General features: G+C 61.7%; 47 protein-coding genes and 4 pseudogenes (1 of these 51 only partly in view). 19 read left to right on the top strand and 32 right to left on the bottom strand.

The window, feature by feature from the left end:
* Positions 1-719: the 5' portion of a bile acid:sodium symporter family protein gene (locus tag BSG20_RS26665; RefSeq protein WP_072380321.1), read on the bottom strand. It extends 286 nt beyond the left edge of the window; 719 of the gene's 1,005 nt are visible here — the first part of the coding sequence; its start codon is at positions 717-719; its stop codon lies beyond the left edge, outside the window.
* Positions 720-812: 93 nt separating this feature from the next.
* On the opposite strand from BSG20_RS26665, the gene BSG20_RS26660 reads away from it, so the two are divergent.
* On the top strand, positions 813-1,670 hold the full coding sequence (locus BSG20_RS26660; RefSeq protein WP_072380240.1) for a LysR family transcriptional regulator: 858 nt from the start codon (positions 813-815) through the stop codon (positions 1,668-1,670).
* 95 nt (positions 1,671-1,765) lie between these two features.
* Here the strand turns inward: BSG20_RS26660 and BSG20_RS26655 are convergent, their stop codons facing one another.
* Complete coding sequence (locus BSG20_RS26655) at positions 1,766-2,263, bottom strand: GNAT family N-acetyltransferase (protein WP_072380242.1); 498 nt, start codon at positions 2,261-2,263, stop codon at positions 1,766-1,768.
* Positions 2,264-2,526: 263 nt separating this feature from the next.
* On the opposite strand from BSG20_RS26655, the gene BSG20_RS38485 reads away from it, so the two are divergent.
* Positions 2,527-2,655: a hypothetical protein gene (locus BSG20_RS38485; protein ID WP_258579757.1), complete on the top strand. Its 129-nt coding sequence runs from the start codon at positions 2,527-2,529 to the stop codon at positions 2,653-2,655.
* Between the two features lie 10 nt (positions 2,656-2,665).
* Here BSG20_RS38485 and BSG20_RS26650 read toward each other — a convergent pair whose 3' ends face one another.
* Positions 2,666-3,715 (bottom strand): threonine aldolase family protein, encoded by a 1,050-nt coding sequence (locus BSG20_RS26650; RefSeq protein ID WP_072380244.1) that lies wholly within the window; start codon positions 3,713-3,715, stop codon positions 2,666-2,668.
* Positions 3,716-4,253: 538 nt separating this feature from the next.
* On the opposite strand from BSG20_RS26650, the gene gltB reads away from it, so the two are divergent.
* The gene (gene gltB, locus BSG20_RS26645) at positions 4,254-8,978 is read left to right on the top strand and encodes a glutamate synthase large subunit (protein WP_177309895.1); all 4,725 of its coding nucleotides are present in this window, start codon (positions 4,254-4,256) and stop codon (positions 8,976-8,978) included.
* A gap of 222 nt (positions 8,979-9,200) precedes the next feature.
* Positions 9,201-10,655: a glutamate synthase subunit beta gene (locus BSG20_RS26640; RefSeq protein WP_072380323.1), complete on the top strand. Its 1,455-nt coding sequence runs from the start codon at positions 9,201-9,203 to the stop codon at positions 10,653-10,655.
* A gap of 67 nt (positions 10,656-10,722) precedes the next feature.
* Here the strand turns inward: BSG20_RS26640 and BSG20_RS26635 are convergent.
* The 3 genes and pseudogenes from BSG20_RS26635 to BSG20_RS26625 all read right to left on the bottom strand — a co-directional run bounded on the left by BSG20_RS26635 (position 10,723) and on the right by BSG20_RS26625 (position 14,006).
* Positions 10,723-11,359: pseudogene (locus BSG20_RS26635) on the bottom strand (nucleotidyltransferase domain-containing protein).
* Between the two features lie 132 nt (positions 11,360-11,491).
* The gene (locus BSG20_RS26630; RefSeq protein WP_072380248.1) at positions 11,492-12,721 is read right to left on the bottom strand and encodes an SGNH/GDSL hydrolase family protein; all 1,230 of its coding nucleotides are present in this window, start codon (positions 12,719-12,721) and stop codon (positions 11,492-11,494) included.
* Between the two features lie 61 nt (positions 12,722-12,782).
* A complete protein-coding gene (locus BSG20_RS26625; RefSeq protein ID WP_072380250.1) occupies positions 12,783-14,006 on the bottom strand; it encodes a lytic murein transglycosylase in 1,224 nt (407 codons plus the stop codon).
* 200 nt (positions 14,007-14,206) lie between these two features.
* Here BSG20_RS26625 and galU point away from each other — a divergent pair, with 200 nt between their 5' ends.
* The gene (gene galU, locus BSG20_RS26620; RefSeq protein WP_072380252.1) at positions 14,207-15,094 is read left to right on the top strand and encodes a UTP--glucose-1-phosphate uridylyltransferase GalU; all 888 of its coding nucleotides are present in this window, start codon (positions 14,207-14,209) and stop codon (positions 15,092-15,094) included.
* A 65-nt stretch (positions 15,095-15,159) separates the two neighbouring features.
* On the opposite strand, the gene BSG20_RS26615 is transcribed toward galU, so the two are convergent.
* Positions 15,160-16,683 (bottom strand): outer membrane beta-barrel protein, encoded by a 1,524-nt coding sequence (locus BSG20_RS26615; protein WP_072380254.1) that lies wholly within the window; start codon positions 16,681-16,683, stop codon positions 15,160-15,162.
* Between the two features lie 125 nt (positions 16,684-16,808).
* Between BSG20_RS26615 and BSG20_RS26610 the strand changes: the two genes are divergently transcribed.
* Complete coding sequence (locus BSG20_RS26610; protein WP_072380256.1) at positions 16,809-17,804, top strand: KpsF/GutQ family sugar-phosphate isomerase; 996 nt, start codon at positions 16,809-16,811, stop codon at positions 17,802-17,804.
* On the opposite strand, the gene BSG20_RS26605 is transcribed toward BSG20_RS26610, so the two are convergent.
* Together BSG20_RS26605 and BSG20_RS26600 are read right to left on the bottom strand one after the other, a co-directional pair.
* Positions 17,805-18,260, bottom strand: coding sequence for an NfeD family protein (locus BSG20_RS26605; protein ID WP_072380258.1), 456 nt, complete (start codon positions 18,258-18,260; stop codon positions 17,805-17,807).
* Between the two features lie 3 nt (positions 18,261-18,263).
* Complete coding sequence (locus BSG20_RS26600) at positions 18,264-19,262, bottom strand: SPFH domain-containing protein (protein WP_072380260.1); 999 nt, start codon at positions 19,260-19,262, stop codon at positions 18,264-18,266.
* 202 nt (positions 19,263-19,464) lie between these two features.
* On the opposite strand from BSG20_RS26600, the gene queC reads away from it, so the two are divergent.
* The 3 genes from queC to queE are packed head-to-tail and all read left to right on the top strand — an operon-like array spanning position 19,465 to position 21,265.
* Positions 19,465-20,175 (top strand): 7-cyano-7-deazaguanine synthase QueC, encoded by a 711-nt coding sequence (gene queC, locus BSG20_RS26595; RefSeq protein ID WP_072380262.1) that lies wholly within the window; start codon positions 19,465-19,467, stop codon positions 20,173-20,175.
* Entirely contained in the window at positions 20,175-20,531 is a 357-nt protein-coding gene (queD, locus tag BSG20_RS26590) for a 6-carboxytetrahydropterin synthase QueD (RefSeq protein ID WP_072380264.1), read from the top strand. The genes queC and queD overlap by 1 nt, the downstream gene beginning before the upstream one ends.
* Entirely contained in the window at positions 20,528-21,265 is a 738-nt protein-coding gene (gene queE, locus BSG20_RS26585; RefSeq protein ID WP_072380266.1) for a 7-carboxy-7-deazaguanine synthase QueE, read from the top strand. The genes queD and queE overlap by 4 nt, the downstream gene beginning before the upstream one ends.
* 3 nt (positions 21,266-21,268) lie before the next feature.
* Here the strand turns inward: queE and hemH are convergent, their stop codons facing one another.
* The 7 genes from hemH to BSG20_RS26550 form a co-directional block, all read right to left on the bottom strand.
* Positions 21,269-22,303: a ferrochelatase gene (gene hemH, locus BSG20_RS26580; protein ID WP_072380268.1), complete on the bottom strand. Its 1,035-nt coding sequence runs from the start codon at positions 22,301-22,303 to the stop codon at positions 21,269-21,271.
* 123 nt (positions 22,304-22,426) lie between these two features.
* Positions 22,427-24,322: a bifunctional metallophosphatase/5'-nucleotidase gene (locus BSG20_RS26575; RefSeq protein WP_072380270.1), complete on the bottom strand. Its 1,896-nt coding sequence runs from the start codon at positions 24,320-24,322 to the stop codon at positions 22,427-22,429.
* A gap of 189 nt (positions 24,323-24,511) precedes the next feature.
* Positions 24,512-24,880: an outer membrane lipoprotein Omp10 gene (omp10, locus tag BSG20_RS26570; protein ID WP_024318277.1), complete on the bottom strand. Its 369-nt coding sequence runs from the start codon at positions 24,878-24,880 to the stop codon at positions 24,512-24,514.
* A gap of 170 nt (positions 24,881-25,050) precedes the next feature.
* A complete protein-coding gene (locus tag BSG20_RS26565) occupies positions 25,051-26,502 on the bottom strand; it encodes a homospermidine synthase (protein ID WP_072380272.1) in 1,452 nt (483 codons plus the stop codon).
* A 135-nt stretch (positions 26,503-26,637) separates the two neighbouring features.
* Positions 26,638-27,513 (bottom strand): heme-dependent oxidative N-demethylase family protein, encoded by an 876-nt coding sequence (locus BSG20_RS26560; RefSeq protein WP_072380274.1) that lies wholly within the window; start codon positions 27,511-27,513, stop codon positions 26,638-26,640.
* Between the two features lie 9 nt (positions 27,514-27,522).
* Positions 27,523-27,891 carry a nuclear transport factor 2 family protein gene (locus tag BSG20_RS26555; protein ID WP_072380276.1) on the bottom strand — a complete coding sequence of 123 codons (369 nt, stop codon included), beginning with the start codon at positions 27,889-27,891 and terminating at the stop codon, positions 27,523-27,525.
* Between the two features lie 21 nt (positions 27,892-27,912).
* Complete coding sequence (locus BSG20_RS26550; protein WP_024318273.1) at positions 27,913-28,197, bottom strand: YciI family protein; 285 nt, start codon at positions 28,195-28,197, stop codon at positions 27,913-27,915.
* A gap of 132 nt (positions 28,198-28,329) precedes the next feature.
* Between BSG20_RS26550 and BSG20_RS26545 the strand changes: the two genes are divergently transcribed.
* Positions 28,330-29,238 (top strand): sensor domain-containing diguanylate cyclase, encoded by a 909-nt coding sequence (locus BSG20_RS26545; protein WP_072380278.1) that lies wholly within the window; start codon positions 28,330-28,332, stop codon positions 29,236-29,238.
* Here the strand turns inward: BSG20_RS26545 and BSG20_RS26540 are convergent.
* The 3 genes from BSG20_RS26540 to BSG20_RS26530 all read right to left on the bottom strand — a co-directional run bounded on the left by BSG20_RS26540 (position 29,235) and on the right by BSG20_RS26530 (position 33,055).
* The gene (locus BSG20_RS26540) at positions 29,235-29,861 is read right to left on the bottom strand and encodes an aminotransferase class IV family protein (protein ID WP_072380280.1); all 627 of its coding nucleotides are present in this window, start codon (positions 29,859-29,861) and stop codon (positions 29,235-29,237) included. The genes BSG20_RS26545 and BSG20_RS26540 overlap by 4 nt on opposite strands.
* Positions 29,861-31,018 carry an aminodeoxychorismate synthase component I gene (locus BSG20_RS26535; protein ID WP_072380282.1) on the bottom strand — a complete coding sequence of 386 codons (1,158 nt, stop codon included), beginning with the start codon at positions 31,016-31,018 and terminating at the stop codon, positions 29,861-29,863. Before BSG20_RS26535 ends, BSG20_RS26540 begins: the two co-directional genes overlap by 1 nt.
* Before the next feature lie 183 nt (positions 31,019-31,201).
* Positions 31,202-33,055 carry a M3 family oligoendopeptidase gene (locus tag BSG20_RS26530; protein ID WP_072380325.1) on the bottom strand — a complete coding sequence of 618 codons (1,854 nt, stop codon included), beginning with the start codon at positions 33,053-33,055 and terminating at the stop codon, positions 31,202-31,204.
* Positions 33,056-33,263: 208 nt separating this feature from the next.
* On the opposite strand from BSG20_RS26530, the pseudogene BSG20_RS26525 reads away from it, so the two are divergent.
* From BSG20_RS26525 to BSG20_RS26510, 5 genes and pseudogenes are all read left to right on the top strand, one after another.
* Positions 33,264-34,521: pseudogene (locus tag BSG20_RS26525) on the top strand (sigma-54-dependent transcriptional regulator); the annotation flags it as partial.
* Between the two features lie 71 nt (positions 34,522-34,592).
* Positions 34,593-34,817: pseudogene (locus tag BSG20_RS38945) on the top strand (helix-turn-helix domain-containing protein); the annotation flags it as partial.
* A gap of 179 nt (positions 34,818-34,996) precedes the next feature.
* Entirely contained in the window at positions 34,997-36,889 is a 1,893-nt protein-coding gene (locus BSG20_RS26520; protein ID WP_072380286.1) for a peptidoglycan L,D-endopeptidase MepK, read from the top strand.
* A 172-nt stretch (positions 36,890-37,061) separates the two neighbouring features.
* Entirely contained in the window at positions 37,062-37,970 is a 909-nt protein-coding gene (locus BSG20_RS26515; protein ID WP_072380288.1) for a LysR substrate-binding domain-containing protein, read from the top strand.
* A 59-nt stretch (positions 37,971-38,029) separates the two neighbouring features.
* A complete protein-coding gene (locus BSG20_RS26510; RefSeq protein ID WP_072380290.1) occupies positions 38,030-39,151 on the top strand; it encodes an HPP family protein in 1,122 nt (373 codons plus the stop codon).
* Positions 39,152-39,159: 8 nt separating this feature from the next.
* Here BSG20_RS26510 and BSG20_RS26505 read toward each other — a convergent pair whose 3' ends face one another.
* From BSG20_RS26505 to BSG20_RS26470, 8 genes are all read right to left on the bottom strand, one after another.
* Entirely contained in the window at positions 39,160-39,477 is a 318-nt protein-coding gene (locus BSG20_RS26505; protein WP_072380292.1) for a hypothetical protein, read from the bottom strand.
* A complete protein-coding gene (gene cysG / locus BSG20_RS26500) occupies positions 39,477-40,979 on the bottom strand; it encodes a siroheme synthase CysG (RefSeq protein WP_072380294.1) in 1,503 nt (500 codons plus the stop codon). The genes BSG20_RS26505 and cysG overlap by 1 nt, the downstream gene beginning before the upstream one ends.
* On the bottom strand, positions 40,951-43,608 hold the full coding sequence (locus BSG20_RS26495; protein WP_072380296.1) for a nitrate reductase: 2,658 nt from the start codon (positions 43,606-43,608) through the stop codon (positions 40,951-40,953). Before BSG20_RS26495 ends, cysG begins: the two co-directional genes overlap by 29 nt.
* Entirely contained in the window at positions 43,608-43,943 is a 336-nt protein-coding gene (gene nirD, locus BSG20_RS26490) for a nitrite reductase small subunit NirD (protein ID WP_024318261.1), read from the bottom strand. Before nirD ends, BSG20_RS26495 begins: the two co-directional genes overlap by 1 nt.
* A gap of 4 nt (positions 43,944-43,947) precedes the next feature.
* Positions 43,948-46,398 carry a nitrite reductase large subunit NirB gene (gene nirB / locus BSG20_RS26485; protein ID WP_072380298.1) on the bottom strand — a complete coding sequence of 817 codons (2,451 nt, stop codon included), beginning with the start codon at positions 46,396-46,398 and terminating at the stop codon, positions 43,948-43,950.
* A gap of 17 nt (positions 46,399-46,415) precedes the next feature.
* Complete coding sequence (locus BSG20_RS26480; RefSeq protein WP_072380300.1) at positions 46,416-47,678, bottom strand: MFS transporter; 1,263 nt, start codon at positions 47,676-47,678, stop codon at positions 46,416-46,418.
* A gap of 315 nt (positions 47,679-47,993) precedes the next feature.
* A complete protein-coding gene (locus BSG20_RS26475) occupies positions 47,994-49,208 on the bottom strand; it encodes a CmpA/NrtA family ABC transporter substrate-binding protein (RefSeq protein ID WP_072380302.1) in 1,215 nt (404 codons plus the stop codon).
* On the bottom strand, positions 49,205-49,822 hold the full coding sequence (locus BSG20_RS26470) for an ANTAR domain-containing response regulator (protein ID WP_072380303.1): 618 nt from the start codon (positions 49,820-49,822) through the stop codon (positions 49,205-49,207). Before BSG20_RS26470 ends, BSG20_RS26475 begins: the two co-directional genes overlap by 4 nt.
* A 390-nt stretch (positions 49,823-50,212) precedes the next feature.
* Here BSG20_RS26470 and BSG20_RS26465 point away from each other — a divergent pair, with 390 nt between their 5' ends.
* Positions 50,213-50,971, top strand: a complete 759-nt coding sequence (locus BSG20_RS26465; RefSeq protein WP_072380305.1) for an alpha/beta hydrolase — start codon at positions 50,213-50,215, stop codon at positions 50,969-50,971.
* 78 nt (positions 50,972-51,049) lie between these two features.
* Here BSG20_RS26465 and BSG20_RS26460 read toward each other — a convergent pair whose 3' ends face one another.
* From BSG20_RS26460 to BSG20_RS26450, 3 genes are all read right to left on the bottom strand, one after another.
* Entirely contained in the window at positions 51,050-51,313 is a 264-nt protein-coding gene (locus BSG20_RS26460) for a DUF2312 domain-containing protein (RefSeq protein ID WP_007527482.1), read from the bottom strand.
* 89 nt (positions 51,314-51,402) lie between these two features.
* Positions 51,403-51,708 (bottom strand): DUF1244 domain-containing protein, encoded by a 306-nt coding sequence (locus BSG20_RS26455; RefSeq protein ID WP_072380307.1) that lies wholly within the window; start codon positions 51,706-51,708, stop codon positions 51,403-51,405.
* 11 nt (positions 51,709-51,719) lie between these two features.
* Positions 51,720-52,511 carry an N-formylglutamate amidohydrolase gene (locus BSG20_RS26450; RefSeq protein ID WP_024317298.1) on the bottom strand — a complete coding sequence of 264 codons (792 nt, stop codon included), beginning with the start codon at positions 52,509-52,511 and terminating at the stop codon, positions 51,720-51,722.
* A gap of 198 nt (positions 52,512-52,709) precedes the next feature.
* On the opposite strand from BSG20_RS26450, the gene BSG20_RS26445 reads away from it, so the two are divergent.
* The 3 genes from BSG20_RS26445 to BSG20_RS26435 all read left to right on the top strand — a co-directional run bounded on the left by BSG20_RS26445 (position 52,710) and on the right by BSG20_RS26435 (position 55,406).
* Positions 52,710-53,195, top strand: coding sequence for a DUF1036 domain-containing protein (locus BSG20_RS26445; RefSeq protein ID WP_024317297.1), 486 nt, complete (start codon positions 52,710-52,712; stop codon positions 53,193-53,195).
* On the top strand, positions 53,195-54,634 hold the full coding sequence (pyk, locus tag BSG20_RS26440) for a pyruvate kinase (protein ID WP_072380309.1): 1,440 nt from the start codon (positions 53,195-53,197) through the stop codon (positions 54,632-54,634). Before BSG20_RS26445 ends, pyk begins: the two co-directional genes overlap by 1 nt.
* 136 nt (positions 54,635-54,770) lie before the next feature.
* Entirely contained in the window at positions 54,771-55,406 is a 636-nt protein-coding gene (locus BSG20_RS26435; protein WP_072380311.1) for a LysE family translocator, read from the top strand.
* A gap of 7 nt (positions 55,407-55,413) precedes the next feature.
* Here BSG20_RS26435 and BSG20_RS37765 read toward each other — a convergent pair whose 3' ends face one another.
* The gene (locus tag BSG20_RS37765; protein WP_280142214.1) at positions 55,414-55,539 is read right to left on the bottom strand and encodes a DUF4865 family protein; all 126 of its coding nucleotides are present in this window, start codon (positions 55,537-55,539) and stop codon (positions 55,414-55,416) included.
* Positions 55,540-55,891: 352 nt separating this feature from the next.
* Positions 55,892-56,847 (bottom strand): annotated as a pseudogene (locus BSG20_RS26425) (IS110 family RNA-guided transposase); the annotation flags it as partial.

The raw sequence follows: 56,847 nt of genomic DNA, 5'->3' as shown, positions 1-56,847 counted from the left end.
AGCAGCGCTGTGTCGGCGACGATGACTGCGGCGATGTCGCCGATCGAGAAGGTGTGCCAGAGACCCTCGACGACCGCCGTGCTGAAGGCGAGATAGACCACCATCAGGATCGAGCCGCGGTCGACAGGCATCAGAAGCTTCTTCTTCGCGCGGATCCAGCCGCCGATCCACGGCTCAAGCAACTGGCCGACGACGAAGGGCAGCAGCAGCTGGAGAAGGATCTGCTGCAGCGCGCTCCAGGAAAAGCCGCCATGACCGCCGACGGAAAACAGCAGCCCGACCAGCAGCGGTGTCAGGAACATGCCGAAGATGTTCGACGCCGATGCCGAGCAGATGGCTGCCGGGACGTTGCCACCCGCCATCGAGGTGAAGGCGATCGACGACTGCACGGTCGATGGCAGAACGCTCAGATAGAGGATCCCGAGATAGAGCGGCTTCGGCAGTATCCATTCAGGCACGAAGCCGAGGCCGAGGCCGAGGATCGGAAAAAGTCCGAACGTCGTCAGCAGGATGACGAGATGAAGCCGCCAATGCAGCAGGCCGGCGATCACCACGTCGCGCGACAGGCGTGCGCCGTGCAGAAAGAAGAGAAGGGCCACCGCCAGGCTCGTCGCGATCCCGAAATAGCCGGCAAAAGCGCCTTTGGCCGGCAGCAGAGAGGCGAGGATGACGGTGCAGACGAGTAGCATCGTAAAGTTATCGGGCAGAAAACGGCGCATGGCGGACACTCAAGGAGATCAGTAGATCATTTGTCTTTCTTCCATTATGATACAGGATGCAAGGAATAACAGTTATCGTATTTCTGGATTGCCATGCTTGATCTTACGCAACTGCGCAGTTTTGTTGCCGTCGAACAGATGGGAAGCTTCACGCTTGCCGCCGAAAGGCTCGGGCTCGGCCAATCGACCGTCAGCCAGCATATCCAGCGGCTCGAAAGCGCCGTCGGACGGCGGTTGCTGGCGCGCGACACCCACAAGGTGCTGCTGACGACCGACGGCGAGGCGCTGCTCAGCCATGCGCGGGCGATGCTGGCGATCGAGGCACAGGTTCAATCGCAATTCAGGGGACAGAAGCTGCGCGGCAATCTCCGGCTCGGCGTGTCGGAAGACTTCGTGACCAGCCAGCTACCGGCAGTGCTCGAGGATTTCGTCCGCTCGCACCCGTCGGTCGATCTCGAATTGACGGTTGCGCTCTCCGGGACGCTCTACGAGATGCAGGACAATGGCGAGATCGACCTCGTGCTGGCGAAGCGCCGGCTCGGCGATGCCCGCGGGCGGCTGGTCTATCGCGAGCCACTCGTCTGGCTGGCGCGCGATCCCGAGCATGTGTTGAGCGCTACGCCCCTGTCATTGATCGCCTTCCCGCCGCCGAGCGTGACGCGCAGCATTGCACTCGAAGCGTTGGGGCGCAGCCAGGTCGCCTGGCGGATCGTCTGCACCTGCGGCAGCCTCAGCGGACTGACGGCGGCAGCGCGGGCGGGGATGGGTGTTCTGGTGCAGCCACGCAGCATGGCGCCATCAGGGTTGAAGGAGATCGGCAAAGGCAAGCTGCCGGTGCTTGAGGATGTCGAGTTTGTGCTGGTGCCGCGAAAAGGGGCGGACCAGGCACTGGTTTCAGCCCTATCGGATGATATTCTTGGTAAGGTGCGTAGCCTTCGTGCCAACGCATGACAGGGCTGTCCGCCGCCGGACGAACAGTCGCGAAGCCAGTTTCCTCACATGCGCTATCGACAAGGCGATCTTGTCTTCAAGCCTCAGCTTTCCTATCAAGTGGCACAGAAGGCGTCGTGATAGGTGACTTTGCCCGCAGGCGTGCGGCCGGCGAACGCCAAGTGCATGAAATATTCCGCAGGCGCCGCCTCAAAGATCAGATTGGCGTCATTCTGGAAGCCGAAGCGCCTGTAGTAGCCGGGATCGCCGAGAACGACGCAGCCTCTGGCTCCGACATTGGCAAGCCGCGATAAGCCGTCGGAAATGAGCTTGCCGCCAATGCCCTCCTTTTGACGGTCCGGCCTGACCGAGACCGGTCCAAGTCCAAACCAGCCCTTGTCTTGGGCATCGATCGCAACGGGCGAAAACGCGATATGCCCTAAGACGGCACCATCCTGGACCGCGACGAGCGAGACCGTCAATGCGCCCGCTTCGCGGAGAGCGTCAACGATCTCTGCTTCTGTTTGACTGCTATATTCCATCGATGCGAATGCCGCCTTTGTTATCTGACGGATCGCCGTGATGTCGCTTGGCTGTTCAGGACGGATTTCCATTCGGGTCTCCTTCGCTGTTTTCCGATTTCAGACCGGTGCCCCGGTGATAGCGCGGCTGCGGCGGGGTGGCCAGGGGATCGGATATCAACCACGCCCATCACGCTTCACGCGGGCGCAATTTTCGTTCGGCTTTTGCCGCAAAAGTTAACGGGCCGCCTACCGTCTTAAGACGCTCTCAACCCTGTAGCTTAGGCATCTGGTTAGGTTCGGCGTCTAGGCTGCCCGCCTTGATGGTCGATCTTCGGGGCAAGGAGAACGGACCGATGACGTATGGCATACTCTTCGTATCCGGGCTGGTTGCCTGTGTGATGCTGATTGTCGTGGCCGGACACGACGCGAAAACGACGGATAGCGGCAAGCCGCAATCCGCCGTCACGGGGCATCAGAATTGAGCCCGACAACTCAGTCCGCGAGGCAGCTCAGGAAGCCATCGACGTCTGCCTTTGTCGTCGCAAAGCTGGTAACCAGTCGGACCAGGGTCTCACCCGGGCCGACGAGCTCGGGCGTTGCCGGCGGCACTGACCACTCGTAGAATTTCGCACCCTTCTCCTCGGCGGTTTTGGCCGCGCTCTTCGGGATGACTGCAAAGACTTCGTTGGCCGAGGTCGGCCACGCGAGGCGAGCCGAGTTGCTTGCGTCAATGCCGGCGCGCAGGCGGTCGGACATGCCGTTTGCATGGCGGGCAAGGTCGAGCCAGAGATCGTTCTCGAAATAGGCATCGAACTGGGCGGCGATGAAGCGTGACTTGGAGAAAAGCTGGGCCGCACGCTTGCGGATGAACGGCATCTCCTTCGCCTGTTCCGGATTGAACAAGACGATTGCCTCCGCGCACCAGCAACCGTTCTTCGTGCCGCCGAAGGACAGCATGCCTACGCCGCGCTTCCAGGTCATCTCAGCCGGGCTGGCACCGAGGGAGACAAGGGCGTTGGCAAAGCGTGCACCGTCCATGTGGAGGGGTAGTTTATCTTTCCGGGCGATTGCGGCGATTTCGTCGATTTCCGACAGGGTGTAGACCGTACCGGCCTCCGTTGCCTGGGTGATCGTCACAGCCGTTGCCCGCCCGTGTTGTACGGCGGTCGGCGGGAAGGCTGCGATCTTCTCCTTGAGTTTTGCCGGATCGATCTTTCCTTCCGCACCGGGAACGCCGAGCAGGCGGGCGCCGCTGAAGAAGTCGGGTGCGCCGCATTCGTCGGCGATCACATGCGCTTCGGAATGGCAAAAGGTGATTCCGCCGGGGCGCTGGACGCTGGCAAGCGACAACGAGTTCGCCGCCGTGCCTGTGCCGACGAACAGCACCGCGACCTCGCGCTCGAAGACTTCGGCAAAGCGTCGCTCGACGCGCCGATCGAGATCGCTTGCGCCATAGGCCGCGGCAAAGCCGTCGGATTCCCGGAGCAGACGTTCGGCGATGGATCGATGGGCGCCTGCCCAGTTGTCGGATGCAAAATACATGAAAGGAGACCGCTTGGGACGTGGTGGGGATCAGGTTCGGGCGGCGACATTACGCTATCGCCTGCGCGGGTCAAAGGGGCGGCGTGGAATCCATCACAAAAATTGACTTAAGCAATCAATAAACAAAATAATGCTGAGTTGCGTAATTTTATGTCTCGCCATCTGGCCTGCACGGTAATATTCTGTCGCCAATCGACATTTTTTTGATTCAGTGCTCTTGCGCGGGCGGGATGTTTCTGGCATAGATCGAGTGAATTAGGACAGGGTTGCTGTCCTATTTTGGCCGCGATGGCCGAAGAGGCGCCAAAAAACCTTACACTTGTGGGGTTTCACGCTATAGTTCTTCAAATGCGGGCAGAAGCCCGCGTGCGGAGGCGGATGGCAGGCGCGGGAGCGCAACGGTTGCTTTCCCCGGAGAGCCTGCCGCCGGCGACCGGATCTTCGATAATGCAACAGAGCTGTCACGCGCCGACCCTAGGATCAGGGGCGACGCGGGACAAGAAGCCGCCCGCAAGCTCGCGGGCTCTGACAGGAGGGAATGATGACGAAGACGCCATCCACGGGTTTTGACCAGTTCGCAGCGGCAACGACGCGTGCGACGGCCAATACGCGTAAATTCGCCTCCGGTCTGCCGCGAAAACAGGGACTTTACGACCCGCGCAACGAGCATGATGCCTGCGGTGTCGGCTTCGTCGCCCATATGAAGGGTCAGAAGTCGCACCAGATCGTCAAGGACGGTCTTTTTATTCTCCAGAACCTGACGCACCGCGGTGCCGTCGGCGCCGATCCGCTGATGGGCGACGGTGCTGGCATCCTCGTGCAGATCCCGGACCGCTTCTTCCGCGAGGAAATGGCCAGGCAGGGTATCACGCTGCCGAAGGTCGGCGAATACGGCATGGGTCACATCTTTATGCCGCGCGACGAAAAGCAGATCGCCCACTTCAAGAAGGTGATCCAGGACGTCATCGTCGAGGAAGGTCAGGTCTTCCTCGGCTTCCGCGATGTGCCCGTCGACAACTCCTCGCTTTCCAAGGCGCCCGAGATTGCCGCGACCGAGCCGCATCATGTGCAGGTCTTCATTGGTGCGGGCAAGGATGCTGCGACCAACAACGAGTTCGAGCGTCGCCTGTTCACGCTGCGCAAGGTGATCTCCAACCGCATCTACGACGAGTTTGATGGCGAGGAGAGCAACTTCTATCCGGTGTCGCTGTCGTCGGCGACCGTTGTCTACAAGGGCATGTTTCTGGCCTACCAGGTCGGGGCTTACTATAAGGACCTGTCGGACCCGCGTTTCGAGTCCGCGGTTGCCCTCGTGCACCAGCGCTTCTCCACCAACACTTTCCCGTCGTGGAAGCTGGCGCACCCCTACCGCATGGTTGCCCACAACGGTGAAATCAACACGCTGCGCTCCAACGTCAACTGGATGGCGGCACGTCAGGCCTCGGTTTCTTCGCCCCTCTTCGGTGACGACATCTCCAAGCTCTGGCCGATCTCCTATGAAGGCCAGTCCGACACGGCCTGTTTCGACAACGCCCTCGAGTTCCTCGTGCGCGGCGGCTACTCCTTGGCGCATGCCGTGATGATGCTGATCCCGGAAGCCTGGGCCGGCAACCAGTCGATGGCGGCCGAGCGCAAGGCATTCTACGAATATCACGCTGCGCTGATGGAGCCGTGGGACGGACCGGCGGCTGTCGCCTTCACCGACGGCAAGCAGATCGGCGCGACGCTCGACCGCAACGGCTTGCGTCCGGCTCGCTATCTTGTCACGAATGACGACCGCGTCATCCTTGCATCTGAAGCCGGTACGCTGCCGGTCCCGGAGGAGGACATCGTCCAGAAGTGGCGCCTGCAGCCGGGCAAGATGCTGCTGATCGACATGGAAAAGGGCCGGATCGTTTCCGACGAGGAAGTGAAGTCCGAGCTTGCCACCAAGCATCCCTATCGCAGTTGGCTGGATCGCACGCAGCTGATCCTCGAAGACCTGAAGCCGGTCGAGCCGCGTGCGCTACGCCGCGACGTTTCACTGCTCAACCGCCAGCAGGCCTTCGGCTACACGACCGAGGACACCAAGATCCTGATGTCGCCGATGGCGACCACGGGTCAGGAGGCCGTGGGTTCGATGGGCACGGATACGCCGATTTCGGCGATGTCGGAAAAGTCGAAGCTGCTCTATACCTATTTCAAGCAGAACTTCGCGCAGGTCACGAACCCGCCGATCGACCCGATCCGCGAAGAGCTCGTCATGAGCCTCGTCTCGTTCATCGGACCGCGTCCGAACATTCTCGACCATACGGGCATGGCGAACGCCAAGCGCCTGGAAGTGCGCCAGCCGATCCTGACCAATGGCGATCTGGAAAAAATCCGCTCGATCGGTCATACGGAAGACCGCTTCGACACCAAGACGCTCGACTTCACCTATGATGTCGAACGCGGCGCCGAAGGCATGCCCGAAATGCTCGACCGTCTCTGCGAGCGCGCCGAAGCCGCGGTCAAGGGCGGCTACAACATCATCGTGCTCTCCGACCGCCAGATCGGCCCGGACCGCATCGCCATTCCCGCGCTGCTGGCGACGGCTGCCGTGCACCATCACCTGATCCGCAAAGGGCTGCGCACCTCGGTCGGTCTCGTCGTCGAAACCGGCGAGCCGCGCGAAGTGCACCACTTCTGCCTGCTCGCAGGCTATGGCGCCGAAGCGATCAACCCTTACCTTGCCTTCGACACGTTGCTCGACATGCATGCCAAGGGCGAGTTCCCGAAGGAAGTCGACGCCAGCGAAGTCGTCTACCGCTACATCAAGGCGGTTGGCAAAGGCATCCTCAAGGTCATGTCGAAGATGGGCATCTCGACCTATCAGTCCTATTGCGGCGGCCAGATCTTCGATGCGATCGGCCTGCAGCAGGAGCTGGTCGACAAGTACTTCTTCGGCACGGCAACGATGATCGAAGGCGTCGATCTCGCCGCGATCGCCGAAGAGACTGTTGCGCGTCACACCTCCGCCTTCGGCAAGGATCCGCTGCTGGCGACGACGCTCGACATCGGTGGCGAGTATGCCTACCGCATGCGCGGCGAAAGCCATGCCTGGACGCCGGATGCGGTCGCCACGCTTCAGCATGCCGTTCGCGGCAATGCCGAAGACCGCTACCGCGAGTTCGCCGAGATGGTGAACACCTCAGCGCTGCGCATGAACACGATCCGTGGCCTCTTCAACATCAAGAGCGCCGAAGAGATCGGTCGCAAGCCGGTCTCGGTCGACGAGGTCGAGCCAGCGGTCGATATCGTCAAGCGCTTCTCGACGGGTGCCATGTCCTTCGGCTCGATCAGCCGCGAGGCACACACGACGCTGGCGATCGCCATGAACCGGATCGGCGGCAAGTCCAACACCGGCGAGGGCGGTGAAGAATCCGACCGTTACATGCCGCTGCCCGATGGGTCGTCGAACCCGGAACGCTCGGCGATCAAGCAGATCGCGTCGGGACGCTTCGGTGTTACGACCGAGTATCTGGTCAATGCCGATATGCTGCAGATCAAGGTGGCGCAGGGTGCCAAGCCCGGCGAAGGCGGCCAGCTGCCTGGCCACAAGGTTGACGCGACGGTTGCCAAGACCCGCCACTCGACCCCGGGTGTCGGCCTGATCTCGCCGCCGCCGCATCACGACATCTATTCGATCGAAGATCTGGCGCAGCTGATCTATGACCTGAAGAACGTCAACCCGACGTCGGATGTGTCGGTCAAGCTCGTCTCGGAAGTTGGCGTCGGCACGGTTGCCGCCGGCGTTGCCAAGGCGCGCGCCGACCACATCACGGTCTCCGGTTTCGATGGCGGCACCGGCGCATCGCCGCTGACTTCGCTGAAGCATGCCGGCAGCCCGTGGGAAATCGGCCTTGCCGAAACCCAGCAGACCCTGGTGCTGAACGGATTGCGCTCGCGCATCGCCCTGCAGGTCGACGGCGGCCTGAAGACCGGCCGCGATGTCATCATCGGAGCGCTTCTCGGCGCCGACGAATTCGGCTTCGCGACGGCACCTTTGATCGCTGCCGGCTGCATCATGATGCGCAAGTGCCATTTGAACACCTGTCCTGTCGGCGTTGCCACGCAGGACCCGGTTCTGCGCAAGCGCTTCAAGGGCACGCCCGAGCACGTCGTCAACTACTTCTTCTTCGTTGCCAACGAAGTGCGCGAAATCCTCGCCTCGCTCGGCTTCACCAAGCTCGATGACATCATCGGCGCTTCGGAGCTGCTCGAGAAGGACGAGATGCTGGCGCACTGGAAGTCCAAGGGTCTCGACTTCAGCCGCATCTTCCACAAGGTCCAGGCGCCGAAGGATGCAACCTACTGGACGACCCGCCAGAAGCACCCGATCGACGACATTCTCGACCGCAAGCTGATCGAGGAGGCGCAGCCGGCGCTGACCTCGAAGACGCCGGTTGCCTTCGAAGCGGACATCAAGAACGTCGACCGTTCGGCCGGTGCGATGCTGTCCGGAGAAGTCGCCAAGCGCTACAACCACCGCGGCCTCAAGGACGACACGATCAACGTGACGCTCAAGGGCACTGCCGGGCAGTCGTTCGGCGCCTTCCTAGCGCGCGGCATCACCTTCAACCTGATCGGTGACGGCAACGACTATGTCGGCAAGGGCCTGTCGGGCGGCAAGATCATCGTCCGGCCGCCGGAGAATTCGAAGATCGTCGCGGAAGACTCCATCATCGTCGGCAACACCGTGCTCTACGGTGCGACCGAAGGCGAGTGCTACTTCCGCGGTGTCGCGGGCGAGCGCTTCGCGGTCCGCAACTCCGGTGCGATCGCCATCGTCGAAGGCGTGGGCGACCATGGCTGCGAATACATGACGGGCGGTGTCGTCGTCGTCCTCGGCTCAACGGGCCGCAACTTTGCGGCTGGCATGTCCGGCGGCGTGGCTTATGTGCTCGACGAAGCCGGCGATTTTGCCAAGAGATGCAACATGGCGATGGTCGAACTCGAGCCGGTTCCGGAAGAGGACGACATGCTGGAGAAGCTGCATCACCACGGCGGCGACCTCATGCACAAGGGACGCGTCGACGTTTCGGGTGACATGACGCGCCACGACGAAGAGCGTCTCTACCAGCTGATCTCCAACCATCTGCACTACACGGGTTCGACCCGCGCCAAGCAGATCCTGGATAACTGGGTCGACTACCGTCCGAAGTTCCGCAAGGTCATGCCGGTCGAGTACCGCCGTGCCCTGGAAGAAATGGAACGCGCCCGCATGGGAATTGCGGCCGAGTGATTACGCTTACTTCCGTTGCGCTGGTGAACGCCGGCGCGGCGGATGACCGAAGTATCTCAATGACCCACAGATCGGCAGCAGCCTCAGGCAGCGCCGGCGCGTGGATGGCACTCAAGGGATATGCTTGATGACGGTCGAAAGAAGCAACCTGCCTCCGCTGTCGAGGCTGACGATGGACAACTGGCCGCAGGCGAGGCGGTCATGAGTGTAAGGGACGAAAATATGGGTAAGGTCACAGGGTTTCTGGAAATCGACCGGCAGGTGGCGAAGTATCAGCCTGCCTCGGATCGCATCCGGCATTTCCGCGAATTCACGATCCCGATGTCGGACCAGGAAGTACAGAAACAGGCAGCGCGCTGCATGGACTGTGGCATCCCCTATTGCCATGGGCCGACCGGTTGTCCGGTGCACAACCAGATTCCTGACTGGAACGACCTCGTCTATAACAACAACTGGGAAGCGGCGATCCAGAACCTGCATTCGACCAACAACTTCCCGGAATTCACCGGCCGCGTTTGCCCCGCCCCCTGCGAGGAAGCGTGCACGCTGAACCTTGAAGACACGCCGGTTGCGATCAAGACGGTCGAGCAGGCGATCGCCGACAAGGCCTACGAGCTCGGTTTCATCCGTCCGCAGCCGGCCACGGTGCATACGGGCAAGAAGGTGGCGATCATCGGTTCCGGCCCTGCCGGCATGGCGGCTGCGCAACAGCTCGGCCGCGCCGGCCACGACGTTCACCTCTATGAGCGCGAGTCGAAGCCCGGCGGCCTGCTGCGCTACGGCATCCCTGATTTCAAGATGGAGAAGAACTTCATCGATCGTCGCGTCGAGCAGATGAAAGGCGAAGGCGTCACCTTCCATTGTGGCGTCAATGTCGGCGTCGACGTGAAGGTCGAGCAGCTGCTTTCGGATTATGATGCCGTGCTCTATTGCGGCGGTTCGGAAACGCCCCGCCAAGCAGGCATTCCGGGCATCGAGCTTGCCGGTGTGCACGATGCGATGCCGTACCTTGTGCAGCAGAACAAGCGCGTCGGCCGCGAAAACATCGACAGCGTCGGCTGGGCGTCTGACCCGATCCTTGCAGGCGCCAAACATGTCGTCGTCGTCGGCGGTGGCGATACCGCGTCTGACTGCGTCGGCACGGCGTTCCGTCAGGGTGCCGTGAAGGTTACCCAGCTCGACATTCGCCCGCAGCCGCCCGAGAAGGAAGACAAGCTCGCCGTCTGGCCGTTCTGGGCGACGAAGATGCGCACCTCGTCTTCACAGGCGGAAGGCGCCATTCGCGAGTTCCAGGTTGCAACGCTCGAGTTCGTCGGCGAAGATGGCGTCCTGACCGGCGTGAAGTGCTGCGAAGTCGACGAGCGTCGAAAGCCGATCGCAGGCACGGAATTCATCATCAAGGCCGACCTCGCCTTTATCGCGATCGGCTTCAGCGGTCCGTTCAAGGACAGTGTGCTGAAGGAGCTCGACGGTGAGCTGACGCTCAACACCGACCGTCGCGGCTCGACCAACGTCGTTGCCAATGACCGCGACTACAAGACCTCGGTCGACAAGTTCTGGACGGCAGGCGACGTTCGCCGCGGCCAGTCGCTGGTCGTCTGGGCGATCCGCGAAGGCCGCCAGGCCGCCCGCGCCATCGATGAAGCCCTGATGGGCTCGACGGTTCTGCCGCGGTAAGCAATGCCGTTTGATGAATGGAGTTAGGGCCGCTTTGTGCGGCCCTTTTCATTCCATGAACTCCGGATCACCACTGCGCGAGCGTCATCTGCGGCTCTTGCAGGCCCTTCAACCATTCATGGCCGGGGTGGCATGCCGCAAGCGAGGTTTTCAGCCACAGACGTTCCGAAACCGGCAGCCTCGGCAAGGCTCTCTCGAAGTCGATTTCGTCCTTGGGGCGTCTGTATTTCGCCTTGAACAGAAGGACGGCGGCCGGCTTCAAATAAGGAATACCCTCAGCCGTCGTATCGACCATCTCGGCGCGCGGGCGGGAAATCGCAGCTTGTCGTTTGTAGATCCAGGTGTCGAGCGTTCCCGGCTCGATCATCATGTCGACGCGCCAGCGCGCGCTCCTTCATGTCCAGACACCATATCTGCGAGATTGCTGCCGGAGGCTCCTCGTCTGCTGGCAGGTACTCGACAACGCCATCTCCAGCGGTATGGAATTCCATGCCTCTCAGAGCATGGCGAAAGATGGCGAGATCTTGCCGCAGGATGGTGAATTCGAGGTCCTCGTGCTCGCGGGTCTGATGCCCGTGCCAAAGATCGAGCGCCCATCCGCCAACAATGCACCACCGCCTTGAGATAGCGCTCAGCCGGGCTGCCAGTTCCTGGGGATGCCAAGCGGACCATGCGCCGTGATCAATCGGCATTTGTGATTGCATGACGTTTGTCTCCGTCTGCGCTGTCAGGTGGCTCGCTAGGGCAGAGGTTTCCGCATGGGTGGTCAGTTTCACAAACCGAGCAGCAGCCAAGTCCGCCGCTGAGATCAAGGACGGGCTTTCGCCTCACCTTGCCTATTTGATGGAAACCTGCGCCGACGGCTTCATCGGCGTCATGCGGTAGTCATCGACCCGGCCGGCTGGGGGAGGCGCCATCTCGCCGTCCTGAACCAGCATGTCGCGCGGTGACTTGGTCACGCTGACCGGCAGGACTCTGCCGCCGAGAAGCTCCGCGCCGCCATCGAGGTTCGGATCGGACAGGCTGATCGGTTCGGTCCGCCCCGGTGTTGCGAGAGCGTCGATCGTAGGCGCGTTGCCCGTGTCAAGCCGGACGAGGTCGGGGCTTGCCTGAATGCCGAGGATGCGGCGCACGGGCTTCTCGACGTAAAAGGCGAGCTTGCGCCGGCCGGCCTCGGTCAAGTTGATTCCGTCTGACGTGCGCAGGCGCACCTGCTGGCCGTTGATATCCGAGCCAGTGACAATGAATTCACCGCCTTCGCTGACGAAGCCGTCCCAGATGTCAACGAACTCGCCGCCGACGCTCTCCATCTGCTTGCGGAACAGCTGGTTGAGCTGCACTGCATCGGCCGTCATCGCAGGCGAATCGAAGGCCGGCAGGCCGACCCACAGGAGCGGGATCTTGCGGCTGGTGACCTGCTTGCCGAAGTCTACGACACGGCGCTGATATTCGACATACCAGCCGTCGGTCCTGAATTTTTCCTTGCCGACATCCGTCACCATCTGCTGGCGATCATTCGCGCCAAGCATGACGATGACCATGGCGGGCTTCGCCTCGTCCATGAACTTCGTCAGCTGTTGCGGCCAATCATAGTAGTCGTCTCGCACCAGGCCGGAGGCGACGTTGCTGTGCGTCTCGATGAGGATACCGGGAGAATCCTTGAACGCGGCATCCATGCCGACGCCAAGTCCGCCGGCGAGAAAATCGCCGACGACAAGGATCTTCTGAGCGTTGGCAAGTTTCTCGACCACCTTCTCTTCAACGACCACGGGAGCGGCTGGGCGTGGCGCTGCAGCCGCCTTCGGCGCAGCCTTCCTCTTCGGCGCAGGCTGTCGCTGCGGAGCGTTCTGAGACGGTGCCTGTCGCGGATATTCCTGGATGTAGCGACGACCAAGGAAGAAGTCGAGAATGGAGCGGCGATAGTAATAGCGCTCCTGCGCATCAGCCACGTGTACCGGCAGCGCGCTGAAGACAAGCACCAGTGTCGCGGCGCCGATCGCACCCCAGCGGCGCGTTGCCCGGTTTACTCGTTTACGCATAGTCAGCAGCCTCGCATCTGCCGGCATTCTCGCATGGAGCAGGAAGGCGCGTCCACACCCCAAGATACATGTCGTCGATTTATTCTTCTTATTTGCGAAGCGCGTTCAAGAGCGGCAGCGATGGCTCGCCGTCCTGCTGCATTCCAATACGGGCCTGGACGGCCGCAATGGCTGCCTTCGATCCGCTGCCGAAGTTGCCGTCGACCTCGCCGTCATAATAGCCGAGCGTCTTCAGGCGCGTCTGCAGTTCGAACTTCTCCTTGACGTCGAGCGTGCCACCCGGGCGCGGCCAGCGCTGCTTCATGCCGCCATAGCCGGCGATCTCGTCCGCCAGCAGCCCGACGGCGATCGCATAGCTGTCTGAGGCGTTGTAGTTCTTGATGGTGAAGAAATTGCTGGTCATCAGGAAGCCCGGGCCATCGGCGCCAGCCGGCATCTTGAGGACGGCTTTGCTGCCGCCTTCGCGGAAGCCCTTGCCGTTGGGCCGTGTCAGGCCGAGGGAGGCCCACTGCGCCAGCGAGTGAGTCTTACCGACCTGCTTTCGCGCGTTCGGCGGTACGACGACCTCGTACCCCCAGGTCTTGCCCGCGTCCCAGCCGTTCTTCATCAGCAGGTTGGCGGATGTCGCCAGGGCATCGGGCACGGAGTTCCAGATATCGCGATGACCGTTGCCGTCGGCGTCGACCGCGTAGAGCAGGTAGCTTGTCGGAATGAACTGGGTATGGCCCATGGCGCCGGCCCAGGAGCCGGTCATGCCATCCGGGGAGATATCGCCGTTCTGCAGGATCTTCAGTGCGGCGATCAGCTGCTTCTTGGCGAATTTCGCGCGGCGGTCGTCGGCGTAGGCAAGCGTCGCCAAAGCGCGCGGCACATAATGCAGGCGGTCATCCTTGTCGAGAACTGCGCCATAGTTGGACTCCATCGACCAGATGGCGAGGAGAATCGACTTGTCCACACCGAATTGGCGTTGGATCGCGTTCAGTGTCGAGGCATGCTTGACAGCCATCTGACGGCCGATCTGAACCGTGTACGGATTTACACGGGAATCTACGTAGTCCCAGATTTTCGTTGTAAATTCAGGCTGATAGGTTGCCTTCTCGAGCACGGTCGGGTCCGGATCGCTGACGCCTGAGAAGGCTTTGCGATATGTTGCCTTGCTGATGCCATTTTGAGCGGCAGTTTGATAGAAGTCCGCGATCCACTTCTGGAACCGCTGATCGGCTTTCGCGTTGAGGGGAGCCAGACCGGCGGACGCGGTCACGATGAGTGCGATAGCAAGACCACGAAGGGAGTTTCTGTGATTTTGAGTCATCGGCGGTCATCCGTCCTTTCGTTTCAGGCACAGCAGAGCGCGAAGTTCCGCTCAGGCCTGAGACTACCTGAACGAAGTCAACAAATTCTTTACCATGACGCACGAACGCAGTCACCATTTGCAAAACGGTAGCAAATCTCATCTAGTCCAATCAAAAATGCCTTTTATTTCAAGCGGTGTAATCATCGCAGGAGGATTGTGTGGCAGAGTATAAAAAAGTTCGCAAAGCTGTATTTCCGGTTGCGGGTCTCGGGACTCGCTTTCTCCCGGCCACGAAAGCCGTGCCAAAGGAAATGCTGACTGTCGTCGACAAACCGATCATTCAATATGTGGTCGACGAGGCTTTGGAAGCGGGCATCGAGCATTTCGTTTTCGTCACCGGTCGAAACAAACACATTATCGAAGACTACTTCGATATCCACTTCGAGCTCGAGCAGACGCTGCGCGAGCGCAGCAAGCAGGCCGAAATGACGCTGCTTGCCGGCCAACTTCCCAAGGCTGGTACGGTCAGCTTCACCCGCCAGCAGGAGCCGCTCGGTCTCGGCCATGCCGTCTGGTGTGCCCGCGAGATCGTTGGCAATGAGCCTTTCGCGCTGCTGCTGCCCGACATGATCATGAAAAGCGAAGGCAAGGGCTGCATGAAGGGCATGATCGATCTTTATGCCCATAGCGGCGGCAACATCGTCGCTGTCGAAGAGTGCGCGCCCGATCAGGCCCACAAATACGGCATCGTCGGCGTCGGCGAGGCGATCGGGGATGGCTTCCGCATCACCGGCATGGTCGAGAAGCCGGCCAAGGGTACAGCGCCGTCGAATTACTTCATCAACGGCCGCTACATCCTGCAGCCTGAGGTCTTCAAGATCCTCGAGACGCAGGAACGCGGTGCCGGCAACGAGATCCAGCTGACCGACGGCATGCTGAAGCTGCTGAAGGACCAGGCCTTTGCAGGCTATCACTTCCGCGGGACGACCTATGACTGCGGCGCCAAGGACGGCTTCATCCTGGCGAACGTAGCGTTCGCACTGGAGCGTGCGGACATCCGCCCAACCGTCGAGGGCGGGTTCAAGGAACTGCTGAAGGGCCTCTGAAGCAGGCCCGCTGCTGAAGCGAATTGCGTCCGCCTCAAGTCTCCCACTTGGAGGCGGATTTCGTTTCAGCGCTTCAGTTTGAGGCCGACACCGGCTCGCCACTGCTCGGAGTCGCTGCTCGTCTTGCGAGACGTCAGTTCGTAGCCGACCGTGCTGGTCAGATCGAGGTAGCGGTTGAGATTCCAGATCAGACCGGCGCTGGTGGTGTAGACCGTTTCGTCGCTGGTCGAGCTATCCGAGGGGTAATCGCGCAATGTAATACCGCCAAGCACCGTGCCCGTCAGGTTGTCACGCAGCTGATGCGTGAGGCCCGTCGTCAAGGCATGGGAAACGTAGCCCGATTCACCGGCGGTCGTCGACGGGTTGATGCTTGTCAACAGGCCGATGTTAACGTCGGTGCCTCTGAGCGGCGACCAAAGGAGTTGAGCGTCCACCACGGCCGTGTCGATATTCGAAAGGCGCGGATCGTCGAAGGTGGCCGTCTCGTAGCCGACGCCAACCTCGCCGCGAAGCTTTTCGCCCATATCTAGCTCGACGCCGACCTTGGCGCCATAGCTATCCCCCGACCGCCGGAAGCCAGCCGAATCAACTCTCTCGTCATAGACCGTCGTGCCGACATTGGCCTCGATGAAGGGGATGAGCGCGGGAGAAAGCTCGTAGCCGATACGGCCGCGGATCGTGCCGCTGGTCTCGTTGCGGTCGCCCAGTGAAATAGTGGTGCCGTCCGACAACGTGGCGTCGGAATAGATCGCGCGGCTCAGACCGATGCCGGTAGCGCCGCGCAGGATGCCGAAGTCGCGCTCGATCGAGGCGCCGGCGCTGAATTCCTGGACGTCCGATTGCTTGTCCGCGTTCTGCACGGCATTCGGATCATCGGTGTCTTCGCGATAGAAATGGTAGCCGCCGCTAATGTGCGCCGTCGTGTCCTGCGCAAGATCAAGGCGCAGATCGCCGATGATCCTGAAATCAGGCTGTTCTTCGCCTTCGCCGCTGACGTTCTTCTGCCAGGCGCCTTCGGTGGTCACCAACAGCTGGTGCAAGGCCCAGTCCGACGTCAGCGTCGTGTGCATGTCGGTTTCGAGGAACGCGCGCGTCTGCTTGACGCCGCCATCCTTCTGCGTCTCGGTGTTGATGCTCTGGGTGACGGTGGGGCGCAGCACGAAGGTTCCGATGCGGATGCCGGGCGTTTCCTCGGTTGCCGGGTTCGGCTCCGGCTTGCGGGGCGGCAGCCGCTCGTCGAGCGGCGCCTCGCGCGTGTTGAGGCGTATCATGTCCTCATCAAGGATCGCCCCGGTGGTTTCATCGCTCGGCTTCTGATCGGGCGCTGCAATGGCGGCGGCGGTGGCTCCTTGCGCGGCATTATCAGCCGCCGACGTGGTGCCGTTAGACGGGTTTGGGATATCGCCTTCATCCTCGGTCGCCGCAGCAGGCTGCGTAGTGGACGAGCGTAGCGAGCTGTTTGGGGCCGGCGTCGACTGCGCAAATGCGGCTTGGGGAGCAACGAGGACGCCTACCGTCAGAGCCATGGATAAGGCAAAGCCCACCGCACGGAGCGGCGTTAGACTGCTCGTATCCTTCCTATGGCTCATGTCGATCCTGGCATGCTTCGAAGCGTTACCCGAACGTAAAGGCTTGTGGTTAACCATTCGTTGCGACGGCATGCCTTGAGGATCAGCCGATGGACTCGGCCGGTGAAAACCGCTAACGCAGTGCCATGATCAAAAGAGCGGTAAATGTCATCGAAAACGGTGTTCTTGAGTCTGCAAAGCGGACGATCGGCACCGAGAGGCGGGCGCTTGAAGCCCTGGAGCGAGCTTTTGACGACGGCCTTACCGAGTCTTTCATGCGCGCCGTCGAGATGATCACCGGGATCACCGGTCGCGTCATCGTTACCGGTGTCGGCAAGAGCGGCCATATCGGCGTGAAAATCGCGGCGACACTGGCTTCAACAGGAACGCCTGCGTTCTTCGTCCACGCTGCCGAGGCCAACCATGGCGATCTCGGGATGATCGGCACGACGGATGTCGTTCTTGCCCTTTCCAAGGGCGGAGAAAGCGCCGAGCTTCGCAGCATCGTCGCCTATACGCGTCGTTTTTCGATTCCGCTGATTGCCGTCACCTGTTCCGAGAAATCGTCACTCGCGACTGCCGCCGACATCATCCTGCTGATGCCGAACGAGGAAGAGGCTTGCCCGCATGGCCTCGCTCCGACAACGTCGACGTTGATGCAGCTGGCGATGGGCGATGCACTGGCAATCGCCCTGCTGGACGCGCGCGGCTTCTCTGCCCGCGATTTTCATGTCTTCCACCCAGGCGGCAAGCTCGGTGCGAGTCTCAGCCACGTCGCCGACATCATGCATACTGGTGATCGCGTGCCATTGGTGGCGAAGGGGACGTCGGTGCCGGAAGCCATCTCGACACTCTCGCGCAAACACTTCGGCTGCGTCGGGATCGTGGAAGAGGATGGCCGTCTCTGTGGTATCGTTACCGAAGGCGACGTGGCGCGCAACCTTACGCGCAATCTCTCCGAGCTGCTGGTTGACGACATCATGACGCGCACGCCAAAGACGGTGAAGCCGACGGTGCTTGCAACGGCCGCGCTTGCGATGCTCAACCAGCACAGCATCGGCGCACTGATCGTCATCGACGACGACAACCGCCCGATCGGGCTCGTGCACTTCCATGATCTGCTGCGGATCGGAGTGGCCTGATCAGGCCGCTTCCACGGTTAGATCGCGGCCGCTGCTTGCCACCACTTTTACCTTGGTGCCGATTGGCAGGTCCGGGCCGCTGACGCGCCAGACAGTATCGTCGAGGCGAATGCGGCCGCGCCCTTCGCGAATGGGCTCCGCCAGCGTTGCGGTGCGCCCGACGAGGCTTTCGGCCCGCTGATTGAGGAAAGGCTGATCCGTTTCGCCGTGCCGCAGGGTCAGTTTGCGGCCGATGAACGTTGCCACGACGGCAAGCAGCGCAAACAGGATGGCCTGAACCTGCCAGAACCAGAAACTGCTGTCCCAGAACAGCAGCGACAAAATGCCGACGACCAAGGCAGCAAGGCCGATCCAGACGAGGAAGAAGCCCGGTGCGATCAACTCTGCCGCCAGCAGCACCAGGCCGGCGATCCACCAGCTCCAGGGTCCGAGTTCCGCGACAAGGCTGGCAATCATGGTTCAGCGCTCCGTGGTCGGGTTGAAGGGGCTGACGGCCGGTGTGGTGCGCTGCGTTGGGCGCGGCGCCGGCGGTATCGGATTGTCGCCAAAGACCTCCTTGGCAATCGCGCCAATGCCGCCGAGCGATCCGATGAGGGAGGACGCCTCGACGGGCATCAACACGACCTTGGAATTGCCGGCGGTGCCGATCGCGGCAAGCGCTTCGGTATATTTCTGCGCAACGAAGTAGTTGATGGCCTGGACATTGCCGGATGCGATCGCTTCGGACACCATCTTCGTCGCCTTGGCTTCTGCTTCGGCGAGGCGCTCGCGAGCTTCGGCGTTGCGGAAGGCCGCTTCGCGCTGGCCCTCGGCCTGGAGGATTGCGGATTGCTTGGCGCCTTCGGCGCGAAGGATCTGGGCATTTCGGGCGCCCTCGGCCTCAAGCACCTGCGCCCGCTTCTCGCGCTCGGCCTTCATCTGCCGCGCCATGGCGTCCACGAGGTCGCGCGGCGGTTGAATGTCCTTGATCTCGACGCGCGTCACCTTGATGCCCCAGGGCTGCACGGCATCGTCGACGACACGCAGAAGGCGGTCGTTGATCACATCGCGGTTCGACAGCAACTCGTCGAGATCCAGGGAGCCCATCACCGTGCGGATGTTCGTCATCGTCAGGTTCAGAATGGCATTCTCGAGCTGCGCGACCTGATAGGCGGCCTCGGCGGCATTAAGGACCTGGAAGAAGGCGACGGCGTCGGCCGAAATGGAAGCGTTATCCTTGGTGATCACCTCCTGGGTCGGCACGATCAGAACCTGCTCCATGACGTTCATGCGGGCGCCGACACGCTCGATGAAGGGGGTAATCAGGTTGAGGCCGGGTTCCAGCGTGCGGGTGTAGCGGCCGAAGCGCTCGATCGTGTAGCGGTAGCCCTGCGGCACCGTCTTGATCCCGGCAAACAGGACCAGGATGACGAAGACCACCAGCGCAATAACGACGATATCAAAGCCGCCCAGAACCATAAAACTCCCCCGCGATAGAATCGACTGACGCAACCTTAGACCAGCCGACCTGAAACGCCAGTATCTTCAACAGGCGAGACCGTTTGGTCATGGATTCGATATGGGATGTCGGTTGGCTATTCACAACGTGGTCGCTTTGGCCTAGAAGGCCCGCAGGAAATACCGGTCGCAGCCCACCCGGTCAAAACAAGGGATCCTCATCATGAAGACTATCGTCATCTGCTCCGGCGGATTGGACTCCATTTCGCTCGCCCATCGCGTGGCGGCGGAGCACCAGCTTATCGGCCTGCTTTCCTTCGATTACGGACAGCGACACCGCAAGGAACTTGACTTTGCCACAGCCTGCGCCAAGCGGCTCGGCGTGCCACACCAGATCATCGATATCCGCACCATCGGGCGGCACCTGACGGGATCGGCGCTGACCGACGATGTCGACGTGCCAGATGGCCACTATGCCGAAGAGACGATGAAGGCGACTGTGGTGCCGAACCGCAACGCAATCATGCTGGCAATCGCCTTCGGTCTTGCCGCGGCTCAAAAGGCAGATGCCGTGGCCGTTGCCGTGCATGGCGGGGATCATTTCATCTATCCCGATTGCCGCCCGGGCTTCATCGATGCCTTCCAGGAAATGCAGAACCAGGCGCTTGACGGCTACGCCAGCGTCTCGCTGCATGCACCCTACGTCAACATCTCGAAGGCCGATATCGTTACCGATGGCGCGAAATACGGAACGCCGTTTGCCGAGACGTGGTCCTGCTACAAGGGCGGTACACGCCATTGCGGGCGTTGCGGCACCTGCGTGGAGCGGCGTGAGGCATTTCATCTTGCTGGCGTTGCCGATCCCACGGAATACGAGGATCCGGATTTCTGGGTGGCGGCAACATCAGGCTATTCGGCCAGGGAGGTGAAGTGATGTTTCGCATCACCAAGGAGTTCCACTTCTCCGCATCGCATCAGCTGACCCATTTGCCTGCCGATCACCAGTGCGCGCGGCTGCATGGACACAACTACATCGTAGTGGTGGAGCTTGCGGCTGCCGAGCTCGACGAGAACGGCTTTGTGCGCGACTATCACGAGCTTTCGCCGCTGAAGCGCTACATCGACGAGCGCATCGACCATCGGCACCTGAACGAGGTGTTCGGCCATGACCGCGTGACGTCGGAATATCTCGCCAAGCACTTCTACGACTGGTGCAAAGAGTGGCTACCGGAAACCTCGGCCGTGCGCGTCAGTGAAACGCCGAAGACCTGGGCGGAATACCGGCCATGAGCGGGGCTCGCGAGACGCAGATCCGCGTCAGCGAGATCTTCGGGCCGACGATCCAGGGGGAAGGCATTCTGATCGGCCTGCCGACCGTCTTCGTTCGCACCGGCGGCTGCGATTATCGCTGTTCGTGGTGCGACAGCCTGCATGCGGTCGACAACGCGTATCGCGAACAGTGGGTGCCCATGACGGTCGATGGCATATGGGCAGAGGTGACGCGGCTCTCCGGGGGCAAGCCGCTGATGGTGTCGCTCTCCGGCGGCAATCCGGCGATCCAGCCGCTTGGCGGTCTGATCGCACACGGGCATGAGCGAGGCTACAGCTTCGCGCTGGAGACGCAGGGCAGCGTCGCCAAGGAATGGTTTGCCGATCTCGATGTCTTGGTGCTGAGCCCCAAGCCGCCCTCGAGCGGCATGGCAACGGACTTCGATGCCTTCGAGAATTGTCTCGGGATGGCCGCCGATGGACCTGAGATCGCCCTGAAGATCGTCGTTTTCGACGATCGCGACTACGCCTATGCCCGCGAGGCGGCCACCCGCTATCCCGATTTGCCCGTCTATCTGCAGCCGGGGAACCACACGCCACCGCCACCTGATGACGACGATGCGCGCGTCGACATCGATGGCATCATGGACAGGATGCTGTGGCTCGTCGACAAGGTCACCGAGGACCGGTGGTTCGAGGCACGGGTGCTGCCCCAGCTGCACGTTCTGCTCTGGGGCAACAAGCGCGGAGTCTGACGATCAAACCCAGCCGAGCAGTTCGCGACGGACGACTTTCTCCAGCACCCGCATCCCGTCCTCGCTGTCGTTGAGGCAAGGAATGTGGGTGAACTTCTTGCCGCCGCGCGCATGGAAGGAGTGGGCGGCCTGTTCGGCGATTTCTTCCAACGTCTCGAGACAGTCGGAGACGAAGCCGGGGTTCAGCACGGCGATCTTCTTGACGCCGTCCTGTGCAAGTTTCTCCACCGTCTTGTCGGTGTAGGGCTGCAGCCACTCTTCAGGCCCGAAGCGGGACTGAAAGGTCACCATGAACTTGTCTTCCGGCAGCCCCAGCCGTTCGCGCAACAGCCGGCCCGTCTTCTGGCATTGCCAATAATAGGGATCGCCCTGCTCTGAATAGGAGAGCGGGATGCCGTGGAAGGAGGCAAGCACCATGTCCGGTTGCCAATCCAGCGCCGCCAGATGGTTCATGACCGAACTGGCCAGAGCCTCGATATAGGTCTCGTCGTCGTGGTAGTCGGGGACGGTGCGAAGCGCCGGCTGCCAGCGCATCTTGAGCAGCTGCTGGAAGGCCTTGTCGTTGACCGTCGCTGTCGTTGCGGCGGCATATTGCGGGTAGAGCGGGAAGAGAACAATGCGGTCGCAGCCTTCGTCTTTCAGCGCCTGGATGCGGGACGGGATAGAAGGCGTGCCATAGCGCATCGCCCAGTCGACCCTCACGTTGGGCAGATCCTTCAGGCGCTCGGCCATCAGATTGGACTGGTTGCGGGTGTAGGTGCGCAGATAGCTTTCGTTCCTGTCCTTGTTCCAGATCGTCTCATAGGCTTTGCCTACCTTTTGCGGACGCGTGTTGAGAACGATGCCGAACAGGATCGGATACCACTTCCAGGGCGACCATTCGATGACGCGTTTGTCGGTCAGGAACTCCTTCAGGTAGCGGCGCATGGAGGCGTAGTCGGTACCACCGGGCGTGCCGAGATTGACGAGCAAAACACCCACCTTGCCTGATTTCACGGGCGGATGGTCCGCCGGGCGGTGCGCAGTATCAACAGTCATTTCAACCCCGGTGCTCGTCTGGTCTGCCGGCTCGTATGCGGCCGGGCTTCGATGTTCACCCTATAGGAACAAAAGCCGGCCCGGGAAACCCCGCACCGGCTTTCAGGATCGAGACAAATCGTCTTACTTCGACGGAATCTGCAGTTCCTTGCCGATCGTCAGATGGCGTGGCGCTGGCGTGCCGTTGGCCTCGGAAATCCTCTTCCAGAGCGCACCGTCGCCGTAGAACTGCTCGGCAAGATCCCAGAGCGTATCGCCAGCCGCAATGACGTGGTTGGTCGGCGTGTTCGGGGCAAGCGCAGCGGGAGCTTCGGCCGTGGGTGCTGCCGGAGCCGCAGCGGGTGCCGATGCCGCCGGGGAAGCAGGCGCAGCGGGCGCGGCCTCGGTGGTTGCCGGCGCTTCGGTTCCGGAGGCCGCAACTTCTGTCACGCGGCCGTCCGTATAGGGCTTGTAGGGCGAATGCGCGGCCAGGTATTCGGCGGTCACGTCGGCAAGGTCCGGTCCGAAGTCGTAGGCGTTCTTACCGGCCGTCTCGAAGATCGAATAGCCGTCGCCACCCGCGCGCATGAAGTTGTTGGTGACCACGCCATAGCTCTTCGCGTCGTCGAGCGGCACGAAGGCATCGCCCTCCTTGACCTCGACCGATACGACACGGCTGCCAGCGGGCTTGGCTTTGTCGAACGTGTATTTCAGGCCCGACACCTGTGGGAAGCGGCCGGCGCCCTCCTCGATCTTGCCGAGGCCGTTTTCCAGCGCCTTGCGGATATCGGCGCCCGTCAGCTGGAAGGTCGCAAGCGTGTTCTGGAACGGCAGTACGGTGATGACTTCGCCCTGAGTGACGTCGCCGGCATCAATCGAGGCACGCAGCCCACCGCCGTTCTGGATGGCGATGGTCATGCCCTGGCTTTTGCCGCGGTCGAGCATGGCGTCGGCCACGAGGTTGCCCATCGAGCATTCCTCGACGCGGCACACGGTGCGGTCGCCTTGGATCGGGTCCTGGCTGGAGCCGATGACCTTCTTGCGCAGCTCCTCGATCGGCTTGGCAAGTTCGGCGATCCGGGCGGTCAGCGTCGGATCGGGCGTGAAGGAAGAATCGATCAGGATCGGGTCGCCCTTGGCTCCCTTGACGACGCCGTTGTCATCGAAGGTGACGACGATATCGCCGAGATACTTGCTGTAGGACGCGGCCTGGACCACCGGCACCTTGTAGCCACCGGGATTGTCGACCATCGTCGGGTAGGGGCCCTCGGCCTTCGGGTCGGTATTGGACAGCAGGCTGTGCGAATGGCCGCCGACGACGACATCCACGTCAGGAATCTTGGCGATGGCTGCGAGGTCGCGGGGATAGCCGACATGGGTCAAAGCGATAATCTTGTTGACGCCCTGCTTCTTCAGGTCTTCGACGGCTGCCGTGATGGTCTGCACGTCGTCGGCGATCATCACCTTGGGACCGGGCGAGGAGAGTTCCTCCGTGTCGTTGGTCACGGCGCCAACGATGCCGATCTTCTGGCCGCCGACGTCGAGCACCAGCGAAGGCTTGATGCGGTCGCCGAGCTTCGAGCCGTCGCCGGCCAACACATTGGCTGAAATGACAGGGAATTGCACCTTGTCGAGGAACGTTGCCAGGCCATCCTCGCTGTCGTCGAACTCGTGGTTGCCGACGGTCATCACGTCGAACTTCATGTCGTTCAGCACTTCGGCTTCGGCAGCACCCTTGTAGGTCGTGTAGAAAAGCGAGCCCTGGAAATTGTCGCCGGCATTGAGCAGCAGCACGTTCTTGCCATCGAGAGCCTGTCGGCGCTGGTCGATCGCGGTCTTCAAGCGCGCCGCCCCGCCGAAGCATTCCTTCTTGGCCTCTTCCTCGGCCGAGCAGGTGGAATCGAACTTGTTGATTGACTCGATGCGCGAATGGAAATCGTTGATATGAAGAATATTGAGTTCGTAGTCGGCAAAAGCGGCGCCGCTCGACAGCGCCAGCATCGACGCGGTCAGCAGACCGAATTGAAATGATTTCGTCATCCTGCTCTCCTGATTTTTTGGGCGAAGCCTTTGACCCCTGCGGCTGCGCCGTCCCTGCGTGACCGATGTTTTCACCTAGCACTAGCGGCGGCAAGAGAAAAAGCTGTGACAGCCTCGACGCTTTCCAAGAGCGGCAAACAAAAAAGCTCCCACAAAGGGGAGCTTTCGTCGTTGGGTGTCGGTGGACCTTTACATGCGGCGCGTCAAGGTGAACTGCGCCCCGGCATCCGAGGTGCAGTTCAACTGGCTCTGGGCCACCAGCGCGCAGTTGACCTTGGACTGCGTCTTGCGCACCAGCGACGTCATGTTGATCTCGACGAGCGACGGCGAGGTGTTCACATAGGTGCCAGAAGCGAGAAGCTGGTTGCTGTCGGTCGTGCGGGTGGTGAACGTTCCCGACTGGAAGGTCGAGATGATGCCGTTCGGATCCGCCCATGAGCCTTCAACGCCCGTTGGAGCCGGATTTGCGGCGACCGGCGTCGGGCGTGGCGACGACATGGTGCAAGCAGCCAAGGCTGCGGCAGCGCCGACGAGGGCAACGAGGGTTCTGATTTTCATGAGCTTCTCCCGGCGATCGGAACGAAAACTATCCGTGTGGTTGTGGAAAGACATGGCGCGGGCTTTGCGGGAAGGCAAGTCTCCAGCTAGAGGCGGCGGCATTTATACAGCAAGCGTTACAAAAATGCCCGCCTTGCGGCGGGCAACTTCGAATGTGGTGCGGGCTAAGATCAACGAACGAGGATGTTCTTGAACTGCCACGGATCCTTGGTGTCGATCTCTTCCGGGAAGAGTCCCGGGCGACCGTCCAGCGGCGTCCAGTCGGTGTAGTGGCCTTCGACGGGTCCGAGGTACTGCGTCTGCACCTCGAGGCAGCGCTTGTAGTCGATCTCGTCGGCTTCAACGATGCCGGCGTCCGGGTTTTCGAGCGCCCAGACCATGCCGGCGAGAACAGCGGAGGTCACCTGCAGGCCGGTGGCGTTCTGGTAAGGAGCGATACGGCGGGTTTCTTCCAGAGACAGGCGCGAGCCGTACCAGTAGGCGTTCTTTTCGTGGCCATAGAGCAGGACGCCGAGTTCGTCGATGCCGTCCTCCAGTTCGTCCTCATCGAGAACGTGGTGAACGGGCTGCGACGTGCCGCCATTGCCGAACATTTCGTGCAGCGACAGCACGGCGTCGTTGGCCGGATGATAGGCGTAGTGGCAGGTCGGGCGGTATGTTGCTTCGCCATCCTTGTCGCGAACCGTGAAGTAATCCGCGATCGAGATCGACTCGTTGTGGGTGACGAGGAAGCCGTACTGCGGGCCGGGCGTCGGGCACCAGGTGCGCACGCGGGTATTGGCGCCCGGCTGCTCGAGGTAGATTGCCGCCTTGCAACCCTTCTTATGCTTCTTGCCGTTCTTCGGCATCCAGTTTTCGTGAGTGCCCCAGCCGAGTTCGGCCGGCTGCAGGCCTTCGGAGATGAAGCCTTCGACCGACCAGGTGTTCCAGAAGACGTTGAGCGGCTTCGGGTGCTTGGTGCGCTGCGTGTCACGTTCGGCGATGTGGACGCCCTTGACGCCGACCTTCTTCATCAGCTTTGCCCAGCCTTCGCGGTCGTGCTGATCTGGCTCCTCGAACTTCAGCCCGATATCGTTGGCAAGATTGACGAGTGCCTTCTTGACGAACCACGAGACCATGCCCGGGTTGGCGCCGCAGGTCGAAACGGCGGTCGCGCCGCCCGGGTTCTTCGCCTTTTCCTTGCGCAGGGTTTCGCGCAGCGCGTAGTTGGTGCGGTCGGCATTTTTCATGCTCTTGTCGAAATAGAAGCCGAGCCAGGGTTCGACGACGGTGTCGATGTAGAGAGCGCCGAGCTTGCGGCAGAGCTTCATCAGGTCGACCGACCCGGTATCGACGGAAAGATTGACGCAGAAGCCTTGCCCGCCGCCTTCGGTCAGAAGCGGCTTCAGCAGCTCCTTGTAGTTGTCCTTGGTGACATGCGACTTGATGTGCCTGACGCCGTGCTTTGCCATGATTTCGGTGTGATCTGCATCGTCGCGCGGGTCGATGACGACCATCCGGCTCTTGTCGAACTTGAAGTGGCGCTCGATCAGTGGCAGCGTGCCGCGGCCGATGGAGCCAAAGCCGATCATCACGATCGGACCGGTAATTTCGGCATATACCGGGTGGGTCTTTTCCGTCATTCTTTTCTCCTGTGGAAGGCGGCGAAGGCGATGAGCCCTAAGAATTATCTGAAATGGCGCAGATTATGCGAAGTGACCGGCTCTAACCATAAAACCGCGTCACAATAAAGAGCGTTCGGGCCGGGAACACAAATATCAGGCAGGAAAGAGGGCGTCTGCGAGCGCCCGAAGCTTGGCGCTAAGCTCTGCCTTCTGCAAGGTCAGGCCCTTGTAGGCCGCCTGCTGCTCATCGAGGCCATCCAGTTGTGCGGCGAAACTTGCGGCGAGTTTGCCGGCATTCGGATGATGGGCAATGGCCGCGATGGGATCGACATAGATGCGGATGGTGAAGAGGATATCGCCCGACGCCGGCAGCCTGCGCAGTGTCTGACGCTCGACGCGCGCGAAGCGCTCGGCAAGCGTGAACGGTTCGGCAGACGGCGGGCGACGGTGCTTGGAAAGCGGCAGGAAGAGATCGTCGGTGACGTTGACGGACCAGTTCAGCCGCTCGACCGGCTGCGAGACCTGCAGATTGTCGAAGATGCGGGTGATGAGCGCGGCATTGCGCGTCCCTTCGCCGAAACCCGGCACATCGGCGTGGATTGCCTGCATCGGGCGGCAAAACTTTTCCTTAAGCGACCAGGAAGACGGGAAGGCAACGAAGCCGGCGACGAGATGCCAGCCGTCCTCCTCGCGACGCATGATGACGAGATCGTCCTGCACCAGCAGTCCGGCGCGCAGCAAGGCAGGCGCGTCCCGGTCGGCGGCATCGGCAATGTTGTGGGCGAGCTCCGGATGGCATTCTGAAAGGTGAACCTGCAGGAGATCGAAAACCTCCTGTTGCGCCTCCGCGGTCTCCTCCTTGGCAACGAAGATCTCGTCGCGATGGCTCTCGATCAGTCGTCGCTTTTCACCGGTATAGCGGCCCCAATCGCCATCCGGTTCGATCCAGCGGGCAAGATCGAGTGGCATCAAGCCGATGGTGAACGGGCGGGCGGAGCCGTCATAGGGCGTGTAGGTCGGAAGCGTCATGACCGCACTCTATGCCGTCAACGTCCCCTGATGGAAGACCATCCGCCACTGACCGCAGGCATCATGGTGCCAGATGGAGCTGCGCAGCGATCTGATGGGTGGGCCGCTCGTGGTGGACCGCGCAGCCCTGTAGGTAACGAGCGCCAGGTCGGGAGAGAGCAATCGCATCTCGAAATCGGTCAACGTGCGCGTTGGTCCATCCGGCGGCTCGCCGAGCAGGGCGACGATGATGTCCTCATAAAGATAAAGGCCGCCGGAAGCGCCGATCTCCCGAAAGTCGGGCGAGAGAAGAGATTCGAGCGCAGGACGCGAATTGCGCACCTCCGGCTCGAACAGCCGTTGTTCCAGAGATTGAAGATGCTCGCTGAGGTCGCTCATGCCACTGCCACGTTGGTGCGTTCAGCCTTTCAAAATATCCAATCCCGCTGCCGTCGTGGTGATGGCGACCTCGGTGATATCGTATTCGGCTACGCCATGGATGGTGAAGGGGTCTTGTGCAACATAGGCCTCGATTTCGGCGCGCTGACCGACCGAAAGGATAACACCGCCGGTGCGCGGCACCTTGCGGCCAGAGCCAAGAAACCACCCCTTTGCGTAACCGTGCTTCACCCAGGCCATATGGGGCTCCATGTATTTGTCGGCTTCCTCGTTCGGCTTCACATAGGTCAGGGCGAGGATGAGCATCGCAGAATTTCCTTTCAGGGTGTTGCGTTCTGACGCATGTGAATATTCAATTGGCGTGCAGCCATCCATATTCTTTTTAGAATTCTGCTCCAAAGTGCGAACCGTTGATTTCAGCACGCCCGGAACAATCGGATGAACGAGATATCTGAGCGGCTTGCCGAATTGCAGGAAGACAGCGCCGTCCTGATCGCCATGTACGATCAGGACGACCGGTTGCGCTATGCAAATGCGGCCTTTCGTTCGACTTACGCCTTAGAAGCTGATGAGACGCCGTTGTGGTCGGAACTCATGCGCCGCAACACGCGAGCGGGCAGGGGCACGATCATTCGCACAGCCGATTTCGAGACATGGCTCGTTTCCGCACAATCGCGCCGCGGCAAGCTGCCGTTCCGGGCGTTCGAAACCGACGTCGTCGACGGCCGCTGGTTCTGGATGACCGAGACGGTGCAGAAGGACGGCTGGATGCTCTGCATCGCCAGCGACATTACGCATCTGAAGCAAAGCGGGCGCGAGGTGCGGCAGGACCGCGATTTTGCGCTGCGGGCCTCGCAGACGGATGAACTGACGAGCATTTCCAACCGTCGCTTCATGATGGCGGCGTTGGAAAGCCTGATAGCACGTCAAGACTTTGCCAATGCAGGCGTCATCGGCTGCATCTGCATCATCGATCTCGACTTCTTCAAGCGCATCAATGACATCTATGGTCACCAGTTCGGTGATGATGTGCTGATCGATTTCTCGCGCCGCGTGCAGCCGGTCATCCGCCGACGTGACAGCTTCGGGCGGATCGGTGGCGAGGAATTCATGCTGATCCTGCCAGATACAACGCTGGCGCAGGCTGAGCTGATCATCGACCGCATAGTCAGGATGGTGCGCGGCGCCCGCCCCATACCGACGGTACCTTCCTTCTGTTACACATGCTCGGCGGGACTGGCGGAGTTGCGGCCCGGCGAGACGGCGCGCGAAGTCTATGCCCGCGCCGACGAGGCCTTGTATAACGCCAAGCAGAGCGGCCGCGATCGGCTGAAGATCGTGGCCTAGCCGACGAGCCGGGCCGGGATCAGTCCACGCAGCGAATTGCCCACATAGAGTTTTCCTGATGTCAGATCTTTCACAGAGAGGCGTCCAACGCGTGCCTTGCGCTGGCAGATCAGTTCTGTGCGCAGCACGCCGGCCAGCAGGCCGCAAGAAATTGGAGGCGTGCGTAGCGTGCCGGATCCGTCGTCGAGGAAGACCGAGGTGATCGTGCCTTCGCAGACTTCGCCACGTTCGTTGAGAAGCAACATCTCGTCGGCTTCGACCGTCGTGCATTCGGCGCGCGCGGCCTCGTAGACACCACGGCGCGTGGTCTTCAGCCGCAGCAATCTGTCACTGGAATCGACACGGGTGTCGGCGATCCTAATCTTCCATTCGGTGCCTGCCGGCGCCGGCACGAAGGGAGCCGAGGTCACGTCGATGCGCCCCAACCGATCAAGCGTCAGGCGCATGCGCAGAGGCGTCGTGGCACCGGCAACGGCTTCCTCCAATTTCGCCGCAGCATTCGTGGGGTCGGGAAAGCCGATGCGACGGGCGCAGCGGGAAAGGCGGGCAAGATGCAGGCGCAGCCGAACGAAGCCGGCTTCCGGTTCCCAGCGCAGCGTTTCGATCAGCGAGAAGTCGCTCATCACGCGATCTCCTGATCACCGATGGCGAAGCGCGCCTTCAGCAGGCACTCCTCGTACTCAGCCTCGGCAGTCGAATCGAAGACGATGCCGCCGCCGACATTGAAGACGGCCTTGCCGCCGGCAAACAGGCTGATGGTGCGGATCGCGACGGAGAAGCGCATGGCGCCGCTTGGCGAAATCATGCCGATCGCGCCGCAATAGGCATCGCGCGGCACGTCTTCCAACTGGTGCAGGATCTGCATGGCGCGGAGTTTCGGGGCACCGGTGATCGATCCGCAGGGAAAGAGCGCGGCGAAGATATCGCGGATTTCAAGATCAGGAAGAAGTCTCGCCTGCACGTGGCTGACCATCTGGTGCACGGTCGGGTAGGTCTCGATGTCGAAGAGCTTGGGAACGTCGAGCGTGCCGACTTGCGTGATGCGCGAGATGTCGTTGCGCAGCAGGTCGACGATCATGCGGTTTTCGGCCTGGGTTTTGATATCCTCGCGCATCGCGGCAATGATCGCGGCGTCCTCGACGTCGCTCGCTCCGCGTTTTGCCGTCCCCTTCATTGGGTGGGTTTCGATCCAGCCTTCCTCGTCCGTGCGGAAGAAGAGTTCGGGCGAGCGCGAAAGGAGGACCGGGCCGCCGAGATCGACAAGCGCGCCGTATTTCACCGGCTGCCGTTCGATCAGTGACCAGAATGCAGCGCCCGGATCGCCACTCCAGTGGGCGGTGATCGGCATGGTCAGGTTCGCCTGGTAGCAATCGCCCTGGCGCAGATGCCAATGCAGGCGGTCAAAGCGTTGCTTATAGGTAGCGAAATCCCAGCCGGCCTTGGGTTCGCTCAGGAATTCCTCGTTCTCGCTGCGCTGCTTCGGCTGGGCAAGCGGATGGGTATCGGCCCGCGGGGCATCGAAGACACCGAAGGCGAGAAGCGGCGTTTCCCGACCTTCACTCATGAAGGCCGCCATCTTTTCCTCGAAGAGGTAGCCAGCCTCATAGGCCATGTAGCCCGCCAGCCACTTGCCTGCGGCTTTTGCCTCTTCCATGCGGGCAAGTCCCGCAAAGACCTCGGCGCGCGTCCGGGCGATGATGATCTCCGACGGATCGCAAAAGAGCATCACTTCCCCGGTCGTGTCGTCCCGGAAGAGGATGTGTGGCTCAGAAATTGTCATCCGCGCTCCCGTCTGCTGACATCGATTGCTCTGGATTTCCGCATTCCTGTGACAAGCACAGGAATGCGGAAGAAGGGGCTACCTTCATCCTTCCTCGTGAGCGTTGCAGACAATGCCAGTCGGTCGCTCCGCCCGCCGCAACGAGCAGCAGATGCAGCTTGTGGTCGGTCTCGCTGTGGCGTCTCAGCCTCTATCAAGCGCTTCCAATTCGTCGATCAGCCCTTCGATCATCGACAGGCCCTTGCTCCAGAACGACGGATCAGTCGCATCGAGGCCGAAAGGCTTCAGCAGCTGCGAATGGTGCTTGGTGCCGCCGGCCTTCAGAAGTTCGAAATACTTCTCCTGGAAGCCCTTGTCGGCCTTCTGATAGACGGCATAGAGCGAGTTCACCAGGCAATCGCCGAAGGCATAGGCGTAGACGTAGAAGGGCGAGTGAATAAAGTGCGGGATGTAGGCCCAGTAGGTCTCGTAGCCCTCTGATATCTTGATCGCCGGTCCGAGGCTCTCCGACTGCACGGACAGCCAGAGTTCGCCGATGTCCTCCGGCGTCAGTTCGCCCGCCTTGCGGGCCGTGTGGACCTTACGCTCGAACTCGTAGAATGCAATCTGGCGCACGACCGTGTTGATCATGTCCTCGACCTTCTGAGCGAGCATCGCTTTGCGTTCGCGCTTGTCCTTCGTCTTGTCGAGGAGTGCCCGGAAGGTCAGCATTTCGCCGAAGACCGAGGCCGTTTCGGCGAGAGTGAGCGGCGTCTGGCACATCAAGGCGCCCTGGGCGCTGGCGAGGACCTGATGCACGCCGTGGCCGAGCTCATGCGCAAGCGTCATCACGTCGCGCGGCTTGCCGAGATAGTTGAGGAGCACATAGGGGTGAGCCGACGGGACCGTCGGATGCGCGAAGGCGCCAGGCGCCTTGCCGGGGCGGACCGGCGCGTCGATCCATTGTTCGTCGAAGAAGCGCTTGGCGATCGCAGCCATCTCCGGAGCGAAGTTGCCGTAGGCGGAAAGCACGGTGTCCTTCGCCTCGTTCCAGGAGATGACGGCGTTGGAGGTTTCCGGCAGCGGCGCGTTGCGGTCCCAGAAGTTCATCTCGTCCATGCCGAGCCACTTTGCCTTCATCTTATAATAGCGGTGCGAGAGGCGCGGGTAAGCTTGCTTGACGGCGGCAGCGAGCGCATCGACCACCTCGCGCTCGACGCGGTTGGCAAGGTGCCTGCTATCGGCAATGTCCTCGAAGCCGCGCCAGCGGTCGGAAATGTCCTTGTCCTTGGCGAGCGTGTTGGTGATCAGCGTGAAGGTGCGGAGGTTTTCCTTGAAGGTCTTGGCCAACGCCATCGCGGCCTTGTGGCGAACCTCGGGGTCCTTTTCCTGCAGCATGTTCAAGGTGACTTCCAGCGGCAGCTTTTCGCCGTCGATGTCGAAGCGCAGTTCCGTCATCGTCTCGTCAAACAGGCGGTTGAAGGCGGCCGCCGACGTCATCGATTTTTCGAGGAAGAGCTGTTCCAGCTTGTCGTCCAGCTGGAAGGGCTTGTCCTTGCGCAGGTCGACGAGCCAAGGGCGATAGTGGCCGGCATCCGGATCGTTCGCCATGCAGGCATCGATGACCGCATCGTCGATGCGGTTGAGTTCGAGTGCGAAGAAAAGAAGGTGGCTGGAAAACTCGGTGATCTTGGCTTGCGCGTCGCCATATAGCTTGCCGTTTACCGGGTTTGATGTGTCGGAGAAATAGGTGAGGCCGGCAAAGGAGCCGAGGCGGCCGATGATATCGTCCAGCGCCTCGTATTCCTTCAGCGCCTGGCCGATGCCCTCGGTGCCTGTCTTGGTCGCGGCGTCGGCAAGCTTGCCCTTCCACTTCTCTTCGAAGGCGATTGCCTGTTTGCCGGCCTTGTCCATGTCGCCGGTGAAGGCCGTCGAGGTTGCGGAAGGGTAGAGGTCCTGCAGTTTCCACGTCGGCAACTCGCCGAGGGCGGCATCCGTCGCGGAGGCAGCCGAACTCGCCGAAAAATTAATGGCGGTGCCGGAGAGCGTGTTTTTCATCATCGGGGTCCTCTTCCTCTTTTGCGACAGGCTTGACTGTCTATGCGCCCGAAGGCTTGGCATCAAGGGGTTTTCGGTTGCTCGCAAGCTCCGTTTCGGGTCGGATTCAGTGCCGTCACAAACGTTAAAATGCAATTGTTTCTCAAAACTGGATGTTCAAGCCTTTCTGCCAGAGTGCGTCTCAGGTTTCGCATGAAGTGAGGCAGCAATGACCGGTTACAATGAGCTCAAGGGTGCAGCGCAGATTCTTGTCGTCGAGGACGACCCAATCCAGCGTCGGCTGCTCAAGAACGCGATCGAGCGTCACGGCCACGTCGTCCATCAGGCCGAAAACGGCCGGATCGGTCTGGAGATGGTGAAGAGAGGCAGCGGCCTCTACAACATCATCGTTCTTGACTTGATGATGCCCGAGATGACGGGTCTCGAATTCCTCGAGGCACTGCACGAGTTCGGCACTCATGTTCCGGTGATTGTCCAGACGGGGCAAGGCGGTATCGAGACCGTGGTGCAGGCCATGCGTGCCGGCGCCTTCGATTTCGTCGTCAAGCCGGTTTCTCCCGAGCGGATCGCCAATTCGATCTCAAACGCCCTGAAGCTCGACCAGCGCGAGGTCAAGGCGCGCGCCGGCCGCCGGTCGCGCTCCGGTGCCGTCGGTTTCGACGACATCGTTTCGGCCAGCCCGGCGATGCTCCGCGTCATCGATCTGGCGCAACGCGCCGCGCAGTCGAACATTCCTGTCGTGCTCGAAGGCGAGTCCGGCGTCGGCAAGGAACTGGTGGCCCGCGCCATCCAGTCCGGCAGCGACCGCTCCGGCAAGCCGTTCGTCACGGTCAATTGCGGCGCCATTCCACACAATCTGGTCGAAAGCATCCTCTTCGGTCACGAGAAGGGTGCCTTTACCGGCGCCACCGATCGGCATATCGGCAAGTTCATGGAAGCCGATGGCGGCACGATCTTCCTCGACGAGATCGGCGACTTGCCGCTCGAGGTCCAGGTCAAGCTGCTGCGCGCTGTGCAACAGGGGGAAATCGAGACCGTTGGCGCGCGCACGGCCCACAAGGTCAATGTCCGCCTGATTTCGGCAACCAACAAGGACCTGATCGAAGAGGTCAAGAACGGCCACTTCCGCGAGGACCTCTACTATCGCCTGAACGTCTTCCCGATCACCATCCCGGCGCTGCGCAAGCGCAAGGAGGATATTCCGCATCTCGTGCGGGTCTTCGCTGAGCGCTTCTCCAGCGAGCAGAAGGGCAGCCACCGCATGTCGGTGAGCTCCGGTGCTTTGGCCTTGCTCACCGCCTATGACTGGCCGGGCAACATCCGCCAGCTTGAGAACGCGATCTTCCGCGCGGTCGTCCTGGCCGAGGGGGGCGAACTGACCGAAGCAGACTTCCCGCAGATCGCCGCGCAGCTGCCCGAATACGAGGTCGTCGATCACTTGGCGCTGGTCGCAGACAACACACGCCACGCCCGGCAAAACGACGTCTCGACCGAAGACTATCCGGCCCATCAAGCCAGCGTCGAAGAGGCGGTCGCACGAATCACGGAGGCGCCGGACAACGCGATTGCAAGCACAAATCCTGCCGGAGACGTGCGAAAGCTTGCGGATGTGGAGGAGGAACTGATCCGATTCGCCCTTAAATTCTATCGCGGGCAGATGAGTCAAGTAGCCCGAAAACTGGGCATCGGACGATCCACATTGTACCGAAAACTCAAGGATTACGGCATAGATCCGGACAATCCACAGAAGGACGCCGCATAGGTCTTCTAGATTAACATTCCGGCAATCATCTTTTGTTACCAATCATAAACCACTTGTTAGTGGCCTGTTCACTATGTAAAGAAAAGGTTGATCACGTGTGGCATTTTTGCCATCGTGTGACCGCATTTAACAGCCAACGGTGTCAAAGAGGACCATCGGCTGTCTGACGGGGATTGAGTTTGCCGGATCTGAATGGGAATACGAGACCTTCGCGCTTGAGCTGGCGCCCAAGGTACACGGACCTTTGCGGAAAGGTGTTTAGGACGGTTATGGCCGCCCTTCTCGCACTCGTCGTTTCGTCACCGGTTCTGGTCAGCTCGCCTTCCGAGGCGGCCGGCGAAACACGCAGTCTCAAACTCTATTTCATTCACACCGGCGAAAAGGCCGTCATCACCTACAAGCGCAACGGCCGGTACGATCCGAAGGGTCTGCAGCAGCTGAACCGATTCCTTCGCGACTGGCGCAAGAACCAGCCGACGAGAATGGACCCCCGCCTTTTCGACCTCATCTGGGAAGTCTACCGCCAGAGTGGCTCGCGCGACTATATCAACGTCGTCTGCGGCTTCCGTTCGCCGGCCACCAACGCCATGCTGAAGGGCCGCTCGCGCAATTCCGGCGTCGCCGAGAAGAGCCAGCACATGCTCGGCAAGGCGATGGATTTCTTCATTCCTGACGTCAAACTCGCCACTTTGCGTGGCATTGGCATGAAAATGCAGGTCGGCGGCGTTGGATTCTATCCGAAATCCGGCTCTCCCTTCGTTCACATGGATGTCGGCGGCGTCCGCGCCTGGCCGCGCATGAGCCGCGAAGAACTGGTCCGGCTTTTCCCGAACGGCAACACGATGCACATCCCATCGGATGGCCGTCCGCTGCCAGGTTACGAGCAGGCCGTGGCCGATTACAAGCGCCGCGTAAGCTCGTCGCAGGTGCAGATGGCAAGCTCCGGTGCCTATGCGGGCTCGTCATCGAGCGACCAGCCCAAACACAAGACATTGTTTGCCGCCCTGTTTGGGGGTGGCGCCGACGAGGCTGAAGACAGTTCCGATGATGATAGCAGCGCAGCAGTGGCGGTCGCCAAGGCGTCGCCGCCGACGGCTGACATGCCAAACGCCGCCAATCCCGGCGAGCAAGTGCCCGCGCAGGCTACTGAAGTCGCAAATGTCAACGCGCCGGTTCCGCAGGTGCGTCCGGCGTTCGCCAATCAGCAAGGCGGTACCGAGGTGGCTAGCGCCCTTGTCGCTCCGCAATCCGGAAACGCAGCGCAACAGGCCCTTTCCGCTGTGACTGAGCAAGGTCAGCAGCAGTTCGCGGATCTCAGCGCCTACAGCGTACCGGTGCCTTCTCTGCTTGGACCGCGCCGCTCTGCGGGTGACGCGGAAGTCGCTTCGGCCGATCCGGCTGCGGGGACGGGGAGCCTCACAGCGGTTCCGAGGCCGGCTGAACGACCGGCGCTTGCCGAAAAGCTTCTGGCAGCGGCGAATGCCGATGCTGAAGCCGACGACGACGTGGCAGACCAGGAGGATACGCTTTCTCCGGCCGTTGCCGATGCCCTTGACCAGCAGAATGGTGATGGCGACCGTCAGGTTGCGTCCAACCAGCCGCCGGTCACGAGCGTCGAGCAGGCTATCAACGCGGCAACGCCGCAAAAGGTTCCAAGCGAAAAGCCGCCACTGCAGCTTGCCGCTCTCGCGCCTGCCACGAAGTCCGCAAGCTTCGGCGATGCCTTCGATGCACCGAAGTCGGCGGATGCCAATGGGCTGTCGCAGGGCCTGCCGACCAAGGGTGGCCGCCCGACGAAGCATGAGGCCGCAGAAGCCGACGCCAGCCGTGCGACGGTTCGCACCGAGCCGAAGCTGACGCAGAAAATCATCTCGCAGTGGGCGCTCACCAATGCCCGCATGGAAATGGTCACCAGGCCGGTCAAGGCGCCGCGCTTCGTCAGCCAGACGCTGCGTGCCCAGCCGACCGCAGTCTATGCCGAAGGCTTCACCAAGACGGCCTCCATCGATCCGGGCCGCTTCAGCGGCAGCGCGGTCAACTTCATGGAAGTGCGGAAGTTCGGTTCGAACTAAGGCCGGCATGGAAGAATTTGGAAGGGCCGCCGGAGCGATCCGGGGGCCCTTTTGTTTTGCCGACCGTGGCGGAACGTCGCGCAGTGAGACGTCGCTTCCCGGGACGAGCGGGGTTGATTTTCATTTCCATATCGAGAATAAAGTGCCTCCGATATTCTCTCAACGTGAAGCTATGGATCTGTCGTCAATCGAAATTTTCAAGGCGGTCGCATCTCATTGCAGCGTCACTAAGGCGGCGGCGGCAGTCGGCCGCGCACCGTCGAACGTCACTACGCGCATCCAGCAGCTCGAGGAGGATCTCGCGGTTGCGCTTTTCAGCCGCGACGGCAAGAAGATGTCGCTGACGCGCGAAGGCTCGATCTTCCTATCTTATGCGACGCGGCTTGCCGATCTGGCGGAGGAAGCAAGGCAGGCCGTGCGTCCGCTGGCGGTATCGGGCACGCTTCGCGTCGGAACGATGGAGAGCACGGCCGCAAGCCGGCTTCCGGATGTGATCAGGCGGTTTGGATCGCTTTGGCCCGACGTCTCCCTGCAACTCACAATGGGAGCAACGCGGGAACTCATGCAGAGCGTGCTGGCCGAAGAGCTGGACTGCGCATTGGTCGCCCGGCCGCCAGAGGCGTCGCTCGACCAGGCACGCTATGGGGATCTCGACCTGGGCAGGTTCGATGCGCGGCGCATCTATGTCGAGGACCTCATTCTCGTCCTTCCTCCGAAACACCCCGACGTCAAAGCCGCGGCCGACCTGCGTGTCGGGACACTTGCCGTGATGGAGCCAGGCTGCACCTATCGGCGGATGGCCGAGGAGTGGGCTCAGGGCGTCACCCCGCTGCGCAGGCTGGAGCTCGCCTCCTACCATGCGATACTCGCGAGCATTGTCGCCGGCAATGCCTTTGGCGCAATGCCGCGCTCGGTGTTCGATCTCTTGCGCTGGCCCGTCGATATCGTCACCGCTAAGATCGGTGCCGTGGAGACATTTCTCGTCCACCCAAAGGGCGAGCGATCGGATTCGTTCGAGGCCTTTCACGACGTCCTCATTGCCTCGCGGGGCAGGGACGGTCCCTCAATTCCCGGCGGCTGACATCAGCCAGCATCCTTCTATCAATCAGGCGCTTCGTTTCACACACTCTTCGGTCCGTCATGTCAAATTCCAGCAGTCCAAAGGTCGATCCTCGTCACCGCTTCCGCCTCCGCCTGTTTTCGCCGATCCTGGCCGGCGCCACGCTGCGGGAGCGCATGCTTGCCTGCCTTGGCGCACTGATTGCGATCGCGCTGACCGGTATGGTCTGCGGGTACTTCTTTGGCCAGGGCTCTCATCTGCCGTTGATTGTCGCGCCGATGGGCGCTTCGGCCGTTCTCCTTTTCGCCGTGCCGGCAAGTCCGCTGGCGCAGCCATGGTCGATCATTGGCGGCAACACGATTTCCGCAATGATGGGTATCATCGCCGCGCACTTCATCCACGAGCCGATCATCGCAATTGGCGTGGGTGTCTCGCTGGCGATCGGTGCCATGTCGTTCACCCGCTGCCTGCACCCGCCCGGCGGCGCTGCGGCGCTGACCGCTGTGCTGGGCGGCCCGGCAGTGGCAAGCTGGGGGCTGCTCTTCCCCTTCGTGCCGGTGGCACTGAACTCCTGCATTCTGGTGGCGCTCGGCATTCTCTTTCACAAGCTCGGGCGGCGAAACTATCCGCATATCGCCGCTCCAGCGCCGGTCAATACGCATCAGACTATCGATCCGCCGTCCGCGACACGCATCGGTTTTCGCGATGAGGATGTCGATGCGGCGCTGGCGAAATTCGAGGAAACCTTCGATATCGACCGCGGCGACCTGAGCCGCTTGCTGCGGCAGGTCGAGGTCGAGGCCGCCGTTCGCTCCCACGGCACTGTCCGCTGTGCTGATATCATGTCGCGCGATGTGATCGCGGTCGGCGAGAGCGCCACCGCGGAAGAGGCGCGCGCTCTGCTCCTAAAGCACAATGTCCGCACGCTTCCCGTGAAGGATGGCAGCGGCCGATTGATGGGCACCGTCGGGCTGCGGGAATTGATGCAGGCCGAGCAGCTTTCCGATCACATTGCAACAGCGGCAATCGCCTCTCCGGATGCACCCGCCATCAGCCTGTTGCCTGACCTGACGGACGGGCGCACCCACGCAGTTGTCATTGTCGATGCCGGCGGCCACGTGCTTGGGCTCATCTCGCAGACGGACCTGCTCGGCGCCATTGCCCACATGCTGCCGGAACAGACAGGGCGCATCGCCGCCTGAGATGGCGTCTAGAAGGCAGTGGCCGGCCCGAACTGCAGGTAGGCGGCTAGGCTGAGTGTGGACAGGGACACCGCGAGCACCGGCGCCGGTGCCCGCATCGTCCAACCGAGAAGCAGGCCCAGCGCCGCGACCAGCATGCCGAGCCATGGCCCGTTGCCGGCAAAGGCCAATCCAAGAGCGGAAAGGCTGACGGCGCTGGCAATCATCGTGAGGGGGGCGGTCGCCACCGCCGTCTGTGTTTCGCCGCGAAAGATGCTGCTGAAGCGCGGCCAGCTCAAGGCAATGGCCAGAACGAGGAAGACGGGAGCGATCGTCTGGAACTGCATCAGCGCGCGCCCATGACCAAGCGGAGATCGCTTTCGACGTGGCTGGCTTCGCCAGCGACGGCCTGGCGTGCCGCAAGCGCGCTGCCGACCGCGATCAGCACAGGATTGTCATGGCCGATTTCCGCAATCCCTTCGGAGATGGTCGCGAGCCTGCCGCTCCAGTGGCGTTCAGCTGCCCGACTGACGTCGCTGATGATGACGGCCGGCGTTTCCGGCGACAGGCCTTCCGCCACCAACCGATCGGCGATGAGCGGTGCTGTTCGCCCGCCCATGTAGAAGACGGTCGTCGTCCCCGGATCGGCGACGGTGGTCCAATCGACATCGACGGGCAGGCCGCCGTGGCGAGAGTGGCCGGTGATGAAGCGGACGGATTGCGCGTGGTCGCGATGCGTCAGCGAAATCCCGAGGCGGGAGGCCATGGCACTTGCCGCAGTGATGCCGGGGATGACATCGACCGGAATGTTCTCGCGATCGAGATGGGCAATTTCCTCGCCGGCGCGGCCGAAGATCATCGGATCACCGGACTTCAGGCGCACGACGCGCTTGCCTGATTTGGCGAGCTTCACCATCATCTCGTTGATGTCTTCCTGGCGGCAGCTCGTGCGGCCGCCGCGCTTGCCGACCAGCATGCGCTTGGCCTCACGCCGAGCGAGCTCCAGGACCTCCGAAGAAACCAGGTCGTCGAAGAGGATTACATCGGCGGCCTGCAGGGCACGCACGGCTTTCAGGGTCAGCAGTTCCGCATCGCCGGGGCCGGCGCCGACCAGCGTTACACGGCCACCTCTGGAAGAGTGGGCGGGCGCTTCCCGAAACCGTTCGGCTTCCTTGAGAAGCAGCCCGCCGACGCTCTCCTCCGGCGTATCGGCACTTGAAAACGCGCGATCGACAAAGCGCTCCCAAAAGGCGCGGCGCAGCGGCCCGGGCGTGAGCCGCTCATTGATCCTGTCTCGCAGCGAGTGGGCCAGTTCCGCCCAACCTTTCAGCGCTCGCGGCAGCAATGTCTCGATCCGCCGCCGGATTGCCTGGGCGAGGATGGGTGCAGCACCATCGGTCGAGATCGACACGACGACCGGTGAGCGGTTGACGATCGAACCGAACTGGAACTGGCAGAAAGCGGGCTTGTCTATGACATTGACCGGCACGCCTGCCTTGCAAGCAGCGTCAAAAAAGGCCTGCGCTGCATCGTCCTCTTCACAGTCGGCGATGGCAATGGCGGCGCCGGCGAAGATCGTTCCATCCCATGCGCCTGGGTGATGGGTGAAGCCGCCTTCGGTATGTTCGGCACCGCGTACGATCAGCTGTTCGAATGTCTCGGAAAGCGCGTTTGCATAGACATCGACTTTCGCGCCGCAGGCAGCGAGAAGCTCGGCCTTCCAGGCGGCGGCATCGGAACCGCCGGCGACGATCACGCGCTTGCCTTCGAGCGCCCAAAAGACCGGCAGCTTGGCAAGCGGCTCCATGCGGGCGGGTGCTTCACTCCGCGGCTGCTGCAAGACATCCATCGATGATCCCCCTGATCTCGGCGCGGCAGGAGCCGCAATTGGTTCCGGCATTGAGTTCTTTGCCGACGGCTTCGATGCTGTGGCAGCCGCCGCGAACGGCGGCGACGATCTGGTTGACGCCGACGCCGAAGCAGGAGCAGACGGTGGCGCCCGGATCAGGCTTGTCTGCGCCCGGGCGACCCGCAACGAGAGCGAAGCGCTTGCGCAGATTGGTGTGTTCGGCGGTGAGCTGCGAGATCGCCCAGTTGCGGGCAACCGCCACCGGTTCGCGCGCCAGGAACAGGGCCGCAAGCAGCCGCCTGCCGTCGAAGAAGGCGAGCCTCAGATCGCCGGATTGCTGGTCGGCGTAGCCAAGTGGTTCGACGCCGTCGGGGATAGCGAAAGTGGTGCGGCACCACGCGCACCAGTCCTCCACCGGTTGGTCGAAGGCGAGCTCCACCCGCCACCCGCCTTCGGCCTTTGCCAACGCCCAATACGCGGCATCGAGATTGTCCGGTCTGGCTTGGGAGACCGCAAAGCCGTAGCGCGCCGCCTTGAAGCGTCGGGCAGCGACCGCGACATTTTTCGAGGCGGGTTGGCCCGAGTGCGCGTCGGTCAAAGGCGCGACGAGGGCGTCGATGCGGGCCTTGGCGGCAAACTGATCGTTCCAGTGCATAGGCACGAAAATACTGCCGCGGGCCTGGCGCTCTGTGATCAGGGCGCGAACCACGGCTCTGCCATGCGGGCTTTCGATCTCGACGAGGCCGGCTTTGCCGACGTCGATTTCGATAGCGTCGCGCGGGTGCAGCTCGGCGAAGGGCTCGGCGATGTGGGAGGAGAGGCGTGCGCTTTTGCCGGTGCGCGTCATCGTGTGCCACTGGTCGCGAATGCGGCCGGTGTTCAGCGTGAAGGGATAGTCGGCGTTGGTGCGATCAGAGGCGGCCGGTTTGACGGTGATGAAGCGTGCCTTGCCGTCAGCGTGGTAGAAGCCGCCCTTGGCGAAGAAGCGGGTCTCAGTCGCACCGTGGCCTGCAGGCTGTGGCCACTGGAAAGGCGGGAGTTCGTCATAGGCCTGACGGTTCATACCGACGTATGAACCGATGTCGAAGTCGCGATTGCCGTTGTTCTCGAAGGCGGAGAGGGCGGCATGCTCATCGAAGATCTCCGCATTGGAGGGGAAGTCGAAGGCTTGGGAAAAGCCCATCCGCCGGGCCACCTCGGCGAGCTGCCACCAATCGGCGCGCGCTTCTCCCGGTGCATCAAGGAAGGAGCGCTGGCGCGAGATGCGGCGCTCGGAGTTGGTAACCGTACCGCTCTTTTCGCCCCAACCCAACGAGGGCAGAAGGACGTGGGCGTGACGCGCGGTATCGGTGTCCTTCAGGACGTCGGAGACGACGACAAACGGACAGGCTTTGATGGCGGCTTCGACGGCGTCGGCATCCGGCATGGAAACGACCGGGTTGGTCGCCATGATCCAGAGCGATTTGATGCGCCCGTCGGCGACGGCCCTGAACATGTCGACCGCCTTCAGACCCGGCTTTTCGGCAATCGCCGGCGACCGCCAGAAGCGTTGGACGCGGTTGCGATCCTCAGCACTTTCGATTGCCATGTGGGCGGCAAGCATGTTGGCGAGCCCGCCGACCTCACGCCCGCCCATCGCATTCGGCTGGCCGGTGAGGGAGAAGGGCCCCATGCCGGGCCGGCCAATACGGCCGGTGGCGAGGTGACAGTTGATGATGGCGTTGACCTTGTCAGTACCTGACGAGGACTGGTTGACGCCCTGGCTGTAGCAGGTGACCACCTTCTCGGTGGCGGCAAAGAGGCGATAGAACTCGCGAAGCTGCATGGCTGGCAGGCCGGTCAGCTCCAGCACCTCGTTGAAGGAGGTGCCGGAGGCGGACGAAAACGCCTCGGCAAAGCCGGTCGTATGTTCAGCCACGTAATTCTGGTCGATGGCGTTGAGCGCGATCAGGTGCTCGAACAGGCCGACGAAAAGCGCGACATCGCTGTCGGGCCGGATCGCCAAATGCAGGTCGGCGATATCGGCTGTCATCGTCTGCCGCGGATCGATGACGACGACCTTCATGCCGGGGCGAGTGGCCTTGGCAGCCGCCAGCCGCTGATAGACGACCGGGTGGCACCAGGCGAGGTTCGAGCCGGTGAGGATCACCAGATCGGCAAGCTCGATATCCTCGTAGGTGCCTGGCACGGTGTCCGATCCGAAGGCGCGACGGTGGCCGGCGACGGAGGACGACATGCACAGACGCGAATTGGTGTCGATGTTGGCCGAGCCGATGAAGCCCTTCATCAGCTTGTTGGCGACGTAATAATCTTCGGTCAGCAACTGACCGGAGACATAGAAGGCAACGGAATCAGGTCCGTGTTCGGCGATGGCATCCGAAAATCGTTGCGCGACGAGGTCAAGCGCCTGCCCCCATTCTGCGCGCTCCCCCAAAATCTCCGGATGGAGAACGCGCCCATCGAGATCGACGGTTTCGCCGAGCGCCGAGCCCTTCGAGCACAGCCGTCCGAAATTGGCGGGATGATCCGGGTCGCCCTTGACGGAAACCTTGCCGTCGCCTGCGACCTTGGCGATGACGCCGCAACCGACGCCGCAATAGGGACAGGTCGTCTTAACCTCCGTGTCCATTATTCGGCCGCCATCATCAGGCTTTCGAGCGCGATGAAGAGGGCGCCGTCTTCGTTGCGCACCGGAATGGTCCGTACTTCGCCCTCGTCGGCCCCGAGCGCCTTGCCGGTTTCGAGCGAGATCACCCAGTTGTGCAGCGGGCAGGTGACCGCCTTGGCATGGACGATGCCCTGGGAGAGCGGCCCGCCCTTGTGCGGGCAGTGGTCCTCGATGGCGAAGACTTCGTTTTCGGCCGTGCGGAAGACCGCGATCTTGCCCTGGGGGGTCTTCACGCAGCGGGCGCCCCTGAGCGGAATTTCGGAGATGTCGCCGATTGCAATCCAATTCATGTCCATCTCCTTATTCAGCCGCCTGCGGGTAGCCGATCGTCGCCATCGGCCTGAACTCATGCTTGTCCTTGCCGGAGACCCGCTCCGACCAGGGGTCGACCTGAGCGAACGTCTGGGAGAAGACGAAGCGGTCGTAGTAGGCCTTCCGCTTGTCGGCGTCGCTCATGATCTGGCGGCGGATTTCGTCCAGGCCGACGCGCTTTGCCCATTTGTAGATGCGCTCGAGATAGCGGGCCTGCTCGCGGTACATCTGCGTCAGCGCGACGATATGCTCCAGCGCCTCGTCCTCGGTCCTGACGAGGCCGAGAACCTCGGTGCCCTTGATGTCGAGACCAGCAGCACCGGCGAAATGGATCTCGAAACCCGAGTCCACGCAGATGACGCCGATGTCCTTGCAGGTCGCTTCCGCGCAATTGCGCGGGCAGCCGGAGACGGCCATTTTCAGTTTGGCCGGCGTCCACGAGCCCCACATGAACTTCTCGATGCGGATGCCGAGGCCGGTGGAGTCCTGCGTGCCGAAGCGGCACCAGTCCGAACCGACGCAGGTCTTCACCGTGCGCAGCCCCTTGGCATAAGCCTGGCCGGACACGAAGCCGGCCTTGCCGAGATCGGCCCAGACAGCCGGCAGGTCTTCCTTCTCGATGCCGAGCAGGTCGATGCGCTGGCCGCCCGTTACCTTCACCATCGGGATTTCGAACTTGTCGACGACATCCGCGATGGCGCGCAGCTCGTTGGAATTTGTGACGCCGCCCCACATGCGTGGAACAACGGAATACGTGCCGTCCTTCTGGATGTTGGCGTGGACGCGCTCGTTGATGAAGCGCGACTGGTAGTCGTCGGCATATTCGTCCGGCCAGTCGCAGACGAGGTAGTAGTTGAGTGCCGGGCGACACTTGGCGCAGCCGCAGGAGGTCTTCCATTCGAGTTCCTGCATGACGGCAGGAATGCTCTTCAGGCCCTTGGCCTTGATAAGGCGGCGGACGTCGTCGTGGCCGAGTTCCGTGCAGGTGCACATGGGCTGGACGGCGGCCGGATTGTAGCTGTCGCCGAGGGTCAGCGTCATCAGCTTTTCAACGAGGCCGGTACAGGAGCCGCAGGAAGCGGAAGCCTTGGTGTGGGCGCGCACGTCGTCCAGCGACGTCAGGCCCTTAGCTGTGATCGTCGAGGTGATTTTGCCCTTGCAGACGCCGTTGCAGCCACAGATTTCCGCGTCATCCGGCAAGGCTGCAACGGCCGCCATAGGGTCCAGCGGCGACCCTCCCTGGTAGGCTTGACCGAAGATCAGCGTTTCGCGCATCTCGGTTATGTCGGTCTGTTTCTTTTTCAGATCGTTGAACCAGGCACCATCGGCGGTCTCGCCGTAAAGCACGGTGCCGATGATCTTGTTGTCCTTCAGCACAAGACGCTTGTAGACGCCGGCTGAGGCATCCCGCAGCACGATTTCCTCGCGGTCGTCACCATCGGCGAAGTCGCCGAGCGAGAAGAGTTCGATGCCAGTGACCTTGAGCTTGGTCGGTGTGTCCGAATGCACGAAGGTGGCCGAGCGGTCGCCCGACAGATGCGATGCGGCGACGCGGGCCATTTCGTAGAGCGGCGCGACGAGGCCATAGACCATGCCGCCGACTTCCGCGCACTCGCCGAGCGCCATGATGCTGCCGTCCGAGGTCTGCATGCCGTCGTCGACGACGATGCCCCGGTTAACGGCGATGCCAGCCTCTTTCGCGAGCCCGACACTCGGGCGGATGCCGACCGCCATGACAACGAGCGTCGCGGGGATGATACGGCCGTCATCGAGCTCGATGCCCTCGACCTTGCCGTTGCCGATGATCGCCTTGGTGTTGGCCTTGGTGATGACCTTGATGCCGCGCTCTTCCACGGCCTTCTGCAAGAGGTACCCGGCGGCCGGATCGAGCTGGCGCTCCATCAGCGTCGGCATGACATGCAGAACGGTGACGTCCATACCGCGCGACGCAAGGCCGGCGGCCGCTTCTAGGCCGAGCAGGCCGCCGCCGATGACGATCGCCTTCTCGCGCGACTGGGCGGCAAGCAGCATCGCCTGGACGTCATCGAGGTCGCGGTAGGTGATGACGCCGGGCAGATCCTTACCGGGCACGGGAATGATGAAGGGCACGGAGCCGGTGGCGATCACCAGCTTGTCATAGCTTTCAACGACCCCATGATCGGAAGTAACCGTCTTGGCGGCACGATCGATCGCGATGATCTTGTGGCCCTTGTAGAGAGTGATGCCATGCTTGATGTACCATCCATCGCCGTGGATGATGATTTCCTCGTAATCCTTCTCGCCCGATAGAACCGGCGAGAGCATGATGCGGTCGTAATTGACGCGCGGCTCGGCATTGAAGATCGTGACCTGGTATTGGTCGGGCGCCTTTTCGAAGAGGTGCTCGAGCATGCGCCCGGGCGCCATGCCGTTGCCGATGATGACAAGCTTCTCAGTCATAGTTTCAGGTCCTCAGATCAGGTGGCGGCGACGGCTTGTGTGGAGAGCCCACGGCGGTCGAGTTGCTTGACCGACAGGTGCATCCAGATGAGCGAGACCAAGACGACCGCAAAGAGCAGCATGAAACAGCTCGACCAGAGGCCGGTCATGTCCTTGAGCAGGCCGAAGGCGATGGGCAGGATGAAGCCGCCAAGGCCGCCCATCATGCCGACGATGCCGCCGACGGCCCCGACGTTTTCGGGGTAGTAGGCGGGGATATGCTTGTAGATGGCAGCCTTGCCGAGGCTCATGACGAAGCCGAGGGCGAAGATGACGACGATGAAGACAACCGGCGTGATCCCGAGCGCACCGCCGGTCCCGGCAGCCGGAAGCGACAGGATAAGCGTTGCGACGGCTGACACGGCAAACATTGCGTACATGACGCTGCGTGCGCCCCTCTTGTCGGAGAGAACGCCGCCGAAGGCGCGGAAAATGCTGCCAGGAATGGAATAGGCGGCCGCAACCATCCCGGCGACACCCAGATTGAAGCCGTAGACGCCGACCAGATAGCGGGGCAGCCACAGCGACAGGGCAACGAAGCCACCGAAAGCGAAGAAGTAATAGAGCGAGAAGCGCCAGACCTGTGCGTTCTTCAGCGGTGCGAATTCCTGAAGCAGGCTCTTGGAGGCAACGCCTCGCTCACGGCGGCGACGGAAGGCCGGATCATCTGTCGTGGTGAACCAGAAGACGATCGCCATCAGCGCCAGGCCGACGGCCCAGATCTGGGCAACAGCCTGCCAGCCCCAGGCGATCAGGACGAAAGGCGCTGCGAATTTGGTCACAGCCGCACCGACGTTGCCAGCGCCGAAGATGCCAAGCGCCGTTCCCTGCTTCTCCGCTGGAAAGAAAGGCGAGACATAGGCGACACCGACCGCGAAGGAACCGCCGGCAAGCCCGACGCCGAGGCCGGCGATCAGCATCTGGGTATAGGTGTGGGCATAGGAGAGGAGGAAGGTCGCCAGGGCGGCGGCGAGCATGGTCAGCGTGTAGACGAGGCGGCCGCCATAACGGCCGGTCCAGATGCCAAGGACGATGCGCACGAGCGAGCCGGTTAGGACAGGCGTGCCGATGAGCAATCCGAACTCGGCCTCATTCAGGCCGAGTTCCTCCTTGATGCGAATGCCGATGATCGCGAAGATCGTCCAAACGGCAAAACAGAGGGTGAAGGCAATCGTGGACATCCACAATGCTTTGGCTGGTTCGCCGGCGGACATGGACTGCGTATTCCTGATAACAGACATGGCTTCTCCGGGGCCCGACAAGGTCGTGCCGATCCATCGCTAGGGGTTAAAAACAAAAAGCCGCTGGTCAGGGCGCGCATGCGCGAGGTGCGCGGGCTATCCTGATCAGCGGCTTTGCTGTGGGCGCCCGTCGTTGGACACCAAATTCTTGGCCACTTGGCCTGCTTATAGCAAAGCAAGGGGCGTGCCAGTTTCTCAAGTGCTTGTTTTTAAATGGCTAAGATTGATTGCCTAAACCGGGCGGTATTGTCTGCGCTAACGCATTTTGCAGCAATCGCTCCAAAAATTGTGCAATGCGCATAAAATAAGCAGGCTCTAGGATTGGCTCTGAATGGCGATGTAGCCATCCACGTCATCCGGATCGAACAGGCCGCCGTCGAAGAATCCGTCCGGCCCGAGCGTCAGGGCGCCACTGGAGCCGACGGGCGTTTCGAGGCGGAGCGCGCCTTCCACCTTGGAGCTTGCTGCCGGCATGGCAATGCCGAGTGTCTTCAGCGCGCTTCGGTAGATGTCGGGCCTGTAGGTGTCGTTGGCGATCTGCTGGCGTTCTGGCGTGTGCCCGATGTGTCCCCAGCGAACCATCTGTGTATAGAACCACAGGGCGTGGCTCTTCCACGGAAATGTCGCCGCCTTGGCATTGGGGACGAAAAAGTCCTTGATGCTCAGCGTCTCGCCTGCGCCGATGTGCAGGAGACCGGCCAATGCGGGTAGCAGGCTTTCTGCGGGCCGATCCACATAGGCGGGCTTTGCCAGCAGCTTGGCAAGCTCCTCGTGATTGCGGGTGTCTGCGCACCAGAGGGAGGCCGTGTAGAGAGCCTGCAGGAGAGCTGCCAAGGCCTCCGGGTGGCCGTCGGCCCAGCGGCTGTTGACGCCAAGTACCTTTTCCGGGCTCGATTTCCAGATGGCGGCCTTCACCGTCGCCAGATGGGCGCGGTTGTGGAGCACGCCGAGCGTGTTCCACGGCTCTCCGGCGCAGTAGCCGTCGATAATGCCGGCCGTCAGCGCGTCAGCCATATCAGGGGGAGGCAGAATGCCGATCTCCACATCCCGGTCGGGATCGATGCCGCTCGCGGCCAGCCAATAGCGCAGTTCGTAATTATGGCCCGAATAGGGATGGACGACGCCAAAGCGAAGCCGTTCGCCTTTGCGGCGATCGATGACCTGCCGTAGAGCAAGGCCGCTGGAGCGAGCATCGAGATCGGGCAAGGCGCCGCATTCGGCCATTTCGTTCCATAGACCGGCGGAGACGGTCACGGCGTTACCCCCAAGCCCAAGCGCCAGCGGCACGATCATGCGCGGAGCCGGTGCGGTTAGCCCGAGATTGCAGGCGATCGGCATGGGAGCGAGAATATGCGCCACGTCGAAATGGCTAACCGCAAGTCGGTCGCGAATCGTCGCCCAAGAGCGTTCGCGCACCAGCGTGAGGTCGATCTCCTGTTCCGCCGCAAAGCCCTTTTCCTTGGCGGCGACCAGAAGAGCGCTGTCAAGAAGCGGCAGGAAGCCGGCGGTGATCTGATGTGTGCTCGTCATGCGTCGGTTCCCGGGTCCAGAAGGCTTGCGGCGGTAATCAGGCTTTGGGCGATCTCGACGATCTTCCTGTTCTGGTTCATGGCCGTTCGCCGCATGAGCGCATAGGCCTCGTCTTCCGACAGCCCGCGGGATCGCATCAGCAATCCCTTCGCGCGGTCGGTCAGCTTGCGGTTCTCCAGTTCTCCGCGCGTCTCCTCCAACTCGCGGTTCAGGCGCGAGAAGGCGTTGAAACGGCTGATCGCCATCTTGAGGATCGGGCGCACACGCTCCTGCTTCAGGCCGTCGACGATATAGGCGGAAACGCCAGCCTCGACGGCGGCTTCGATCGAAGCCTCGTCCGACTTGTCGACAAACATTGCAATGGGGCGTTTTACCGCGCGCGAGATCTGGAAGATGCTTTCCAGCATGTCGCGGTTCGGGTTCTCGATGTCGATGACGATGACATCGGGGTTGATCTCCATGATGCGCCTCGCAAGGCCGTTCATGTCGTCGATGATCGTGACATTGTCGTAGCCGGCCTCGCGCAGCCCGACCTCGATGATCGAAGCCCGGATGCTGTTCTCGTCGATGACGAGCACATTGAGGTCGCTGGGCGTGGAAGTACGGTTGGCCACGGGTCTACCGCCGGTCGCTAATGTCAGGCATGCGCGTCGAATGAGATAGCGCCGTCCTTGGTATCGCAAAAGGTGCCATGCTGGTGTTGTACTGCCCTGTGATCTATGAGGCGGCTATCGAAGCCCATCGGGAGGCCATTGAATGCGCGAACGACGCCTCAAAATCAAGCAGTTTATATGGTTGCTTATTCCATGAGCATCCACGCGGAGCAAGGGAGGCCGCTCTTTGCGCAAACCTGCACTGTTAGAAGGGCACTACACTGCGGTACATTTAGCCTGGAAACCTGACATATCGGCGATACGTCGCACCGACCAGATTGCCACGCCTTCAGCCGATGCCTCCAGATCTTTTCCGGGCTGAATGCGTCATAAACCAAAAGGAGTGACCGCATGAATCGTCGTATCGTTTCCACTTTCGCGCTTGCACTCGCCACCAGTGTCATCGCCGTTGCGGCCCAAGCCGCGCAGATCAAGAACATCGTCATCGTTCACGGCGCCTTCGCCGATGGGTCGAGCTGGCGCAAGGCTACCGAAATCCTGGGGCGGCGCGGCTTTCATGTCACGCTCGTGCAGGAACCTCTGACTTCCCTGGCCGACGATATCGCCGCAACGAACCGCGTGTTGGACCTGCAGGATGGGCCGACGCTATTGGTCGGCCACAGCTATGGCGGCATGGTCATTACCGAAGCGGGTCACAACCCGCACGTCAACGGGCTTGTTTACGTGGCAGCCTTCCAGCCTGACAAGGGCGAAGATCTGGCCACCCTTGCCGGCTCGAAGCCACCGGCCGGAACAAGCGTCAAGGAAACCAAGGACGGCAAATACCTTTATCTCGACCCAAGCGCATATCATGCCGATTTTGCCGCCGACCTCCCCAAGCGCGAAACGGCCTTCCTCGCCCAGTCGCAGGTTTTTGCTGCCAAGGAGGCTCTGACAACGAAAGTCGGCGACCCCGCCTGGCGGACGAAAAAGAGCTGGTCGATCGTTTCGACAGAGGATCGCGCCATCAACCCAGAGTTGGAGCGGACGATGGCAAAACGCGCCGGCAGCCTGGTTACCGAGATCAAGTCCAGTCATGCCGTCTTCGCATCACAGCCCAAGAAGGTTGCCGACGTGATCGAGAAGGCGGCCAAGGACGCGGTCAGATAAGATTTGCCGAGCGCAAACTCGGCACAAAAAGAAAGCCGCCGAGGGGATCGGCGGCTTTGAACGTAATACGTGGAAAACTCAGCCTTCCGGCGGCGCTTCGATCATGCCGAGCGCATGCAGATAGGTGTCGAGGATTGCGTCCTCTTCCATGCGTTCCTGCTCGTCCTTCTTGCGCAGCGCAACGACCTTCTTGAGGATCTTTGTATCGAAGCCCATGCCCTTGGCTTCGCCATAGACGTCCTTGATGTCGTCGGCGATGGTCTTCTTTTCTTCTTCCAGGCGTTCAATGCGCTCCACAAAAGCGCGAAGCTGGTCGCGGGCGACGCCATGAGCATCAGACATCGTGTTCTCCTGATAGGGGTGTGAAATTCGGATGGCGTTGACTGCCGCGAAGCGTGCTCGGGGTCAAGCCGATTCAGGTCGCAAGGGGACTATTTGTGCGGCTTGTTCAGTTCAAATGCGGCTTTTTGCTCGCACGAGGCTTCGTTCTGATGGAGATTTCTCCAATCCTCATATGTCATCCCGTAGACGATTTCGCGCGATTCGTCCTTTGATAGCGCGACGCCTTCGGCCTCGGCCGCCTCGCGATACCAGTTGGACAGGCAATTGCGGCAGAAGCCGGCCAGATTCATCAGGTCGATATTCTGCACGTCGCTGCGTTCGCGCAGATGCTCCACGAGGCGGCGAAAAGCCGCAGCCTCGAATTCGGTCTGCTGTTGTTTCGTCAGGGCGGCCATCTTGGTCTCCTTCATTCGTACGGGCCAGTGCGCGACACGTGCACATTATACTCGTGCAGCGCCGGATTGGCGTTCATCGTCTGAAAGATCGGCGCGAGACGCTTTGCCCATGCGGCAATGCCGGGCTCGTCGCCGATCAGGTCCTGACGCACCTCCAGCAGCGCGTGCGGGATGCCGGTCAGCATGCAATGCCGATACATCGTGTCGCCCTTCAGTGCGCCGTCGTAGGGTTCGTTGTCACCGACCACGAGATCGGGATCGCTGCGCAACATATCAAGCAGGGGAGCGACTGCGCGATGGTCGGTATCCCACAGAACGGCGGCGTGCCAAGGGCGAGGAAAGTGTTTCCAGACCGGCGTATAGGAATGAAGCGAGAGAACAAGCGGCGCACTCCCGGTCTTGTTTGCCACCCTGTCGATCGTTTCACTGACGGCATGGTGATAAGGCCGGTGGAACGTTTCGACCCGGTAGTTCCATTCCTCAGCGGTGATCGGATGATTGCCCGGAACGATCGCGCCGTCTGATATCTTCATGATCAGTGTGGGGTCGTCCTCACCACGATTCGGGTCAATCAGCAAACGCGAAAAGCCGCCCAGCACGGCGGGCACACCGAGTTTCGTCGACAGGTTCCGTACGAGTCCCTCGATGCCGATGTCATAGGCGATGTGACGCTCGAATGCACTGTCCGGCAAGCCAAGCCTGCCATAGCGCTCCGGCAGTCGGTTCATCGCGTGATCGCCGAGGAGTACCATGCCTTTGTCATGATCGCCGGCTAATAGTTCAAGTGATTTGAAAGTGCTCATGAAGGAAATGGCCGATCGCAGTTTACGGGGCTGTCTCTGATCGCACGGGGCACGGACGGGTTCAAGCGCGGTTGGCAAGCAAAGGCCGCGGCCCGGTCGAAGTACCGCCGGCCATCCGGAATATAATCGATTAGCATTGCGTTGACATTCGCGGGGAGGCAGCGCAAGAAGGCACAACAACGAATAACCGGGAGCCAATTGGAAGTCGTGTTGATCCAGACCGCGCCAAGTTTCCTTACGCGTTCCGGGCCGCTTGCCCGTTTTGCCCTTTTTGTTCTTACGGCGTTCTCGCCGTTCTTCATTGCCGATGTGGCCCGCGCGGATTTCCGCGTGTGCAACGGAACGCAGAATCTGGTGGGCGTGGCGATCGGATATCGAGCCAAGGATGGCTGGATGACGGAAGGCTGGTGGCAAGTGCCGGCGACGACCTGCGCGACGCTGATCGAAGGGGAGTTGCAGTCCCGATATTATTATCTCTACGCCGAAGACGCTGCCCGGGGAGGCCGATGGACGGGTGACGTACAGATGTGCGTGGCGGAAAACGAGTTCAAGATCACGGGGGTCAATGACTGCTACGCCCGTGGCTATCAGAAGATGGGGTTCAAGGAATATGACACGGGCCGCCAGGGCAGCTGGATGGTTCAACTTTCCGATACCCCCGGTACGCAAGAAAGCCCGAATTGATGAAGCGCAACCGCAAAATTAAAATCCTCGCCACCCTCGGACCCGCCTCGTCCGAGGAATCGATGATCGAAAAGCTGCACCAGGCCGGTGCGGACGTCTTCCGCATCAACATGAGCCACGCCAGCCATGACGTCATGCGCACGTTGATCAAGCGCATCCGCGCCGTCGAAGCGCGCTCCGGCCGTCCGATCGGCATCCTCGCCGACCTGCAGGGCCCGAAGCTGCGCGTCGGCAAGTTTGCCGAAGGCAAGGTCGACCTGAAGCCGGGCGATACCTTCACGCTCGACAACAAGGACGTTGCCGGCGACGCCACCCGCGTGTTCCTGCCGCATCCGGAAATCCTGGAATCGGTGCAGCCCGGGCACCGGTTGCTGATCGATGACGGCAAGCTCGCACTGCGCGCCGAAAAGTGCGACGGCAAGAGCATCGTCACGACGGTTATATCAGGCACCAAGATCTCCGACCGCAAGGGCGTCAGCCTTCCCGATACGCTGCTCACCGTCGGCGTGCTGACGGATAAGGACCGCACGGACCTCGCAGCGGTTCTCGAAACCGATGACGTCGACTGGGTCGCGCTCTCCTTCGTGCAGCGCCCGGAAGATCTGGCCGAAGTGCGCAAGCTCGCGCGCGGCCGCGTCGGCATCATGTCGAAAATCGAAAAGCCGCAGGCGATCGAGCGTATCGAGGAAATCATCGAGCTCTCCGACGCCCTCATGGTTGCCCGTGGCGATCTCGGCGTCGAAATGCCGCTCGAATCCGTTCCGGGCATCCAGAAGCAACTGATCCGCGCCTGCCGCCGTTCGGGCAAGCCTGTCGTCGTCGCCACGCAGATGCTGGAATCGATGATCTCCGCGCCGGTCCCGACACGCGCCGAAGTGTCTGACGTCGCCACCGCCGTTTTCGAAGGCGCCGATGCCGTCATGCTGTCGGCCGAATCCGCGTCTGGCGACTATCCGGTCGAAGCGGTCGCGACGATGGCCTCCATCGCCAGCGCCATCGAGCGCGAGCCGCACTATCCCGGCATCATCTACGCGCAGCGTGCGCAGCCGGAGGCAACCGGGGCTGACGCGATTTCGCTCGCAGCCCGCCAGATCGCCGAAACGCTGCGCCTGTCGGCCATCGTCTGTTACACCTCGTCCGGCACAACCGGTCTTCGCGCCTCGCGCGAGCGTCCGCAGGTCCCGATCCTGGCGCTGTCGCCGGTTATCCAGACCGCCCGCCGCCTTGCGATCGTTTGGGGCCTGCACTGCGTCGTCACGCATGACGCGACGGACCTCGACGACATGGTAAACCGTGCCTGCCGTATCGTCGCCGACGAAGGCTTCGGCAAGCCGGGCGACCGCATCATCATCTCGGCCGGCGTGCCGCTTGGAACGCCGGGCGCGACCAACATGCTGCGCATCGCCTATATCGGCTCCGACGGCCAGACCGGCATCTGAGGCTCTCCGCAGGGATTGAACGAAAGCCCGTCCCCTGACACAGGCGGCTGGCTTTCTGTTTTCAGCCCACGCGCTATGCTCCCTTGTGTAGGACACCTGCAAATGCAAGTCTGCGCCCGAAGACCGGGAGGGCATCATGCAGACAGTCACGCTTCTTGCGTTCGCAGCCGTTTCCTTCGTTGGCATCGCCACGCCGGGACCAACGGTGCTTCTGGCGATGACGAACGGTTCGCGTTACGGCGTCAGGCGTGCTGCTGCCGGCATGGTGGGCGCCGTGCTGTCGGATTTCGTGCTGATCGGGGCGGTTTCGATCGGTCTCGGCGCGCTGCTGGCGGCTTCGGAATTTTGGTTCTCGGCTCTCAAATATGTCGGCGCCGCCTACCTGGCTTTTCTCGGCATCATGATGTTGCGGTCGAAAGGCACGATCGATGCCGCCTTGAAGCAAGGGACTGCGGCCGCGACCGAAACGCCGTTTTCGATCGGTCTGAAGAGTTTCATGGTCGCGGTGACCAATCCGAAGGGCTATCTCTTCTTCTCGGCCTTCCTGCCACAGTTCATCGATCCAACGAGCCCGCAGTCGAGCCAATATGCCGTGCTGGCGCTGGTGTTCGCCGCGCTCGATTTCACCATCATGCTTGCCTATGCGGTGTTCGGCGCGCAGGCTGTGCGCTTCCTCAAGACGAGTGGAGCGCTCTGGCTCGAGCGCGCCTGCGGCGGCGCGCTCCTGGCACTGGCTGGTTCGCTGGCGCTCTATCGTCGGGCGACGGTGTGATCCAGACTTAGGGCAGGGAGACGTGTCCGACGCGATAAATCTGGCTTGAGCCTGAGATGAGCGGGGCAGATCGGTGCAGGCTGAAGCGCACCAGCGTCCAGTTCGTTGGGTCAAAAGCGCAGACGCTGGCCAGGACCTCGCCCTATCGCGCCTCGCGTTGCGCGCGTTTGCTCTCTTCCTCTCTGATTTGCGCCAGCGGGGCGTAGGGCTCTATCATCATGGTCTCCAATGAAAGAACTCAAGGGGAAAACACCTTCGGTTGGCGGCTTTTCCTTGGGTTCGGTTATGTTTTGACCGGCATTTGTGCCGCTCGGCAACGTCCTTCGTTCCGTAGGACAGATTGCTTTTCCGTCTTTCGGTTCTGAACCAGTCTCCAATTCGTGACCTGATGCATATGGCTTCGGTCACAGAGTGGCGTTCGGCTCCCGGCTTCCCATTCTCCTGCAAGAGCGCAGCCCAGACCTGCCGGGCTCGCTAAACGACAATCAGGACAGTCGGGATATCGTCGACGCGCCTTCCGGGGTGTTGGTGACGCGCGGCTCGTAAGCGCGTTGGTCACGCAGGATCTGGAAGGCGATCGTCAAAAGTTTGCGCGCAATCGCCACCCGCGCCTTGTTGGTTCCTCTGATCTTCAGATGCTCGTACTGGGCACGAAGTTGCGGATCGCTGGCGGTGGCGGGGGTGACGGCTTCGACGAAAGCCCAGCGCAGCCACTTGTTGCCCTGCTTGATGATTTTGCCGTGGAAGGTCTTGCCGCCGCTCGAATAGGTCGAGGGCACAAGCCCGGCATAGGCGGCCAGTTTCTTCGGGTTGCGGAACCGGGCTATGTCGTCGATCTCCGCGTCGATCAGCCGGGCGAAGAACTCGCCGATGCCGGGGATCGTCTTCAACAGCTTGACGTTGGTATTGGCCTTGGTCATCGCCCGGATCGTTTCTTCCGACTGCTTGATGCGCACGTCGATGTCGCCGATGAAGGCGAGGCCACGGTCGATCTGGACCCGGTCGATCTCCGAGACGTTCACCTGCGCAAGCTGGACGCGGCCGGCCTTGCCGAACAGATCACTGAGCTTCTTCAACTGCGCCGTCTGCTCAGGATAGCGGTCGAACACCGTCACGATGCGGTTCTTCGTCATCGTGCGCAGCCGGACGTAAAACATCCGCTCGCGCAGCGCGACGCGCAGCTCTCTTGCGCGTTCGCCGGGTGCCCAGGCCTCCGGCACCAGATCGGTGCGCAGCAGATGTGCCAAGACCGTCGCATCGATCTTGTCGGTCTTGATCTTGGCGTCGGCAATCGCCTGACCTTCCAGGGATGGGCGAGAACGACATCATCACAAATGTCGTCGAGCCAGTCATACATCACCATCCAGTTGCGGGTGGCCTCGACCACGGCATGCGAGTTCTCGCGGTAGCGTTCCAGAAACCCACCGAGCGACTGGCGATC

Origin of the sequence: Rhizobium tibeticum (genome assembly GCF_900110205.1) — a bacterium.
In the GTDB taxonomy this organism is placed as follows: Bacteria; Pseudomonadota; Alphaproteobacteria; order Rhizobiales; family Rhizobiaceae; genus Rhizobium; species Rhizobium tibeticum.
The sequence above is the reverse complement of the archived record's forward strand: the minus strand, read 5'-3'. Positions and strand labels throughout refer to the sequence as shown.

Excerpts from the sequence above, each read along its gene's own strand:
- BSG20_RS26660 (WP_072380240.1), top strand. The coding sequence starts at position 813 with ATGCTTGATCTTACGCAACTGCGCAGTTTTGTTGCCGTCGAACAGATG.
- BSG20_RS26655 (WP_072380242.1), bottom strand. The coding sequence starts at position 2,263 with ATGGAAATCCGTCCTGAACAGCCAAGCGACATCACGGCGATCCGTCAG.
- BSG20_RS38485 (WP_258579757.1), top strand. The coding sequence starts at position 2,527 with ATGACGTATGGCATACTCTTCGTATCCGGGCTGGTTGCCTGTGTGATG.
- BSG20_RS26650 (WP_072380244.1), bottom strand. The coding sequence starts at position 3,715 with ATGTATTTTGCATCCGACAACTGGGCAGGCGCCCATCGATCCATCGCC.
- gltB (WP_177309895.1), top strand. The coding sequence starts at position 4,254 with ATGATGACGAAGACGCCATCCACGGGTTTTGACCAGTTCGCAGCGGCA.
- BSG20_RS26640 (WP_072380323.1), top strand. The coding sequence starts at position 9,201 with ATGGGTAAGGTCACAGGGTTTCTGGAAATCGACCGGCAGGTGGCGAAG.
- BSG20_RS26630 (WP_072380248.1), bottom strand. The coding sequence starts at position 12,721 with ATGCCGGCAGATGCGAGGCTGCTGACTATGCGTAAACGAGTAAACCGG.
- BSG20_RS26625 (WP_072380250.1), bottom strand. The coding sequence starts at position 14,006 with ATGACTCAAAATCACAGAAACTCCCTTCGTGGTCTTGCTATCGCACTC.
- BSG20_RS26615 (WP_072380254.1), bottom strand. The coding sequence starts at position 16,683 with ATGAGCCATAGGAAGGATACGAGCAGTCTAACGCCGCTCCGTGCGGTG.
- BSG20_RS26610 (WP_072380256.1), top strand. The coding sequence starts at position 16,809 with ATGATCAAAAGAGCGGTAAATGTCATCGAAAACGGTGTTCTTGAGTCT.
- BSG20_RS26605 (WP_072380258.1), bottom strand. The coding sequence starts at position 18,260 with ATGATTGCCAGCCTTGTCGCGGAACTCGGACCCTGGAGCTGGTGGATC.
- BSG20_RS26600 (WP_072380260.1), bottom strand. The coding sequence starts at position 19,262 with ATGGTTCTGGGCGGCTTTGATATCGTCGTTATTGCGCTGGTGGTCTTC.
- queC (WP_072380262.1), top strand. The coding sequence starts at position 19,465 with ATGAAGACTATCGTCATCTGCTCCGGCGGATTGGACTCCATTTCGCTC.
- queD (WP_072380264.1), top strand. The coding sequence starts at position 20,175 with ATGTTTCGCATCACCAAGGAGTTCCACTTCTCCGCATCGCATCAGCTG.
- queE (WP_072380266.1), top strand. The coding sequence starts at position 20,528 with ATGAGCGGGGCTCGCGAGACGCAGATCCGCGTCAGCGAGATCTTCGGG.
- hemH (WP_072380268.1), bottom strand. The coding sequence starts at position 22,303 with ATGACTGTTGATACTGCGCACCGCCCGGCGGACCATCCGCCCGTGAAA.
- BSG20_RS26575 (WP_072380270.1), bottom strand. The coding sequence starts at position 24,322 with ATGACGAAATCATTTCAATTCGGTCTGCTGACCGCGTCGATGCTGGCG.
- omp10 (WP_024318277.1), bottom strand. The coding sequence starts at position 24,880 with ATGAAAATCAGAACCCTCGTTGCCCTCGTCGGCGCTGCCGCAGCCTTG.
- BSG20_RS26565 (WP_072380272.1), bottom strand. The coding sequence starts at position 26,502 with ATGACGGAAAAGACCCACCCGGTATATGCCGAAATTACCGGTCCGATC.
- BSG20_RS26560 (WP_072380274.1), bottom strand. The coding sequence starts at position 27,513 with ATGACGCTTCCGACCTACACGCCCTATGACGGCTCCGCCCGCCCGTTC.
- BSG20_RS26555 (WP_072380276.1), bottom strand. The coding sequence starts at position 27,891 with ATGAGCGACCTCAGCGAGCATCTTCAATCTCTGGAACAACGGCTGTTC.
- BSG20_RS26550 (WP_024318273.1), bottom strand. The coding sequence starts at position 28,197 with ATGCTCATCCTCGCCCTGACCTATGTGAAGCCGAACGAGGAAGCCGAC.
- BSG20_RS26545 (WP_072380278.1), top strand. The coding sequence starts at position 28,330 with ATGAACGAGATATCTGAGCGGCTTGCCGAATTGCAGGAAGACAGCGCC.
- BSG20_RS26540 (WP_072380280.1), bottom strand. The coding sequence starts at position 29,861 with ATGAGCGACTTCTCGCTGATCGAAACGCTGCGCTGGGAACCGGAAGCC.
- BSG20_RS26535 (WP_072380282.1), bottom strand. The coding sequence starts at position 31,018 with ATGACAATTTCTGAGCCACACATCCTCTTCCGGGACGACACGACCGGG.
- BSG20_RS26530 (WP_072380325.1), bottom strand. The coding sequence starts at position 33,055 with ATGAAAAACACGCTCTCCGGCACCGCCATTAATTTTTCGGCGAGTTCG.
- BSG20_RS26515 (WP_072380288.1), top strand. The coding sequence starts at position 37,062 with ATGGATCTGTCGTCAATCGAAATTTTCAAGGCGGTCGCATCTCATTGC.
- BSG20_RS26510 (WP_072380290.1), top strand. The coding sequence starts at position 38,030 with ATGTCAAATTCCAGCAGTCCAAAGGTCGATCCTCGTCACCGCTTCCGC.
- BSG20_RS26505 (WP_072380292.1), bottom strand. The coding sequence starts at position 39,477 with ATGCAGTTCCAGACGATCGCTCCCGTCTTCCTCGTTCTGGCCATTGCC.
- cysG (WP_072380294.1), bottom strand. The coding sequence starts at position 40,979 with ATGGATGTCTTGCAGCAGCCGCGGAGTGAAGCACCCGCCCGCATGGAG.
- BSG20_RS26495 (WP_072380296.1), bottom strand. The coding sequence starts at position 43,608 with ATGGACACGGAGGTTAAGACGACCTGTCCCTATTGCGGCGTCGGTTGC.
- nirD (WP_024318261.1), bottom strand. The coding sequence starts at position 43,943 with ATGGACATGAATTGGATTGCAATCGGCGACATCTCCGAAATTCCGCTC.
- nirB (WP_072380298.1), bottom strand. The coding sequence starts at position 46,398 with ATGACTGAGAAGCTTGTCATCATCGGCAACGGCATGGCGCCCGGGCGC.
- BSG20_RS26480 (WP_072380300.1), bottom strand. The coding sequence starts at position 47,678 with ATGTCTGTTATCAGGAATACGCAGTCCATGTCCGCCGGCGAACCAGCC.
- BSG20_RS26475 (WP_072380302.1), bottom strand. The coding sequence starts at position 49,208 with ATGACGAGCACACATCAGATCACCGCCGGCTTCCTGCCGCTTCTTGAC.
- BSG20_RS26465 (WP_072380305.1), top strand. The coding sequence starts at position 50,213 with ATGAATCGTCGTATCGTTTCCACTTTCGCGCTTGCACTCGCCACCAGT.
- BSG20_RS26460 (WP_007527482.1), bottom strand. The coding sequence starts at position 51,313 with ATGTCTGATGCTCATGGCGTCGCCCGCGACCAGCTTCGCGCTTTTGTG.
- BSG20_RS26455 (WP_072380307.1), bottom strand. The coding sequence starts at position 51,708 with ATGGCCGCCCTGACGAAACAACAGCAGACCGAATTCGAGGCTGCGGCT.
- BSG20_RS26450 (WP_024317298.1), bottom strand. The coding sequence starts at position 52,511 with ATGAGCACTTTCAAATCACTTGAACTATTAGCCGGCGATCATGACAAA.
- pyk (WP_072380309.1), top strand. The coding sequence starts at position 53,195 with ATGAAGCGCAACCGCAAAATTAAAATCCTCGCCACCCTCGGACCCGCC.
- BSG20_RS26435 (WP_072380311.1), top strand. The coding sequence starts at position 54,771 with ATGCAGACAGTCACGCTTCTTGCGTTCGCAGCCGTTTCCTTCGTTGGC.